The organism is Bacillus sp. FSL K6-1338 (genome assembly GCF_038006965.1).
Taxonomy (GTDB): Bacteria; Bacillota; Bacilli; order Bacillales; family Bacillaceae_G; genus Bacillus_A; species Bacillus_A thuringiensis_S.
Genome location: NZ_JBBOWI010000001.1, coordinates 2,030,299 through 2,087,969, shown reverse-complemented (window position 1 = coordinate 2,087,969; position 57,671 = coordinate 2,030,299). Strand labels below are relative to the sequence as shown.

Genomic DNA, 57,671 nt, shown 5'->3' with positions numbered 1-57,671 from the left:
AACATAGGATCAAGGTAAACGACATCGTAACTATCGTCTTCACATTGCGCTAAAAATGAAAAATGCTCCGTTTGCTTTACTAGGATTCTTTGCATTGCTTCATCGATTTCAGAAACAGATGAAGACCATGTTTTCAAACCATTTTTCATGATATAAGCCATATATTCATTGCCTTCAAGTCCTGTTACTGTTCCACTTTCACCAACAACATAACTAGCTACAATACTATCTGATGCCATACCGAGCGTACAATCTAACACTGTCATTCCGCTCTCTAATTTAGCAGCTTGTACAAACGGATCGTGCTCTCCACGCATTAACCTTTTCACACGAAACATCGCTGAGTTCGGATGAAAGAAAAATGATTCTTCCGTACCTTTCGGATAAATAGCTAATCGGTTCTTTCCTACGACAAGTACATCTTGTTCATACTGCTCATGTAATTTATGCACTGGTATATCATTACGTAAAATAAAAGAACGATTTAATTCTTCTGCTACCTCCTTTGCATATGCTGTCATTTCTTTATTTGTTCTTCCTGCTGTTGTTACTATCATTCTTTCACCTCTATATAAAGAAAAGAGGGAGATTTACTCTCCCCCTTCTTTAGCAATTCTTTTCGAAAGCTTGCTCTAAGTTCGTAATAATTTCGTCCATAGTTGCACCTTCAATTTCATGACGGTGAATGAAGTGAACAACTTCTTTTCCATTTAATAATGCCATAGATGGTGAAGATGGAGGGATTTCTCCGAAGTATTCACGCATTTTTGCGGTAGCATCTTTATCTTGACCTGCGAATACAGTTACAAGATGATCAGGTTGTTTTTCAGCACGAACAACCGCTTGACCTGCTGATGGACGTGCTAAACCAGCTGCACAACCACAAACAGAGTTTACAACTACTAAAGTTGTACCTGATGTATTTTCCATAAATTCTGTTACAGCTTCTTCTGTAGTTAACTCTTCAAACCCAGAACGCACTAACTCTTGGCGCATTGGGATTACCATTTGGCGCATGTATTCTTCATAAGCATTTGACATCTTGTAATCTCTCCTTCAACTTTCATTCCAAATTCATCATATCACGCTCTATTAATAGGTGCAAAAGAAAGATAACGATGATTTCATTTTTTTGTAGGGATTTCACAAACCCCACCGCGGCAATGTCCCACTGGAACAAGTTTTCTATTATTAGCGATATAATCGTATACTTTACTTCCAAAACCAAGTACGATAGATAGCTTTATAAAAGGAACTGCAAACCAATAAGATGGAACGGCCTTTGCTAATACATCTATGCTCTGAATACCGTCATACCACTTATTATTTTTAAAAATATACAGTCTTTGTTCCATCTTACTTTGTAGTTCTTGAGAAAGCTCATACTTCTCAACTACATCTTCATTTCGAAATGAAACAAATTTCATCTTACCCTTTTTATCTAATTTTTTCGTACGTTCTGCAACGGCCGTACACATCGGACACCAACTATCATAGAAAACAATCATACATTATTCCCCTTTACGTGACTCCGTCATTTGTTTCCATACAGAACCTTTTGCTTCTTCTCCGCCTTCAATACGCTCTAATGCTAGACGTGCTTGCATCGCTACTTCAAACTCTGGATCATCTTGCGCTGCTTTTAATGCTGGAATCGCACTTTCATCTCCAAGTTCAAATAAGAACATCGCTGCACGCCAGCGTACTAATTTGCTTGGATCTTTCAGAGATTTAATCATAACGAACATCGCTGCCGGATCACCTACATCTGATAAACAATCTCCTGCAGTACGGCGAACACTTACAGAGCGATCTAACAACGCTTTATATAATAACGGTAATACTTCATCACCTTTTACCATACCTAAATACGCTGTTGCTAAGCGGCGTATTGAAACTTTTTCATCATCTAACGCCATCTTCAACACTGGAATATCTTCTTCAGTAGGATCCATTTGTTCTAATGCTGCAAAACGGTTTTTCCAGTCAGAATCTTTCATCATCTCTTCTGTTACTTTATATGGCTCACGCTTTTGAATCGTTACTTCAACAGCACCTGCTTGATTTAATAATTCTTTAACCGTTTCATTTACACGTTCTTCTGAATAAGCAGCAACAATCTCTTCCACTACTTCTTTCCCGATTTCTTCAAAATTACCGTAACGTGTACTTTGTTCTACCCATTTACGCTCTTTTACAACGTTTGGTGCAGACATTTGCACTTTCATAATTGATTCTTTAAAACGATCTGGTAAACCAACACGTTCTTCCGTCGTTCCATCTGTTAACTTTACTTGCATTGGAATTGTAAAGAACATTTGAACAAACACTTTCACTTCTCCAAAATGAGCAAGTTGTTGTTCTTCACTTTCTTCCAATACTTCTTCGCCGAAAACAGCACGAACTTGTTGTAATAAAACTTTCCAGTCATACTTCGCATTTCGCTCCACTGCTAAAAAGTCGGCTACATGATACACACCTTTAATGCCTTCAATTTTCAAAATTTCTTGCACTTGCATTGGTGCTTGTTCTTTATTTTCATTAGTATAATTATTACGCGCTCCTGATGGTAATACTTCATTCAAAATAACTTTCATTGTATTTGGACTTGGCGTCGGTTCAATTGCTTTAATCTTCACGTAAAAAACTCTCCTTTATTGCATGTTCTTAGCTGTATTGTAACATGTTATCACTCTATACTCCTACTCGGATGCTTAATTTTACTACTTTCTTCCCGCTACCATACTATTTCATTCTTTTTACATTTTAAATTAGGAACGGGATTTTAAAAGCTTTCGTTTCCGATGATTTTTATTTTTTATCCATTTCTTGAGGCATCGCCATTATTTTTGAAAAAAACACGCTAAACAAAAAAATATGTAAATAAGCTATCCATATGGATAGCTTATTTACATATTTTTCGTTATTGGAAGACAACTATTTTTATAATACAAAAGGCAGAAAAGTATATAGATTCTACAAAATATTTTGATTATGATACATTTACAGAATCTCTTATTTTGTAATTAATGTCTTATTATTTTTTGGAGGGAATTCGATGAAAAAGTTTGTTTTGATATTTGGGCCACAAGCAGTTGGGAAAATGACAGTTGGACAAGAACTAGCAAAGATGACTAATTTAAAATTATTTCATAACCATATGACAATTGATTTATTGGAGCCATTGTATGGATTCTCTTCGGAAATGTGGCGATTGACCCATCTTTTTCGAAAGGAAATATTTCAATCATTTTCAAAGAGTGAACATTATGGAATGATTTTCACATACGTATGGGCGTTTAATGAAAAGAACGATTGGGATGATGTTGAAAGTATATGTAATATTTTTCGTTCCCAAGGGGTTGATATTTATTTTGTTGAATTAGAAGCTGATGTAGAAGAAAGACTTCAACGAAATAAAACACCTCATCGACTTGAACATAAGCCAACGAAAAGAAATATTGAACAATCTGAACAAAATTTATTAAGCACATTTGAAAATTTTAGATTAAATTCAAGAGAAGGAGAAATTACAGAGAAAAATTATATAAGAATCAATAATACGAATTTAAATGCTACAGAAGTAGCTGAAATTATAAAGAAAGAATTTCAGCTATAGTTTTTTTTAACAAATTGAACAGTTCGGATTTTATGAATATCGTATACATTTCTAATTAACATAACGTCCTATTATCGGTAGCAACAAAAAGGAGGATTCCTTACGCTCAGAAGGAATCCCTTTTTTTATTTTCTATCACTCGATTCATCTTTTTATACATTCCTATCCTGTGATGGGTTTTACGATTCTCGTTTGTTACTGGATTAGCCAAAAAACGTTCTAAAATTTTGTATACTCTTTACTTGTTTTTTCAAAAAAGCTGGCGGTATCCCCTCTTTAAGTTTATTAAAATACTTTCCACAATTTTTTCCGAAGCTATTACTTAAAATCACCTTTTATTACGATGCCCCCTCCCGCCTTCTCTCCAAAAAGGTAATACTCTCAATCACAACTTCAGTTCTATATATTCTCTTGCCTTGTTCATCATCGTAATTACTAGTCTGAATACGCCCTGTAATCCCAACGAGCGATCCCTTCTTACAATATTCAGCTACATTCTCAGCCGATTTGCGCCAAACGACACAATTAATAAAATCGACTTGTTGTTCACCTAAACTATTTCGAAATCCTCTATTCACCGCAACACATATTCGTGCATAAGCGACGCCTTGTTTTGTGTAGTATAATTCTGGCTCCTTTGTCAATCTACCGATTAATACAACTCGATTCATCATAAGTTATACCACCTCACATGTTTTTCTTCATTGTAAGGAGAAATGTTTGAATGGTAAAAAGCACAAAATGATATATCCGTAAGTAGAAAGTATTATTTTGGACCTTACAAAACAAAAAAAGAAACCATACATAGTTCAAACATGTATAGTTTCAAAATTTATTACACTTCAGTACAAGATATGTAATATCCTCCGCGAGCCATCTTTATTTCAGCACGGTACATTACATTTTCTAAGTAGAAAGTAATCGGTTTAACTTTACTCTCAAATTTTAGTCTTTCATTGCATTCAGCCGCATATCTCTCTATTGCTGAAGTAATGACTTTTGATGATGGATACGTTAAAGCATCATCTAGTTCTATGAAAAAACTTTTAGAAAATAGCTTTTTCATAATCACTTTCTTCTCTTTCATCATATTCCATCCCCCCTTAACTCAAGTTACCAATATCCATATTATACCATAAAATCAATTTATCTTTAAAAATAAAAAAATCCTGCATTTTTCATGCAGGATTTTTTTATTAGTCATTTTTCGTAAAGTAAGAAACGAAACGAAGAATTTCTAAGTATAACCATACTAATGTAAGCATTAGTCCCATCGCAGTATACCACTCCATATATTTCGGAGCTTGACTACGTACACCATTTTCGATTAAATCGAAATCTAGTAATAAGTTTAATGCAGCAACTACGATAACAACTGCACTAATAATAATACCGATTGTACCACCTTGGTGAATGTATGGAACAGTTACACCAAACATATTTAGTAGGAATACGACTAAATACATAACCATAATTCCAAGTGTTGCTGCCATAACGCCTGTACGGAATTTATCCGTTACTTTTACTACGCGTGTTGCATATAACACTAACATTGCAAATAGAATTGAGATTGTTAGTAATACAGCATTTAAAACGATAGAATCGCCAAATTTCATTGTATAAACTGCTGAAATACTTCCTAACACAACCCCTTCTACCGCTGCATAGATTGGTGCACCAAAAGGTGAAATACGCGGGAAGAACATAGACGCAAATGCGATGATTGCCGCAACGATTAAAGCACCAATTAATACTGGCATCTTCATCGTCCCCTGCATCATTTGTATGTATGAATAGACAGACGTTGCAAGTAGCAAGATAAGCATAATGAACGTTTTGCCTACTGTTCCGCCAATCGTCATCGCAGAAGCGCTTGCTCCCTCTTTACGGAATGCCTCTTTTTTCAACATTGGATTAGATGTTCTCATTTTTTCCCTCCTAAAATAGGTTCTACCAATAGTGTAAAGTTTTTCTCTTTACTTTTCAATATATGCAGCTTGTTTTTATTTTAATCCTTCAACGATGTCTGATAGTTCACTCCATCTTTCCATCTTTTTTTCTAGCTCTTCTTCTGTTTTCTGCTGTGCTTCAGATAATTCTTGTGCCTTTGTGAAGTCAGATCCAACTTTCGCAAGTTCTTCCCCAATTGACTCAATTTTCTCTTCAAGTTCGGCAATTGTATCTTCAATCGTTTCCCATTCACGCTGCTCATTGTATGAAAGTTTACGTTTACGTTGTTGTTTTGGAGCTTCTTCTACTACTTTTTTCTCTTTTTGAACTTCCGCTTTCTCCATAAGTTCTCTCGTTTTTTCCATTTCTAAATAATCTGTATAACTACCTAGGAACTCACGCACTTCGCCTCCGCCAGTAAAGATGAACAGTTCATCTACTACCTTATCTAAGAAGTAACGGTCATGCGATACAGTTAAAACGACACCTGGGAAATCTTCTAAATAATCTTCTAGTACTGTTAATGTTTGTGTATCTAGATCGTTCGTAGGTTCATCAAGTAAAAGTACGTTTGGTTCTCCCATTAAAATACGTAATAAATATAAACGTCTTCTTTCACCACCAGATAGTTTACCAAGCGGTGTACCATGTGAATGAGTCGGGAATAAGAAACGTTCTAACATTTGAGATGCACCAATTACTTTTCCATCTGTTGTATGAATAACTTCTGCAATCTCTTTAATGTATTCAATCATACGCTGATTTAAATTCATCTCTTCATTTTCTTGCGTATAATAAGCAACTTTTACAGTTTGTCCTACTTCAACTTCACCACTATCAGGAGATAACTTACCTGCAAGCATATTTAATAGAGAAGATTTCCCGCTTCCGTTCGCCCCAATAATTCCAATACGATCACCTGGTTTCACAATATGATTAAAATTATGTAATACCGTCTTATCGCCAAATTTTTTCGTTACATCTTTTAACTCAAGTACTTTCTTTCCTAGACGACTTCCACTTAGTGCAATATCAACTGACTGTTTTGCAGCTGGTCCTTCTTGTTCCTTTAGCTCATCAAAACGCTGAATACGCGCCTTTTGTTTCGTAGAACGGGCTTTTGCACCACGACGAATCCAAGCAAGTTCACGACGATATAAATTTTGGCGTTTGGATTCTTGTGCCAATTCTTGCTCTTCGCGAAGTGCTTTCGCTTCTAAAAATGTACTATAGTTTCCTTCGTAGCTATATAATTTACCATTATCTAATTCAAAAATACGATTCGTCACACGATCTAAGAAATAACGATCATGGGTTACAAGTAATACCGCACCTGTATATCTTGCTAAATATTCTTCTAACCATTCAACTGTCTCATGGTCAAGATGGTTCGTAGGCTCGTCTAAAATTAATAAATCAGGTGTTTCAATAAAACATTGTGCCATTGCGATACGTTTTTTCTGTCCACCAGATAAATTTCCAACAATTGCAGTGAAATCTGTAATTCCTAATTTCGTTAGAAGAGATTTCGCATTTGCATTTGCTTCCCATGCACTCATTGCATCCATACGTTGCTGCACTGCAAATAATTGTTCCTGTACTTTTTCATTACTTGGATCTTTTTCAATATTTAATAGTGCTTTTTCATAATCACGAAGAAGACGAATTAAAGGTGTATCACCATGGAACACTTGCTCTAATACTGTTAGTTTTTCATCAAAATCTGGTTGCTGTGATAAATAACTAATTGTATACCCACGTGAATGCGTCATATCACCTGTATCAGGAGTTTCTAATCCTGCAATAATTTTTAATAATGTCGATTTACCAGTACCGTTTACACCAATAATTCCGACACGTTGTCCTTCTGTAATACTACATGATAATCCATCAAATAACGGCTTTTCTCCATATGATTTTGATAAGTTCTCCACAGTTAACATTTTCATATTTGTGCATTCCACTCTTTCATAAATTGTTCAATAAACTGTTCCATGTAACGATGACGAATTTCAGCCTCTTGTTTTGCTGCATTCGTATTCATTAAATCTTTTAATTTCAAAAGTTTTTCATAAAAATGATTTAAAGATGGATCATTATTTTTTCTATACTCTTCTTTCGTCATTTCTTCACGCGGCGGAATAGTTGGGTCATACATTAATCTCCCTTTTGCCCCGCCATATGCAAATGTACGAGCAATTCCAATTGCACCAAGAGCATCTAAACGATCCGCATCTTGAACAATTTTCCCTTCAAGTGACTCTACTGTGCCGCCATGGCCACCTTTATAAGACATATTGGCGATGATATGAAGAATATGTTTACTTTCCTCTTCTTCAACACGTAACTCTTCTAACCAATCAGAAACTTTTTTCATTCCTGCTGCTTCACTTTCATTTAGCTTTTCATCTGCCACATCGTGAAGTAATGCTGCCATTTCAATTATAAAACGATTTCCACCTTCTTGCTCAGATAAAGAAATCGCCAGTTTATGTACACGCTCAATATGATACCAATCATGCCCACTCGCATCTTTTTCTAAAATATGTTTTACAAAAGTAATTGTTTTTTGGATTTTTTCTTGTTTTGTCATTTTATCTTCACCCAGTTACTTATTGTAACACGCCCGCATTTTTTCATCACATATTTTCTTGTCTGCCCATACACTAGGTGGTAGGCATCATCATGAAGGAGGAATAAACATGTTCTATAATAATCAACCGCCTTACCCAAGGCAACCATTTTACCCTCAACAGCAGGAACAGAGATACACAGAACAATACGAAGAACAAGAGTTACAGCAACAAGAACAACAATATGACGAAAATCCATATGCAACAACGCAAAATCAAGAAACTGAATTTCAACAAAATCCATATGACACACGTCCAAATTATGAATATCCTCAAAATCCATATGCAGTAGCACAAAACCAAGAACAACAATATCCTCAAAATCCATATGCAGCACCACAAAACCAAGAACAACAATATCAGCAAAATCCATATGTAACACCACAAAACCCATACACAACTCAACCGCAATACCAACAACAAATGTATCAACCAAACTACGACGCACGTGTCTCACCACCTAAACCACCAACAATAGATCCAACTCAGCCACAAATTTTACCGCCTGGGCCAACATTAGACATTACACAACCACAAATCTTACCACCTGGACCAATTACAGAACCAACACAACAACAAATTCAACAAGTTGTCGGTACACAGTTTTTACCTTTCAAGAAACCCGTACTAGATTTCGTAAAACCATGGGTAGATTACGGTTTAAATGAAGCAAAACATACATCACATGAACACGCATTAACAGAAGTTGCTGCGATTATGTTTTTAGTTGGTAAAGGCTTCAATCCGACGATTGCACATTATATCGTTGAATCTTGGGAGAAGAATGAGCAGTTTTAGGGTTGTTTATTTGATAAAATATAAAAAACACAAAAGTGCCAAACCCCTTATACCACAAGGGTTTTGGCACTTTTTAATATCTAAAACAAATTTTATTGAAATAATTATTTTTATAGATTTTCATACTTTTTTATATAGTACGTGAACAAAATGTGAGCAAATATGTGAACATATACAGTACAAAATTACACCTTTGTATACACATTTTTAGAAACATCTTACGTTTATCAAACAATAACCAAAAGACGTACCTGCAACCTCATCATATAGATAATAGATATTAAAAAGAGGACACTATAAGCGCCCTCTTCCTTAGGTTTTAAATATGTTCTCCATGATCCATAAACACTTCAATTGCTTCGTTTTGTGGTATGTCTTTTACATTAGTAAGACCAAAAGTAAAAACAGCGGATAACATCATCATTAATAAGATTGCTTTTTTCATTTTAGCGCCCTTCTTTCTATGCTCTTTTTGTCTGCATCTAAAGCGATGTGCAAATACTTGCTTGCTTTTCTGTGATTTTCTGAACCATAGAATATTTCACCTAAAAGAGAAGCATATTCTTTTACCCAATCATATAATTCTTCTTTTTCAAAATACGAAATACCTTCTATAACCACATTTTCTAATTCTTCTTGCGGTACATAGTTATGTACTGCTTTTAAAATTCGGAAATGATGACGATAACATAAGTCGCTAATCTTATAGCCATTCTCAATATATTCATTAGCGATATGACTATAACCTAACTTAAAATGTTCTCTTGCTAAAAGAAACATAGTTTTAGCGTTATTTTCTAATGAATCCTCTAAGTGTTTAATTGCTAACTCTGGCATGTTTTGACTTGCGTATAAAAGTCCTAAATTATGCTTAACTCGTTTAATAAGAAGTTCATCATTAGATTTTTGGAAGGTACCTAGTGCTGAAAGTAAATATTCCTCTGCACTTTCGAATTCATTTAGTCGAATGTGTGCCATTCCTAAAGTATTTAAGCATGCTGCAGTTTTTAATTCATACCCTGGACTAATTGAAAATACTTCATTCGCCTTTGTAGCAAATTGAACTGCTAGGATCGGTTTTAATACGTGATAGTAATGGACTGCAAGCCAATAATTAAATTCAGCTTTTTCAATTTCATCATGCATGTACTCTAAAAACGTTTCAGCTTTTTCAAATTGCATTCTTGCTTCACTATGGTTTGCTTTATTAATAGCGTAAATTGCTTTAAATAAATGATGATAGTACTCTAAAAATGTTTCTGTAGACTCTGGTAAAGGCTCGATTTTGTCCAGAATATCTTTTGTACTATCCATATCCCGAATTAGCAGTTTATACCGTGCATTCAATAAAGCGTAGTAGACTAATATTGTTTGGTCTTCCTTAATATTATTGATTTTATTTGCAATATCTTCTTTTATTTTCTGAGACTGTAATACACGTTGTGAAATCATAGCTTGATACCATTCGTTTAATAATTTTGTGATTTCTTCTTTAGAAATAATGTCAACACTCATCTACTTCTACCCCCTTTTGTTAAATGTTATCATGACATGCTTGTTTGCATAAATAAGTTTTTGAATATTCTAACTTGAAAAAATTATTTTTGAATATTCATGTTAACAAAATGGTCCCTTTTCAAACCTTAAAAAAGAACACATGTTTGTAGTGGAGTTAAAAAAACAAACGTGAGGTATTACATCATGGGATATAACAGCTTTCCTGTAGTACGTGGAAGAGGTATGGTGAAATGGAATCCGTTTGCTTCAATACCGGAGCAATACGAGGAAATACATAGAATGTTTGAGGAACAATATAAAGTACCTAAACCTTTTTTAACACAAGATACTATGGAACGAATAGAAAGAGCGTTAATGCAATCTTTTCACGAGGAAGAAGAAATACATATCTCATACTATCGTGATGGAATGGTGCAAGACATGTACATAAATGTATTACATATTGAACCGATGACGAAAACTATATATTGTACAGATGCCTTTGGTTTGAATACTAAGTTTAAGTTTGATGAATTGGTGAATATAAATTAAAAGAAGCCGCCCGACAGGACTGAAGTGCACCCCAATTGTTAGACACAGCCTAACAATTGGGGTGCACTTCACATATATAGGTGGCTTTTGTACGACAAAAAAAGAGCTCTGCTATACAGCAGAGCAAAAGAAAAATATATAACCCTATAAAAATAATACAAATTATTGATACTTTCAAAAGGCGAAATTTAAATTTCCATCACAATAATAGCTATGTTTAAGTATGAAACATTCTACCTTCACTATAGCTATGAATATTCTTATTTTAGAATTCCATAGTATCCAAATAGCTCTTTGAGAGATACCTCAATACCGAACTTCTTCAAAGAATCTTTTCTTTGTTCAAAGAGAAGTTCTAAAACTTTTTTCTTATCTTTGTCTCTTCCATAATGAATCAACCTATGACAGTTCGGACATATACTAACTATATTTCCAACAACATCTAAACTATTTTCAAAATCAATTCATTTATACGATTAATTGTGTAAGAATTATGATGTGTGATTTCTCCTAATTCCTTGTACTGCCTTACGCTTTTTTTCCATTTCACAATTACAACATTATTTTTTTGTAACTGTTTAAATTGCTCTTGTGTTTCAAAGTTTACAAAATTCATATCAATTCCCCTTTGTATGAAAATGAAATTTCTATAATAAAACTTTATAAGCTTTATATATCCATTCTTCATCTTTGTCTTCTTCCACATAAAAGATTTCTATTTTTATTTCCATACCATTTTCCATTAAAACGTGCGCTTCATATTTCCCATCTACATAACTAGCACAATCAATATTGTCTGCTACTATTTCTCTCCATTTATCAGGTAAACTATCATAAAAACGTTCAATGGCCGCTACTAAAACTAAATCTTCTAAATGAGCAGTTTTAAGGTTGTTTATTTTTAAAAACATCAAAAATGCCAAATCCCTTATATCACAAAGGATTTGGCATTTTTAAGTATTTAGAACACCTGCTAAATTTAAGGAGAAATTAACAGACATGCGTCCGGTATAATGCCGTGTCCACACCCAAGGATCGGTTACATAAAATAACGTATCTAACCTGGGAAGTCTATTAGTCTTTTCCCCTTATAGTAACACTCTCTTCTACTAAGACCTTTTCTTTCTAGGGCCTACAATTAATTTAATCGCTGTTCTCTCTTCATTATTAATAGAAATCTCTTGAAACGCTGGAACAAAAGCTAAGTCAATACCACTTGGAGCGACGAACCCTCTTGCAATCGCAATTGCTTTAATCGCTTGATTTATAGCTCCAGCCCCAATCGCTTGAATTTCCACATTACCACTTGTTCTTAGTACACCTGCTATTGCACCTGCGACTGAATTTGGGCTTGATTTTGAAGATACCTTTAATATATTTTCCATGTAAGTTGCTCCTTCTATTATTTAATCTCTCTTTCGTTACAATTTTAAATATTTTAGCGTATCTTTAATTACTATTCACACCAAAAACAAACGATGCTTCATATGTACATTTATTCTATTTTTTCTGACTTCTTCCTGCCCAGCTACACAAATAAAAACAAAAAATAAATAATCTAATATACATACGATTAAATATCATAGCTTCACCAAACGATAACATCCATACAGCAAAAGATAATATTGCTGTTTTGTCATACGAAATTAATATAGTAAAGTGAAACTTTACTCAGTGGGGGGGTTTTGTTCATCCCCACCTAACTTCTTTGCTTTCGCTGAATTTTGAGGTGGGAGTCTTACTGCTCGGAAAATAGCGGGATAAACGTTTCCTCGTTACTTCAATCCATTTAGAAATCCCATTCATTTTTCTATCAAATTCTGAACCTTATCATCTTCAAAAAGTGTTAAAGGTAATACCCCAATACTACATTTCATCATTTGACCACTTTATATTCCAAATCTATCTCCTTTTATAGTACAAGCATACACGCCAATTGTGATTCATTTTCATAAACTATTATGTGTTTTACATTTATTAAGAATAGGAGGTAATATATTGGGTTCATACTATCATTCTTCAAACTCGTATAAAAAATGCTCATGCAAATCTTCTTCCAGTTCAAATAAAAAATGTTCATGTGACTATTCACATAAACGAAGCTGTCCTGCATACGGAACTTTTTGGCAAACTGAATTTATAACTGTTCCTTTTGGCAACCCTTTTCCATTTAATCACGTTGGACCTTTAGCAGGAGGCGTTTCCTTACTAAACCCTACTACTATACAATTTAGACAAGCTGGTGATTATAGAGTTTCGTTCATTTCCAGTATTAATACTACTTTAAATCCTGTATTTCCACATATCCCAGTCATAACTATATTTTTAAATAACAATCCACTTGCTAATAGTCAAGGTGACTTCGCTATTCAAATGAATACTTCATCAAATAACGAATGTCTTCAACTCGTTGGCGAAACGATTGTTACAGTGCCAGCTAATTCAACTCTTCAACTTAGAAATAATAGTGGCTTTAATCGTCAAAGTATTGTAACTTGTGACAATGGTATAAATTCAGTTGAATTAACAGTTACAAAACTAAGTTAATATTATTTCTTCACATTCAGATGCTATTTCAGCATCTTTTTTTATTGAATAACAGTTTTCTTCGACTTTTATTATCTCTCATCACGCAAAAAAAGTGCAGAATTCTTTCTAACACAAGATTTCTGCACTTTTATATTATGCTTATTTATTCTTCCTTATTTCTCTACATAAACCGACTTAACAATCGTACGATTATATGGTTTTCCTTCTTTATTCATCCCTTTTATATCCATCGTAACGTTATATACTCCCGGTTGTTTTATATCTTTCAAAGCACCTGTAAATGTATTCGTATTAACATTTTGTAATTCATTAAATTCAGAGACTAACTTACCTTCTTTATTAACGACTCTTACTGTTATGGAAAGATCCCCTTTCATTTCAGGTGCCATTGGTGATTTTTTCAGTTTATACTCAGGTTTATTTACTTTAACTTTTGTAGGTATTTGAAGAACAAATGGTGCGTCATTCTTGTAATCGCTTACAACTAAATATGCATCTTTCGACTGCTTCGCCATCATTTTGATTTTCCATTCGCCTACTTCCAATTTATCAAACTTAAATGTTCTAATTGTCGCCCCATTAAAGAAAGATTCGCCTTCACCAGTAGTTATAGCGCTATCTTTATTTGCATATATTTTTCCTTTTGGAGATACCATTTGTACTTCTACATCAGAAGAAGCAGTTAGTACAGAAACGATTCCTTCCGCTTTTTTATCAACTGTAACGGTTTGCTCTATCCACTGATTTTGTGGTAATTCGCCTCCTAAAATATTTTGATTTGAAGTTGTATTTAATTGTTCTAGATTTTCATTTGAACTAGTGCTGGATGCTACTAAAGCTGGTAATTCCACATTTGTCGTACGTAAATATGGTTCGATTCGTGTAAAAACAGCTGATCCTTTTCTTATATTGTCATGATCAAATCTGGAATCTGTAAATAAATGTGTACCGTACGATAGCTTCGCACTCCATTCATTTACTAGTCCATCATTTGAACCGTACGATGATAAATATAACCCGCCCATAGATAATGCAGAAAATGTTGGCCCCCAGCTAGTCCCAGTAGCCGTATAGTAACGGTTTAATTTAGCTGCTGGGTTATTATCTATTGTTGAACGAAACTTTGCCATTTCACCTATTTGTAACGAGTACGTACCATCATCTTTTTGACCTAATATAGAAGCTAGCCACCCTGCCCACCAACTATATGACAAATCTGCTAAATTTGAGCCGTGATGCGGTGTAGCAAGTGTAATAACATTTCCAACAAATCGATTCGCATCATATTCAACTAATGCGGCTTGTGTATCAATACCACCTTTACTATGCGCTACAATATTAACTTTTTTACCGAAATGATTATATATTTCTTCAAGTTTTTGTGCTAACAGTTTTCCGTTATCCCACTGACTAGCCGAACCTTTCCCCGCAGCATCATATAATTGTATAAACACTGTTTGATAGCCTGCTTTCAAAGCATAATCATACATATCATTTATATCATGATATACTGTCTTTCCATACCAACTATCCGCATTACCATTTCTTCCTTGTACAAAGAGAATTGGTGGTTTATTCTCATCATAATTAGCAGGTTTTTGGCCTAAAAACCATTCCCCAGGTGTAAATACTTCTGTGTCAGGAAACCCCTTTCCAAGCTCTTTTACAACTTCTGCCTGTACATTTGTGCTAATCGTTGGAGCCATGATAAAAAATACAATTAGTAAGGCCACACATCTTCTCATCAGTCTCATATTACTCCCCCTATTTTTTTGAAAGAAGGTGTTCTTTATAATATTTTATATTTTCCCTTCCTTAATAATAGCTAATCTTTGATTTTAAAAAGATGTTAGCCCTATTTTTAGAAGGTTACTAGTTGTGTACCCTCTTCCTTAACTCTCGTTATTCTCTTTGTTTCTACCTCTTCCTTTTGATAGAATACGACAAAAAAGTTTCTCAATAATTGTTAACTTCGCTACATCCAGATATTTTTTAAATCATTATTGTTTATATAAAGCATACAAATCTTGAAAAAATTTTAGTAAAAAAACATTTTATTACTAGTTAGTTATTTAAAAACATAATAAAGATATGTACTTTCTTTTCATTAAATACAAAATAATTTTAAAGGACCATATATTGTAAGGCTTTCCTACAATTAAAAATCAAACTGAAATTTCCGAATAAACAATCATATTTCCAGAAACATATATTATGATAATTTCTGCGCACTTGAATTAACCTTGTAGAAGTACTAACCTATCGGTGAGCAGAAGAAAATTCTGTAAAAAGAAAGGAGAATACTTTATGATGACCAATTTACAAAAGGAGTTTTTTGAACGCTTAAAAATTCCTGCAAAAGAAATAACATTTGATGATTTAGATGAAATCTTATTAAAAATGGGAATGATTCTCCCCTATGAAAATCTTGATATTATGGCTGGTACTATTAAAAATATCTCAAAAGATAACTTAATAGAAAAGTTACTTATTCAAAAACGAGGTGGACTTTGTTATGAATTAAACTCCTTATTGTATTATTTTTTAATTGATTGTGGGTTTCAAGTATACAAAGTAGCCGGTACTGTTTATGATCTTTACGATAATAAATGGAAGCCCGATGATGGTCATGTCATTATCATATTAAGTCATGAGAATAAAGATTATGTTGTGGATGCAGGTTTTGCATCTCATCTCCCTTTACATCCAGTCCCTTTTAAAGGAGAAGCCATCTCCTCTCAAACAGGAGAATATCGAATTCGTAAACGAAATACTCGAAAAGGTACGCATATTTTAGAAATGAGAAAAGGAGCTAACGGAGAATCTACAAGTTTCTTACAATCTGAACCTTCAAATGAATGGAAAATAGGTTATGCTTTCACTTTAGATCCAATAGATGAGAAAAAAGTGAATAACATTCAAAAAGTGATTGTAGAGCATAAAGAATCTCCTTTTAATAAAGGAGCTATCACTTGTAAATTAACTACTTATGGTCACATATCGTTAACAAATAAAAATTACACAGAAACCTTTAAAGGCACCAAAAATAAACGACCAATAGAATCTAAAGATTATGCTCGCATTCTTCGTGAATCTTTTGGAATAACGCAAGAGAAATATGTAGGAAAAACACTAGAAAGAGGTTAGTTGACTAGAAGTATTTCATAATAAAGCAGATTCTATATTTAGAATCTGCTTTATTTTATATTTTGTTATAAACTAATTTAATTTTGTTGTTACCCTTTAATTTTCAATTATATACTCATCATCATATTTATCGTATTGTAACCCTTTCCCTATCTTTGATTCTGTAACTTGATCTCTTAAAAACGGTGCAGCACCCATTTTGCTAGTTGCAATTTCAATTCCATATTTTTTCGTTAAATGAGCTAACTCTATTAAAAACCACTCTCTTCGCAATGTAACTGGAATATCAAATGTTTTTCTTTTCATATATAATAGCACCTCTTTTATTTTCATAGCTTAAAAACATCACTGGATGCACTTATTAAAACTACCTTCCACCCCTAACATCCAATGAAACATTATAGTATATGCATGTCCATTTCAAACGTGCTATCACAAATATGATATTAAAGTTTACATAATTATATTATGTAATAATAGAAGAGAAAGGCATGTCCCTTCCTCTTCTATTATAGATATTTAAATTAAGAACATCTTGGTACACCTAAAGCTAAAAATAAACCTGCTACTCCCGCAGTAATCGGTACTTTTAACGTAATAACATCGTCTACCTTCGTTACTAAAAAGTAAGCATTACCTTCTTGTAATATACAAGTTACCAACAATTGAAATTCCATTCAAATCTCCTCCTTTCAATCGATATACTATAATTTATGAAATCTCTTTCAAAAAGTAATAGTAAATATATCTATTTTCCCTTATATACAAATAAATGTTTATAAGTCTAGTAAAAATATTAATTTTCTAAATTTATATAAAACGTGTAATATCCAATAAGTTCCTATATAATCAATAAGAAAAATCTTACAAATAGAGGTATGAAAATGGCGATTTTGAGTAATATTGGTGCAGCTTTATTTTTTATTGCTTTTATTCTTTTAATCTTATGTATCATTTCATTCTTTAAAAAAAATGGAAAAGCAAAACAATATGGACGTCCTACCGTTATTCTTTTTATGATTTCAATTATATTAATAGTGACTGGTACAACAAAATCTGAACACCCAGTCATCGAATTTTTTGCTATTTTAAGTTTCATTCTATTTATATTCTTCCTTGTACTTGCAATATTATCTGTTATTAAGAAAACAGGTGTAGCAAAAAAACAATTTATTATTACAGCCGTATTATTTGTCATTTTTGTTGCGCTATTAGGTATTTCAGCTCCTTCTTCTGAAAAAACGACAGCAACTAGTACAAAAGTTGCCTCTAACAATGAAGAACAAAAAGATAGCGAAAAGAAAAAAGAACTAGAAAAGAAAGAGGCTGACGAAAAAACTCAAAAGCAAGAAGATGAGAAGCGTCAAGCCGAGGAACAAGCTCGTAAGCAAGAAGATGAAAAACGTCTAGCCGAGGAACAAGCTCGTAAGCAAGAAGATGAAAAACGTCTAGCCGAGGAACAAGCTCGTAAGCAAGAGGATGAAGAACGTCTAGCTGATGAACAGGCTCGTAAACAACAAGAAGAACAAAAACGTCAGGCTGATGAACAAGCTCGTAAGCAACAAGAAGAGCAAAAACGTCAGGCTGATGAACAAGCTCGTAAGCAACAAGAAGAGCAAAAAGCACAGCAAACTCAAACACAACCTACCTCAGGAAATACTAGTAGTGCATATTACAAAAATTGTGATGCAGTTAGAGCTGCGGGGAAAGCTCCTCTATATAAAGATCAACCAGGATATAGTCGTAAACTAGATAGAGACGGCGATGGAGTTGCATGCGAATAATAGTAATAAAAAAGAAGCTTAGTAAAAGCTTCTTTTTTTACTGTAATGCCTTACATTTAATATCCCTTTCTCTTATTTAGATGTGTTCTTAAATAAATTTCATACTATTATTCTCAAAAATGACACATAATAAGTGATTTCAATCACCACATTGATTTTCATTTATCGCTATTCTTAATTTAGTAATTACATTCAAACTTTATGGAGGCGTTCATATGAAACATACATTTACTGAAACTTCTATTGTCGGTGAGATCGTTACACAATTCCCGAAAGCTAGTGATCTTTTTAAATCATATAGAATAGATTTTTGTTGTGGTGGCAATAAACCGCTTATTGATGCAATTCATGAAAGAAATTTATCAGCTACTGAAGTGCTTACAGAGTTAAATACGCTTTATAATAATATGAAACGATTAAATGAATCTGAAATTGATTGGAAAAATGCTTCTTATCGCGAATTGATTGATTATGTTATAAATAAGCATCATCGCTATTTAAATGAAGAGTTGCCACAATTAAGTCCGTATGTGACAAAAGTATTACGTGTTCATGGGGCAAGTCAGCCTCATTTAGCTCAAATTCATAAGCTATTTCATGAACTAAAGATGGAACTAGAACAACATTTAATTAAAGAAGAAACAGAAGATTTTCCATTAATTTTAGAATTTGAACAAAATCCAACTGAAGAAAACTATGTGAAGTTACGTAAAGTAGTAGATGAGTTGGAAAATGAACATAACCACGCAGGCAACATTATTAAAGAGCTTCGTAAAGTTACAAATGACTTTACTCCTCCAGAAGGAGCTTGCGGCACTTATCGACTTGTTTACCAACACCTTGAAGCACTAGAGTCTGATTTATTTGAGCATATTCATTTAGAAAATAACATTTTATTTCCACGTGCAATTACGAGAGTGTAAATTAAGTGCAGGACATGAGTGTAAATACTTATGTCCTGTTTTTTCATTTGGTAAAGAATATACACATCCCTCTCGAATAAGTCCGAATTTTAACAATTTGTGAATCATTGTAAAAATGTGATAAATATCACATCTCCCTCTTTTTAAATTTTTTATAATAGAAATATAATCCTTTGTTCAATACTTCACATAAAAAGGGGAAACGAAAATGAAAAAACGTTTAGTTATGATCGGAAATGGTATGGCTGGCATACGTTGTATGGAAGAAATATTAAAACATGATAGTGATTCATATGAGATTACTATTTTTGGAGATGAACCACATCCAAACTACAATCGCATTATGCTCTCTCATGTTTTACAAGGCAAAACAAATATGCAAGATATCATTATGAATGAATATAGTTGGTATGAGGAAAATGAAATAACTTTGTATACAGATGAAAGGGTTCAAAGTATTAACCGAGAAGAAAAAATAATTATCACAGAAAAAAATCGTACTCTTACATATGACAAACTAATTATCGCAACAGGTTCTAGTGCTTTTATTTTGCCCGTTGAAGGTTCTACTCTTCCTGGCGTAACAGGATTTCGAACTATTGAAGATACACAATTTATGATTGATACCGCTAATGAAAAGAAAAAGGCTGTTGTCATTGGTGGTGGATTACTTGGCTTAGAAGCTGCAAGAGGTCTTATTGATTTAGGAATGGACGTATATGTCGTTCATTTAATGCCAAGCTTAATGGAGCAACAACTAGATGCCAAAGCAGCTTCTCTATTACGCGAAGATTTAGAAGCGCAAGGCATGCAATTTCTAATGGAAAAGAAAACTGTAAAAATTCTTGGTACAGACCATGTTGAGGGCATTCAATTTGAAGATGGTGAAGTTGTAGATTGTGATTTAATCGTAATGGCTGTCGGAATACGCCCAAATACGCAAATAGCAAAAGATGCTGGTTTAATTGTAAATCGCGGTATTGTAGTCAATGACTATATGCTAACAAATGATGAATCCATTTATGCAGTTGGAGAATGTGCAGAACATGACGGTATCGCATATGGACTTGTTGCTCCTCTTTATGAACAAGGTGCGATATTAGCAAAACATATAACGAATTTACAAACTGATGGATATACGGGCAGTATCGTCGGTACACAATTAAAAGTTGCAGGTTGTGATTTATTCTCTGCTGGCCAAATTTATGAAGATGACCAAACGAAAGCAATATCCATCTTTGATGAATGTAAACGTTCCTATAAAAAAGTATTAATTCGTGACAATAAAGTCGTCGGTATCGTTTTATATGGTGACACAGCTGACGGTACACGCCTCTTTAGCATGTTAAAGAAAGAAGAGGATATACAAGAATATACAGCCGCTTCCCTTCTCCACAAAGCTGGTGAAGAAAGTGCACTTGACGTTGCTACAATGAGTGCGGATGACACGATTTGCGGATGTAATGGTGTTACGAAAGGTACAATCGTTCACGCCATTTTAGAACAAGAGTTAACGACTTTTGAAGAAGTTAAGGGCTGTACGAAAGCCGCAGGTTCTTGTGGTAAATGCCGTCCGCTTGTGGAACAAGTTTTATCTCATACACTTGGAGATGCTTTTGATGCCTCAGCGCAATCTGCCGGTATGTGTGGATGTACAACTTTATCCCGTGATGAAGTCGTAGCGGCCATTCACGAGAAAGGCTTAAAATCTCCAAAAGAAGTACGAAATGTTCTTGGTTTTATACATGAAGAAGGCTGTTCAAAATGTCGTCCTGCTTTAAACTACTATTTACGTATGGCGATTCCAGAAGAATATGAAGATGATAAATTGTCCCGTTTCGTTAATGAAAGAATGAATGGTAACATCCAGCACGATGGTACATTCTCTGTTATTCCACGCATGTACGGAGGCGTTACAACAGCTGATGATTTAATGAAAATTGCTGAAGTTGCGAAAAAGTACGATGTTCCTCTTGTGAAAATTACAGGTGCAAGCCGAATCGGCTTATATGGTGTTAAGAAGCAAGATTTACCTAACGTATGGGCTGACTTACATATGACTTCGGGATATGCATATTCAAAATCGCTTCGTAATGTAAAATCATGTGTTGGTTCTCGCTTCTGCCGTTTCGGTACAAAAGATTCATTAGGACTTGGTATGTTGCTTGAACAATCATTAGAAATGGTAGATACACCTCATAAAATGAAGATGGGTGTAACGGGCTGTCCGCGTAACTGTGCGGAAGTACTGACGAAAGATTTTGGCGTTGTTTGTGTCGAAAATGGATACCAACTTTATATTGGCGGAAATGGTGGTACGGAAGTACGCGAAGCTGATTTTGTAATGATTGTCCCTACTGAAGATGATGTCCTTCGCATCGCTACAGCTTATATGCAATATTATCGTGAAACTGGTATTTATGGAGAGCGTACTGCCTACTGGACAGAACGTTTAGGCTTCGATCACATAAAAGAAATACTGCAAGATGCAAATATGGTCACTAAGTTAAATGAACGTTTCCAAAAAGCTCGTGGCACATATAAAGAAGCATGGGGACAAGCACTAGAAACGAAATCATTAAAAGCGATGTATGAAGTAGAAACTGTGAAATAAGGAGCTGTGATCTATATGATACAAACGAAAGAAAAAATAAAAGTTATGCGTGCGGAAGACCTTCCTATTCAAATCGGTAAAGAGGTGCAAATGAATGGTATGTCTATCGCCCTATTCCGCCTTTCAAATGGAGATATTCGAGCTGTAGAAAATCGTTGTCCTCATAAAAACGGACCGTTAGCAGAAGGAATTGTATCTGGAGAATTCGTCTTTTGTCCACTGCATGATTGGAAAATTTCATTACTAACAGGTGAAGTGCAAAAACCTGATGACGGCTGTATCCAAACATACGAAGTAGAAGTTATTGATGGTGACATTTATATAAACATGTAATTTACGAAAGGAAGCCTCCTCTGGCTTCCTTTTACATAAAAATAGAAGAGGTGCGATTATGAACGGATATGTATATTTAGTTGGTGCAGGACCAGGTGATGAAGGGCTTATTACAAAGAAAGCGATAGATTGTTTAAAGCGTGCAGATATCGTTTTATATGACCGTTTATTAAACCCTTTCTTTCTTAGTTATACAAAAGAAACATGTGAACTTATGTATTGCGGCAAAATGCCAAAGAATCATATTATGCGACAAGAAATGATTAACGCCCACCTCCTTCAATTCGCACAAGAAGGAAAAATCGTTGTCCGATTAAAGGGCGGAGATCCATCTATTTTTGGCCGCGTTGGTGAAGAAGCAGAAACTTTAGCAGCAGCGAACGTTCCATATGAAATCGTACCAGGTATTACATCTAGCATCGCCGCTAGTAGCTATGCAGGTATCCCCCTCACCCACCGTAACTACAGTAATAGCATCACTTTATTAACTGGGCATGCAAAAGGCCCTTTAACCGATCATGGAAAATATAATTCATCCTATAATAGCGACACGATCGCCTACTACATGGGTATAAAAAACTTACCTACAATTTGTGAAAACTTACTACAAGCAGGAAAGAAAAAAGATACACCAGTAGCCGTCATTGAATGGGGTACAACTGGTAAACAACGTGTAGTCACAGGGACACTGTCCACCATTGTTTCTATCGTCAAAGACGAAAATATTTCTAACCCTTCTATGACAATTGTTGGTGATGTTGTTACTTTACGGAATCAAATTGCTTGGAAAGAACGTAAACCATTGCACGGCAAGAAAGTTTTACTTGCATCTGCAACAAATAAAAAAAGCGCAATAAAGCAAATGTTACAAGAGTCCGGTGCAGAAATATATCAAATTCCAATTTTCCAAAAGAAAGAATACACATTAACCTCTGAACAAATTAATAAGATTTTTAACGTTGATCGTCTTGTATTTTGTTCCGCTGAGAGTGTAGACATCTTAGTGCAATCATGTAGTAAATATCATAAAGATATTCGCTCCTTACAGGCAGAGCTTCAGTATATGAACCTTTCTATTCAAGAAAAGCTTATGCAATATGGATTGTTAAGTAAACCTGCGCAATTTTCTTCGAATTCAACGATTTATTTAGGACGAAACATTAACCGAATTGCTGTTATTCAAGAAAAAATTGGTGCTGGTTCCTATATGATGACTCATGAGTACACAATTGATCATCGCTTCGATGAAATTCATTCCCGTATGCTTTCTGAATTCTCATGGGACAGCATTGTATTTGAAGGTCGTGCTTCTATTGATACGTTTCTAGCAGAAATAAAACGCCTAGGCTTTATCAATATTCTTACTCTCCCATTCTCGTATACCGACGTTCCAACTTTATACTATGCGAATAAAGTCGGTTTTCATAATGTAGATGAGCAATTACAAGACATGATTATGAAGAAAGATTTGGTGGTACGATGAAAGGAATTGTATATGTTGGACACGGGAGCCGCTTACAAAAAGGTAACGAACAATTCATTCACTTTATTCAATCTGTTATAAAAGAACGTAACGAACGGATTCAAAAAATAGCTTTCCTAGAACTAACGACACCTACCATTTCGGATGCAGTTACAGAAGCAATACTAGAGGGTGCAACTGCAATAATGATTGTACCTGTTTTATTATTTGCAGCAGCTCACTATAAACGTGATATTCCTTTTGAGATAGAGAAAATACAAAAGCAATATCCACATATAACATTTTCAGTTGTACAACCTTTTAGTACACATCCACATATGGTTGAACTTGTAGTAAAAAGAATACGTGAAACTATGCCAATGCAAGGTAGTAGTGTTTTACTCGTAGGGAGAGGCAGTAGTGATCCACAGCCGTTACATGAATTACAACAAATCGGAGCAGTCGTCGAACGAAAACTCAGTATGCCAGTATCGTGCTCCTTTTTAACGAAAGGAACTCCCTCTTTTACTGCTGAGCTCAAGGCCATAACATCGACTTCATCCCATGTATATGTCATGCCGTACCTTCTCTTTACCGGATTATTACTTCAAAAAATTAAATTGCATGCAAAAAAATACGATCACGTTACAACTTGTAACTGTCTTCAGTTTGATAGATACATGAAGTTAACATTATTAGAACGAATGGAGGAATGCATATATGTATAACATGTACCCTCTTATGTTTAATTTAAATAAAAAAGTGGTCGTTATAGTTGGTGGTGGTAAAATCGCATATCGAAAAGCGTCCGGATTAAAGGATACAGGCGCTTTTGTCACCGTTATCAGCCCAGAAATTTGCGAGGAAATGAAGGAACTTCCTTATATTACTTGGAAGCAAAAAGCTTTTAGTAATAATGATATTAAAGATGCTCATCTTATTTATGCAGCTACAAATCAACATGCTGTAAATATGATGGTCAAACAGGCCGCCCATGATTTCCAGTGGGTTAACGTCGTAAGTGATGGTACAAAATCATCGTTTCACACACCTGGTGTCATCCGACATGATGAATATGTTGTCACTATTTCAACTTCAGGTAAAGATCCATCGTTTACGAAGCATTTGAAGCAGGAACTAACATCTATATTTCCTAAACTTATAAACAAGCTTTCTCGTACTCATAAAATGTAATCTATCACTTAGCTAAAATAGTAATTAACTTTGAACAAACGTTTTTTAGAGGCGTTTGTTCCTTTTGCTTTAGTTTCGCTTTTTAGGATCAGACAAACAATTGGACAAGAATCTGTGAAGAAAAATAGCGGCAACAATTACGGACAAAAAAAGCAGTTGCTTGAGAGCAACTGCTTCAATACAGGTTTTATATTGGATATTCATTCAACCAAATTAGCGCTTGTTCATAATCATCAAAAAATCTCACAGATTCTTTCGTATTAGATTGTTGTAAATAATCCATTATCTCCCCCTCTTCAAGGAGAAATGCAATTGCCTTACTGTTATTCAAAATGATTTCATTGAAGAACTTCTCTTTCCATACTTTTTGAACAGAAAAATGATTTGGCGTGTATCCTTTTCTATCCACCAACAATTTGTATTTCCGCCCTTCAGAAATGAATTGCTGACAAACCTGCTCAAAACCATTAAACCATTCATACACATCATCTGTTTTTATATTTCCAACTAGATGGGTAACAATTATATCTCCTGAAACTGTTGTGCTGATATTCTGTTTACTCAACTTGGAATCCCTCCTTAGTTACAATTTTGCGGAAAAACCGCATAAAATCAATAAAGAAAAAATTCTTACTTGACACTCCCACCCCATCGCTATCAAACTAAGCTCATGTAACGTCAATTATAAGCGAAATTGTGTCTTTTTTCGCAAGTCTATATGTAGATGCTTTAAAGATTTGCATCCGAAATAACCCCTAATGCGTTTCCTTTTTTTGAATTAAACTGCTTGATTATCAGACATGGTACAATTGTAAACGACACCCAATATATCTAAGACTGTTTTCTTCTCATATCGATGGGATTTCCGTCCATCATTTATCGCCTCAAATCTATTCGTTTTTGCACGTATATTCAAAACAAAATATATGACAAATAAATAACGACAGTTACTGTAACAATGCTGAAAAGTGTTGAAAATAAAACGATTTGTGCATGTAGTTCAGGCTCTATTTGATACTCCATAGCAATGGTTGATGTATTTCTTGAAGTAGGAAAAGAACTTGCAATAAATAATGATTGTGCAACAATACCATCAATGTTTAGTAGATAGATCATGGCAAGTGCTAATAATGGTCCTATCAGTAACCTTCCAATTAAAGCCCATGTTATGACTCGATGGAAAAAATTAAGCTTAATGTTAGATAATTGCGCTCCTAGCAATATGATTGCTATTGCAACAAAACTATTCGCAAGCTGATTAAGAGGTAGAAAGATAGAATTAGGTATTTGAATTTTAAAAGATTGAAAGAGAACCCCTAATACAAGCGCATGAAGTACAGGCAGTCTTAGAAATGATTGAATAATACTTCCGATTGTTTTTGTTGCTGATAGTAAGTTATATATCCCATATGAATAAGTTAAAAGATTCTGGAAAATCACAATAAAAATTTGAATGGAAACCCCCACTGGATTGTGACTGAAAATCAATTGACTTACTGGTAATCCATAATTACCGGAATTCATTAACGAAATACTATTTTTTAGAGCTGCACTTTCTCCTTTTTCTAACTTTAATGTTTTTGAAATGAAATGACTTACTATGATCAGACTCAAACTATAAAGCATTAAATAGTATATTATCTGGAGCAACAAACCTGTCTCTATACTAATATCATATATATTCATAAATACAGCCGCTGGCATCAAGCAATAAGTAATAAGTGTAGATAGCTGCTTTAAGTTAAATTGGAACTTCCTTTGTAAAATTGCACCAATTAGCAGCAATATTAATATTGGTAATATTACGTCTAATATAATAAAAATAATCATTTAAAACCTCATTCTACATATATTTTAGTTGGATTAAACGCTCTCTTTTCTTTAACATATCAAATATGACTCATAAAGAAAATTATAGATTATTTATACAAATTCATAACTTTATCTTATTGAACTAAACTGTATTCTTTAGTTTAAGTGTACTTTTTTCACAATATCCGTTAGCCTTACCAAAAAATCTTGCCCTAAAAAAATCTGATACTGCAGTTACTATGCGAAGAATACTTACATCAATTCCATACTTGTCGCTTGAGTCACCTAACACACCTGATACTTGTTTATCTTGAGTGGACTTATATTTTTTTCATCTAAACATCCCGATTCAATTAAATATTTGCATTCTAAAAATGAGTTCGATCTTTAGAATAGATTTAAGATTTCCTTAACTAATCTGCCCTTTAATTAAATAACTTTTGACATCTATATTTTAAAATAAAATTCCATCAACCTTCTTTTTTTCATTTTAAAAGCACATTCTTATAGAAAACAAGCGTTTGTTGAGATAGCAATAAAAACATGTTGAAGCCTATTACTAAAAGAACCATCCCAAAATACTTTGGGATGGTTCTTTTTCCTTATTAATGATTCTTTAACATCACTAACAATTTCTCTTGGCTATACATCCATACTGTAATGATTAAACAAGCAAGTGCGACTTCTGATAACGCCATAAATCCAATTGCATAATGACCTGTTAATTGAAATAGTAATGTTAAAATTAGTGGCGGGAAGAATCCTCCTAGTCCGCCTAAAGCTGAAACGAGCCCATTTACAATACCGGCTTGTTCTGAGAAGTACATTGGAACGAGTTTGAAGATTGTACCATTTCCAATCCCTGCACAAAATGCGACTAGTAGGCAACCAAATGTATACACGTTCATACTAGGCATAAATGATAAAATAATACCTGAAAGTGTTAAACCGATAAATACGAAGATTAATATTTTAAATGGATTAAACTTATCACCGAGCCAACCACCAATCGGGCGCATAATTGTTGCGAGTACAATGAATCCGGCTGTCCGCATACCTGCATCTACTTTTTCTAATCCGAAGTGAGATACTAAAAAGTTTGGTAAGTATACTGTAAATGCGACAAATGATCCGAATGTTAAAAAGTAAAAGATACATAAAAACCAAAGTTTTTCATTTTTATATACACCTTTTATTTGTTCCATTAATGGTGTATTCACCTTTTTCTCCTTACGATCACCTAATAAAAAGTTCATAAGTGCAAATGCTGCAAGTAAAACTAAATAACATTGTACTGTCGTTCTCCAACCAACTGAAGTTGCGATAACAGGTGCTAAAAACGAAGTGATTGCTGTTCCGGCGTTACCGACACCGTAAATACCATTTACAAAACCGTGGCTCTCTTTCGGAAAGTATTTTGGTAAAGAAGTTACCCCTACTGAGAATACAGCTCCACCAATTCCTACAAATAATCCACCAATAATTAAATCCATCATAGAATTGGCAACACTAATATAAAAGACAGGAAATAATAATAGAATAAAACTAATAAAGAATAATTTTCTTGCTCCGAAACGATTTGTCCAATAGCCAATTGGAATACGAAGAACAGAACCTAAAATAACCGGTACTGCTGTTACCATAGAAATTTGTCCCGCAGTTAATGGAATATCCGCTTTAATATAAGGCATTAATGATGATAAAATAACCCATACCATAAAACCGATAACTAGATTAGAAGTTTGTAAACTTAATTGAAAATTAGGACCTTTCATCCTGTTCCCTCCTATGTATGCATAGTTATATTCATTCCCTCCAGCCTAATCACGTCCTAACATGATTAGGCTGAAAAGAATCAACCACCACTTACTGGCGGAATCATTGCTATGACATCGCCAGTTTGAATGATATCATCCTCATTTGCATACTCTTCATTTATAGCGACCATTATCTCACTTGAAATTGCTACGTTGTATTTCGTAATAAGGACTTCCTTTAGTTCAGCAACCGTAATATTTTCACAACCTATGTGTAATGCTGACTTACTTACTTCTTCTTGTAAATGTGCAAATAATAGTACTTCAATCATATTCTCATCTCCTTTCCAGGCTCACCATTTGCATACGCTACCTTCTCTAACTGATCACCTATCCATGACTCACCATCTTTCCAAAACTCTTTCTTCCATATTGGAACAATTTGTTTTATACGCTCCATAATATATTCGTTCGCCTCATAGGCAGCTTTCCGGTGTGGTGTAGAAACAGCGACGACAACAGCAAGATCAGAAATTTGTAATGTACCAATGCGATGTGTAATGGCGACATTTGTCCCAGGCCACATCTCTCCTACTTCGGTGCCAATTCTCTTAAGCTGTTTCTCCGCCATTGACTTATATGCTACATACTCTAAATATAGCGTACGACGGCCTTTCGTAAATTCTCTAACAGTACCAATGAAAGTCGCAACTGCGCCACATTCACGACGAATTACTTTGTTTGTAACTTCTTCAATTGAAATAGGTGTATCAATTACTTCATAATACGTATGTGCCATCTTGCACCTCTTATCTTTGTATAAGTTAGCAATCTATTTTTCTATTATTTGTATGATCGAAGTGGTTCTTCCCACGGCCACTCACTTCCGGCGCTTGATTCTAATAACAGTACCGAGACAGTTATTCCTGCTTTAAATCCTCTCGTTCCTCCCGGCAGGACGATACATGCATTCGCCCCTGCAAGTGAAGAAATTGCACTAGATTTGTCTAAACCAACTGGTGTAGCTTGCAATGTTCCATCTACAATTTCCACTTTCCCTCGTACAAAACGAGTAAATGGGTTTGCTTTCAGAAAGTCTTTCTGTAATATTGCCTCTGTACGATATACGTGCGAATCTTTTCTATGCAAATATGTTCCAATGACTGGCCGAACATATAATTCACAACCGACATAACAAGCTGAAGGATTACCAGATAGACCAAATAATAGTTTTCCTTCTAGCTCAGCTACAGTTGTCACACTTCCTGGTCGCATCGCTATTTTGTTGAAAAGCACATTAGCTCGTAATTCCTCATAAATAGCAGGTAAATAGTCATAGTCTCCTACCGAAACGCCACCAGTTGTAATTAAAATATCGACTTCTTTTATCGCTTTTTTCACAGTGTTATAACACGTCTCAAAATCGTCAGCGAATTGTCCATAATACTGTACAACTCCGCCCGCTCGTTCAACTTGAGCAGCTATCATATAGGAGTTACTATTTCGAATCTTCCCTGGCTTTAATTGTTCATGTACTTCAAGCAGTTCGCTTCCTGTCGTTACAATTCCGATAACCGGCTGTTTTACAACGTAAACGGTACTATAACCAAACGTAGAAAGAAGCGCCACTACTCCAGGGTTAATAACAGTCCCTTTTTTCACAAGGATGGTATTTTGTTTTACATCTTCACCTTTAAAAGAAATGTTATCCCCAGCAATAAAGGAGCGTTTCAATTTCATATAAGTCTTTTCACTTTCTTCAAATCCTTCAGTTAGCTCTAACATAACAACTGCATTACATCCGGCTGGAATTGCGGCACCTGTCATAATACGGACAGTTTGAAATGGTTTCACTTCTTCTGGAAAAACAAAACCTGCTCCAATTTCGCCAATCACTTCAAACTGAATGGGGTTACTACTACTCGCTTCTTTTGTATCTTCTGCTCGAATCGCAAACCCGTCGTATGGAGAGCGATCAAAGTGAGGGACATCATGATCTGCAATAACATCTTCTCCAAGAATTCTTCCGTAACTTTCTATAAGAGAAACCTTTTCTATTTCACCTTGATGAGCGTATTTCATTACACGTGCCACTGCTTCTGCCACCGGAATTGGTATACGTTTTTCTAACATTCTTTTTCACCTCGTTTTAATAAGGGGCAACGCTCTTTCTGTTCATCCTATATATTTTGCGTATAATCGTTTTGCTATTTTCACATCATTTGTTCCATGAATAAATGCCCTACCGTCTGTAAATAAAACGAAACGATATTCATCAATTAGAAATGATAGTAAGTAAGGCGTTTTTTGGACATGTACACTTTTTTGTAATCGTTTTTGAATTTCGTTTAAATTAAGATCTCTCTTTATTCCTGAACGGATTTGAACTGTATTCCGTCCGCATAGCACTTCCGTTTTCATCTGCGCTTCAAATGCTAGACTTGGATACGTTCGTGATTTCCCACAAGATGGACATGTACTTTTTTTCTGTCTATTTACTTTTAATGAAAGATATTGATTGTTCCAAATATCAAATGATAACATCGTTCCTCTTAACGACTCATAATCATCCACCAATATTTTCATCGCCTCTGTTACTTGGTGAGCAACGACCATTTGTACAGCTGGCTGAATGATTCCGGCTGTATCGCATGTTGCACCGCCCATAGGATGATCCATTAGACAGCGAAAACATGGTGTTTTCCCAGGAAGAATTGTATACGTTACACCGTAACTTCCAATGCATCCACCATATATCCAAGGTATATTTTCTTTTTGTGAAATGTCATTTATAAGTAGGCGCGTATCGAAATTGTCAGTCGCATCTATGATGAGATCCACTTCTTTTGTTAACTCTTCTATTTCTTGCATTGTGACATCCGTTACAACTGGTACAATTTTTACTTCAGAATTAATCTTCCTTACATGTTCTGCCGCTGCAATTGCTTTCGGTTTGCATTGCTGCGCATCTTCTTCTATGTATAACTGTTGCCGCTGTAAATTACTCCATTCCACGTAGTCACGGTCAGCGATTGTCAATTTCCCAATTCCCATCCTAACGAGTGTTTCTGCATTCGCAGCTCCTAATGCACCTGCACCAATTAGGAGCACATGCTTTTCTCTTATTTTTCTTTGTCCTATTTCACCAATTCCAGAAAACAATATTTGCCTTGCATATCGCTCTTGCATAGGGAATCCTCCTCTCACTATCCGCCAATGTAGGACATTTCAACTTTTGGACGTTGATTTGTACTTTCCGCCGTTCTTTCATCTGAATATCGATCTGTTCTATATCGCCATGTATGTTGTAAAATTTTTAATAGTGATGCATCAGAAATATTTCCTCGAAGAAGCGTTCGCAAATCCGTTCCTTTCGTTCCAAATAGACACGTGAAAAACTTGCCGTCTGCCGAGATACGAGCTCTCGTACAAGAAGAACAAAATGACTCAGATACTGAAGTAATAAACCCAACTTCTGCATCGCTCCCTACATATCGATACAATTTCGCAACTTCTCCAAAGTAACGAGGCTGAGCAGGCTCAACTGGATATACGCGATTAATCTTCTCTATTAATTGTTCCTTCGTAATAACTTGTTCAAAGTTCCAGTCGTTTGTACTGCCCACATCCATAAACTCTATAAAACGGAGCTGAATGTCTTGTTCTTTAAAATAACGAGCCATACGAAGAATTTGACTATCATTCATTCCTTTTTTTACGACCATATTTACCTTTACTTCTAATCCAGCAGCCTTTGCTGCTTCAATTCCTTTCAGTACAGGTTTTGTATTTACATTTCGTCCATTAATTTTTTTGAAGACATAATCCTCTATCGCATCTAAACTAATATTTACACGTTTTAATCCCGCTTCTTTTAACGCCTTTGCTTGTTTTGCTAAATGAATACCGTTTGTTGTGAGTCCAATATCTTTTAAGCCTTCTAGCTTTGCAAGTCTTGCAATTAACATCGGTAAGTCTTTACGCAATAACGGTTCACCGCCAGTAAGCCTAATTTTATTGACTCCCAGACTTATAAATAATCTCGCTAATCTTTCTATTTCATCAAACGTTAATAAAAGCTCTTCCTGTAAAAAAGCGTAATCAGGTCCGAACACTTCAGCAGGCATACAGTATGTACACCTAAAATTACAACGATCAATAACTGAAATACGTAAATCTTGAAGTGGACGTTCTAAAGAATCTTTCATGTTCTCGTGCATCTATATCCCTTCTTTTCTGCTGTAATCCTTAGTAAGCTTTCATTTTTTTATTTGCCTTCATTATAAAAAAGAAGCTACATATTCAATGTGACTTTTCTCACATTACTTTCCCCATTCAAAAATTCTTCACAAATACGTTCGAATTTTGTTCACATCTTTAATCTCATCCACTTTGTCTATTGAATTTTTCAAACTAAAAATTGAAAATCACTTCCCCTTACGGTCATTGAAATTTCAATGTATTTTTAAAATAGCTCTTGCATTTTCATCATACTTACACTCAAAATAGGAAATGTATTGCTTATAAGAAGAAAGGTGATCACTGTGGCAAACAGTATGACATTATCTCAAGATTTAAAAGAATTACTTGCATCTGTTGAATATAAAATGCAAATTAAAAAAGGTAGTTTTATTTTTCAAGAAGGTATGGAGGCAACAGAGCTCTATATCATCCACTCAGGAAAAGTACAAATTAGTAAATTAAGTGCTGACGGGCAAGAATTAACACTCCGTATTTGTTCGGCATACGACATTATTGGAGAATTAACATTATTCACGGACAATGCGAAGTATTTATTAAATTCAAAATGCCTTGAAGATGTTGAAGTAGGGGTTATAAAGCGTGAAACCTTAGAAAAAGCATTGCTCCAAAAACCCGCACTTGTATTTGAATTTATGAAATGGATTAGTGAACATTTAAGAAGAATGCAAACGAAGTTCCGAGATTTAGTATTACACGGCAAAAAAGGTGCCCTGTATTCTACTCTTATACGAATGACAAATAGTTACGGTGTATTAAAAGAAAATGGGATTCTCATCGATTTACCATTAACGAATCAAGAACTTGCTAATTTCTGTGCAACTTCACGTGAAAGTGTAAATCGAATGTTAAATGAATTAAAAAAGCAAGGTACAATTTCTATTCATAAAGGAAAGATTACAATCCACGATTTACAATTTTTAAAATGTGAAATTGCTTGTGAAGATTGCTCTGCCTCTGTTTGTAGCATTGATTAGCATCTTATTTAGATGCTAATCTTTTTTCAATTTAAGCTACTTATTAACGGTTATTCCCTATATAAACAAAAACGAGGCCTTCCATATTAGACCTCGTTTCGTTTTAACCATTAGCTCCTATCCGTTTACAGCAGTATTATTTTTTCAACTCATTAGGAATACGTCTTCTGTAAATTACATAACTACGGCTTACATATTTAATTGGGGCACTAAATACATGTACAAGTCTTGTAAATGGCCATACTGCGAATAAACCCATTCCTGCAAGAATATGAATTTTAAACCATACTGGTACTTCCATCATATATTCAACTTTCGGTTGGAGAATAAAGAGACTTCGGAACCAAGGGCCAATCGTTGTACGATAATCAAATCCTTTTGAATCTATATTTAAAAATGTTGAAGAAAGTCCTGCTAGCATTACGATAAGTAATAAAATAAGCGCAATATAATCTCCCTTTGTACTCGTTGCAATGATACGCTTTACTGTTACACGGCGGTACGTTAATATAATTAAGCCGATAATAGAAGCAATACCTGCCGGAAGCCCAAAACTAATTGCTACTACATGATACATATGCTCAGAAATACCTATTGAACGATATACAGCTTCTGGAATTAAAATCCCCATAACATGGCCGCCAATTACGAACATGATCCCAAAGTGGAATAATAGACTTCCGACCCGGAGCATCTTCTTTTCTAATAGTTCACTAGATTTTGATGTCCATCCAAATTGATCATAGTTGTATCTAAAAATATGTCCACCGATAAAGATCGCAAAAATGATATAGGGAAACAATACCCAAAGAAATTGATCCATCATTTTGACAACGCTCCTTTCTAATTTGTCTGTACACCCCATGTTTCGATAGCGAGTAGCACAGACGCAAGAATTGGTTCATACATACTACCCGCTTCTTTTAATTGAACATGTAATGCTTGTATATTTTCCGTGTATTTACTCATAATTGGTTCACTGTCTTGCTCATTTGCATTTGCAAAAAACTCAAGTAAAAGTGGTAAATAGTCAGGTAGTTCTTTATCTGTTACGCTAAAACCTGATTTTTTATAATGTTGTTTTAACTCTAGTAATTCAATACCTCTTTCTCTTTGTTCACCAGTGTTCATATAAGTAAGATACATATTTGTTTTCTTCCCAAAATCGAATGTATATACGTAACTATCAATGAGTTGATCATTCGTTTTATCTAGCGCTTGCTTTATAAAGCCTGTAAGTGACGCTTTAACGTCTTCCTGTTCTATTGTTTCAACCTCTTCTTGCAATTCAGTTAAAGCTTCTCTCCACCCTAGTTCGGGATAGGAGAGAAGAAAAGAAGAACAAGAAAAAGCTGTTTGTAAACTTTGTTTCATAATTTTCTGCCCCCTTTATTTAAGAAATTGTCATACAAGAGCCTGGACCACCTGTGAATGATAAACCACAGCTTCCTTGTTCGCTATATAAATCTGCCACTTGTTCACGGTGAGATGTCGGAATAACGAAGCGATCTTTATATTTCGCGATGGCAAGAAGACGATACATATCTTCTACATCCTGTTTCGTTAAACCAAGTTCTTTTAATACAGCTTCATTTGGCTCTTTATTAATTTGAAGTGCTCTCATATGCGTTCGCATAACAGCCATTTTCTTCAATGTAAGACGAATGTGTGATTCATCCCCCGCAGTGAGTAAATTCGCTAAATATTGAATTGGAATACGCATATTATCAATAGCAGGGAAAATCTCTTCTGCTTGCCAGTTACTACCTTTTCCCTCCACCATATTCATAATCGGGCTAAGCGGCGGGATATACCAAACCATTGGCATTGTACGATACTCTGGGTGAAGAGGTAGAGCAATTTTCCAATCGATAATCATTTTATAAATTGGCGATTGTTGCGCCGCTTTAATCCATTCTTCAGGAATTCCTTGTTTTTTCGCTTCAGCTGCCACTTCTGGATCATTTGGATCTAGAAAAACAGTAAGCTGAGATTCATATAAATCTTTTTCGTCTTCAACAGAAGCTGCTTCTTTTACTTTGTCAGCGTCATATAGCATTACCCCAATATACCGAATACGTCCTACACATGTTTCCGAACAAATCGTTGGCATACCCGCTTCAATACGTGGGAAACACATTGTACATTTTTCAGCTTTATTCGTTTGCCAGTTAAAATACACTTTTTTATATGGACAAGATGATACGCAGAATCTCCATGCGCGACATGCATTTTGATCGACAAGAACAATCCCATCTTCTTCACGTTTATACATCGCACCAGATGGACAAGATGATACGCACGAGGGATTCATACAATGTTCGCATATGCGTGGTAAATACATCATAAAGACGTTTTCAAAATCTGTTTTAATTTCTTCTTCCATTTTCTTTACGTTCGGATCTTGCAATCCTGTTATATGTCCGCCTGCTAAATCATCTTCCCAGTTTGGACCCCATTCAATTTTGTCGATAAATTCGCCTGTAATTGCTGATTTCGGACGAGCAACTGGTTGATGCTTACGTTGCGGACTATTTGTTAACGTTTCATAATCATAATTCCAAGGTTCAAAATAATCATCAATTGTTGGTTGATCTGGATTGTGGAAAATGTTCATAAGACGTTTCATTTTCGAACCAGATTTCAGCTGAATTTCACCATTTTTCAATTCCCAACCGCCTTTATATTTCTCCTGATCTTCCCATTGTTTCGGATAACCAATTCCAGGCTTCGTTTCTACGTTATTGAAGTACATATATTCAGCACCTGGACGATTTGTCCAGGTGTTTTTGCACGTTACGCTACAAGTATGGCAGCCGATGCATTTATCTAGATTCATTATCATTCCGACTTGTGCTTTAATCTTCAAGCCAATCTACCTCCTTCAGTTTGCGAATTACAACGTTTAAGTCACGCTGGTTCCCAGTCGGACCGTAATAGTTAAATCCATAACTTAATTGACCATATCCACCAATCATATGTGTCGGTTTTACGTGAATTCGAGTTGGACTATTATGCGTTCCCCCGCGGTTACTTGTTAATTTCGTACCAGGTACGTTAATGTGACGATCTTGTGCATGGTGCATAAACGCCATTCCTCTCGGTATACGATGCGTTACAACAGCACGGGCTACAACAACACCGTTACGATTAAAGCACTCAATCCAATCATTATCTGCTACACCAGCTTCTTCAGCATCCTCTTTATTCATCCAAACAGTTGGACCACCTCTAAACAGCGTTAACATCGGTAATGAATCGAAATACATACTATGAATGGACCACTTATTATGCGGCGTTAAATAATTTAACGTAATCTCTTTTCCTTCTACTTCAGGTCGTGATTTACGGAACGGTTTATGTTGCAGAATCGGTTTAAACGTTGCCATCGTTTCACCAAATTCTTTCATCATGTCATGATCTAAGTAGAAAGATTGTCGTCCAGTGATTGTTCTCCAAGGGATGAGGCGTTCCACATTTGTTGTAAACGGTGAGTAACGACGTCCACCTTTTTCAGAACCTGTAAAGGCCGGAGAAGTAATTACTGTTTTTGGCTGCGCTGTAATTTGTTCAAATGTGAAGCATTCTTCTTCACGTTCTTCTGCTAAATCACGTAATTTTAAATCCGTTTGTTTTTCAAGTGCTTCCCATGCTTTTACAGCCATATGACCATTTGTTGTAGAAGAAAGTGTTAATACCGCTTCAGCAGCATTGATTGCTTCTTTTATGTCTGGGCAACCTTTTGCAATAGAATCCGTTCGAACAACTCCTAATCGACTCTTTAATTGCTCATACTCTTTTTCTGCGGACCAAGAAATCCCTTTCGTACCAATCGGTTGTTTTCCCGCATTTGGTCCTAACGAAGTCATTTTGTCATAAATTGTTTTATAATCTCTTTCAACAACATGAATTTGTGGCATTGTTTTACCTGGTATTGGCTCACACTCACCTTTGCTCCAATCTTTAATCTTGCCAAGTGGTTGCGCTAATTCTTGCGGTGTATCGTGAAGAAGTGGCGTTGCAACAACTTCTTTCATTGGTTCAAGATCAATTTTCTTCGCTAAATCTGACACAGCTTTAGAAAGTGAAGTGAAAATATCCCAGTCAGAGCGCGCTTCCCACGGTGAACCGATTGCTGGATTAAATGGATGCACAAATGGATGCATATCTGTACTACTTAAATCATGTTTTTCGTACCAAGTTGAAGCAGGTAAGACGATATCAGAATAAAGCGCTGTTCCAGCCATACGGAAATCTAAGTTAATGAGTAAATCTAACTTCCCTTCTGGTGCTTCTTCATGCCATTTAATTTCTTCTGGTCGTAATGAATCACTATCGTCATTCATTAACCCGTTTGTTGTACCTAATAAATGTTTTAAGAAATATTCGTGTCCTTTACCAGAACTTGAAATTAAGTTCGCACGCCATACGAATAAGTTGCGCGGGAAGTTGTTTTTGTTATCTGGATCTTCAATCGCAAATTTTAGTTCTTTTTCTTTTAATCTTTGTGCAACATATTTTCCGATTTCTTCTTGCGTTGTTGCACCAGCAGCAACAGCTTCTTTATATAATTCAATCCCATTTTTCTCGAATGTCGGATACGAAGGTAGCCAGCCAAGTCGTGCCGCTAATACGTTGTAATCACCGTGATGTTGATAACGAGAGTTGCCTTCTACTGGTGATGCTAGATGTCCAACCGGTGTATCTTCATAGCGCCATTGATCTGTTACGAAATAGAAGAAAGATGTACCATTTTGTAATTTCGGTGGCCCTTGCCAATCTTTTGCCATCGCGATTGTTTGCCATCCTTCTGCTGGTCGTAATTTTTCTTGCCCAACATAATGCGCCCATCCCCCGCCGTTTACTCCTTGTGCTCCAACTAGAAGAACAAGATTTAAAACTGCGCGATAAATCGTATCAGAATTAAACCAATGGTTAATACCAGCTCCAACAATAATCATCGAGCGACCATTTGTATCAACGGCATTTTGTGCGAACTCACGAGCGATTTGAATAATTAGTTCTCGTTTCACTCCTGTCATTTTCTCTTGCCATGCAGGTGTAAACGGTACATCATCATTGAAGTCTTTCGGCTCTTGTCCGCCAAGCCCTCGGTTCACGCCGTAATTTGCTAACGTTAAGTCGTATACAGTTGTAACGAACACTTCGCCTTCTTCTGTCATAACCTTTTTCACTGGAATTGTACGTTCTAATACTTTGTTTCCATCATCAGAGAAGTACGGAATTTGTACAGTTCCAATCGATTCTTCCATTCCAAGTAAAGAAAGACGTGGGTCAATCTTTTCACCTGTTTCTTCATCTTCTAAACGCAAGTTCCATTTCTTTTCGTTATCCCAACGTGAGCCCATTGTGCCTTGAGGTGTTGCAAAATCATTCGTATTCTCGTTCCAAAGAACAGGCTTCCATTCTCCTAACTTCGTTTCGCGTCCAATATCAGAAGCGTTTAAGAAACGATCAGCAACGAATTGATCTCCTTTTTGTTTCAATGTGACAAAGAAAGGAAAATCAGTATATTGCTTCGCATACTTTGTGAAATATTCCACTTGATTATCTACGTAAAACTCTTGTAAGATCACATGCCCCATTGCCATCGCAAGTGCACCATCTGTACCTTGTTTTACACTAATCCAATCATCGGCAAACTTTGTAGATTCAGCGAAGTCAGGACTGACAGAAACGACTTTCGTTCCTTTATATCGAACCTCTGCTAAAAAGTGAGCATCTGGTGTTCTCGTCATCGGTACATTTGAACCCCATGTCATAATGTAACCAGAGTTATACCAGTCACTACTTTCTGGTACATCTGTTTGATCGCCCCAAATTTGAGGAGAAGCTGGTGGTAAATCTGCGTACCAATCATAGAAACTAAGCATTGGCCCGCCCATAAGTTGCATAAAACGACTACCAGCAGCATGACTTAACATCGACATAGCTGGAATTGGTGAAAAACCAACATTTCGGTCTGGACCGTATTTCATTACTGTGTAGAGTAATGAAGCAGAAACAAGTTGTAACACTTCATCCCAATTCGCACGAATGAATCCCCCTTTACCACGTGCCTGCTTATACTTGCGTGCTTTTTCAGGGTTTTCCACAATGCTTTTCCAAGCATCTAGTGGTGACTTGTTATTTTGTAATTCCTCTTGCCACATACTCCAAAGAACACCACGTACATACGGATATTTCACACGAAGTGGACTATAAATATACCAAGAAAAACTCGCTCCACGCGGACATCCTCGTGGTTCAAAATCAGGCATATCTGGACCTGTAGTTGGATAGTTAAGCTCCTGTCCTTCCCAAGTTACGATTCCATCTTTCACATATATATTCCAGCTACATGAACCAGTACAGTTCACACCATGTGTAGAACGAATTACTTTATCATGCTGCCAACGCTTTCTGTACACATTCTCCCATTCACGATCTTCATATGTTTCTTGAGTATGATTATCGTTATAACGATCTATTGGTGAAAAATATTTTAAACGTCTCATTAGTGCTGAAGGTTTCTTCTTCATACTGTTCACTCCTTTAATACGTCTCTCTTACATACCCTTACTATAAGAGAGGTTGTAAAATACAGATGTGACATTTCGCACAGTTCAAGAGATTGTCAAAAATTCAGTAGAAAATAAGTTTGTGAGAAAATCTTTTATTCCGTTTTGAAGGGTTATGATTAATCGTGATTATTAGGAGAATGGTATTTTGAGGTATCGACTATTTTGCAAAAGAAAAACGCAGGAGAAATTCCTACGTTTTTCTTTATAAATATATAAAAAAGAGTTTTGATATTATTTCAAAACTGCCATAAGAAAGAGTTTAGAAATTGTATATAAGGAATTTTTTCTTTAACAATACTATTTTATATCCAGACATATTTTACATAAAACTACAAATCATTATTTACTGTATTGCCCTTAGTTACGGAAACAATTATACTAGATGTAATCGAAATAAATATTCTGAATATTCTTAGAATTAATGACAAAATTTTTACTACCTGCAAATATAATTATAAATTTGTCCACTAAATAGATTAGAAAACGATAATAAAATTAGGAGGATTACGATGCCCCAGCTTGATTCATTACATCCCACTGTAGAAAAAATAATCAATAATATTGAAAAAATAATGGTCGGAAAACGAAAAGAAACAATCTTAGCTTTGACAGCTCTCTTAGCTGAAGGTCATGTGCTATTAGAAGATGTTCCTGGTGTCGGCAAAACAATGCTAGTACGTGCTCTTTCTAAATCCATTGATGCGGATTACAAGCGAATTCAATTTACACCTGATTTACTGCCATCAGATGTAACAGGAGTTTCTATTTATAATCCGAAAGAGCTCCAATTTGAGTTCAAGCCTGGACCAATTATGGGGAATTTTGTACTTGCTGATGAAATTAATCGTACATCTCCTAAGACACAATCTGCTTTACTTGAATGTATGGAAGAAGGCAATATTACAATAGATGGCATTACAAGGCCTTTACCAAAGCCGTTCTTTGTCATGGCTACACAAAATCCGGTCGAATATGAAGGAACATATTCTCTACCAGAAGCTCAGCTCGATCGTTTCTTATTGAAACTAAAAATGGGATATCCTACACCAGAAGAAGAATTTGAAATTTTAAACCGGATGGAAAAAACAAATCCACTCTCTCAATTACAGGCCATTACTACAATAGAAGAATTACTTTATTTACAACAAAGCGTACGGGTAGTAAGTATGGACAAAGCAATTAAGCATTACATTGTAAAGCTTGTTAATCAGACTCGTACGTATAGCTCTATACAGCTAGGAGCAAGTCCACGTGGCTCAATTGCTTTAATGAAAGCTTCACAAGCTTATGCATTTATCCATGGCAGAAATTATGTTATTCCAGACGATGTTAAATTTTTAGCTCCTTACGTTTTAGCGCATAGGCTCATTCTAAAAATGGAAGCAAAATTTGAAGGGATAACAGGAGAACAAGTTATCGCAAAAATCGTTGCACGAACTACCGTGCCGACTCAAAGGACGATGAACCCTTGATGAAACAAATGCTGCGAGCGCTATATCACGTTATGAAGTTATTGCTACTCCCTTTATGCCTAGTCTTAACATTTGTGTACGCTATGTTTCAAGGAGGGTTTGTAAGTTGGTTTTTATTTTACAGCACAATTCCCATTGCTCTTTATTCACTACTACTCCCCTTCTACGCTTTACGGGACGCTGAAGTAAAACGAACAACAAACCAAAATGGATATGTAGTAGGAGAACAATTTGTAAGCACGATTACAATAAAAAGAAAATTTCCTTTTCCCTTACTTTATTTAGTTATAGAAGATGAACTGCCACCACAATTTATAAGTTGTAAACAAACAAAGATGAATAAGGTAGTACTCTTCCCAGGATTGAAACGAAATATTTCGTTTCAATATGTTATTGACACAATCCCTAGAGGCGAGCACACTTTTTCAAGCGTTCGTGTCAAAACTGGCGATTTATTCGGCATGATGGAGAAAGAAGTAACTTTTTCAGTTCCAGATACATTTTTAGTCTATCCCCAGTATGTAGATATAGCGTATCGACAATTGGAAAATCATTTCGAACAAGGAGCGCTTTCAGCAAATATAAATTCTGCAAAAGACTCTACAATCTCTGTCGGTGTCAGAGACTATAAACCTGGAGATCGCTTTTCATGGATTGATTGGAAAGCAACTGCACGAACAAACAATATTATGACAAAAGAGTTTGAACAACAGCGCAGCCATAATATCATGATATTCATAGACAGAACCGAGTCTCCTCTATTCGAATCAGTCGTCACATTTACTGCCTCTATCGTAAGGGCTGTCTTGAAACAAAATTCACCAGCATCATTCGTGTCTATCGGAAAAGAACAAACTATTTTCCCTTTAGATAATGGAGATACGCAGTTACAACAAATCCTTTGTCATTTAGCAAAAGTACAAGCAGACAGTGTATTCCCGCTCTCCCAGAGTGTAGAAATAGAACTAAGAAAAATTTATGAGCCCGTCACGGTTATACTCGTGACAAGTAATCTTTCTCCCGATATTCAAAAGGCGGCTGATTGTGCTGCTATAAGAAATAGAAAATGTATGATTTTTGTCGTGAAAGAAAAAGCGAATCAACTTTCACACCGAGAACTCAGTATATTAGAAACTCTAAAAAAACGACAAATATTTGTAAACACGGTTTATGAAAACCGGTATACAAACGTGTTTTTTGAGGTGAGCAAATGATAACATTACAAGCAAAATACAAGTGGGATACGAACAAATTCTTCATGCATGCATGTGTATTTCTTCTTTTACTAGAATGGATAAGACCTCTTATAGGTATTACAAATGTAGGTAGATTAGATATTTTCGTAACATTTATAGGAATTTGCTTCGCTCTCTCTTTTTTTCAAACGAGGTGGCAGATTCCAATAAAAATTGTCACAGTCCTATTTATCATTCATTCCCTATATTATAAAAATGCTTTTATAAATCCATCTTGGCTAACAACACTCTTTTCTGATATGTCTCGAAATTCCTCCCTATTTTTCCAAGGGAATTTACTAGATATTTCTCCAGTTTTTCCGACGGTTTTATTTTTTCTCTCATTTTGGTTTTTGAGTTCTTTCACTTCATTTTGGATTATTCATAAAAAACGTGGGTTTTTATTTCTTGTATTGACTATTATTTATATCGCAACTTTTCATAACTTACATTTATACAATGCAAACTACGCTATTATTCGTACTGTTGTCATCGGCTTTTTTATGCTTAGTCTTCTTCAAGTAGAACGAATAAAAGAGCGCGAACACTTACAAAATTATGCTAGGGAAATCTCAAAATTACTTAGACCACTTACAATATTTATTGTATTATTAGCAACCATCGCATACTTTGCTCCAAAATTTGGCCCTCAATGGCCAAACCCAATGGATTTTTTAAAATTCAACACATCTGAAGCAAGTAAAGAACAAAAAGTTTCTACAATTGGGTATGGTTTAGATGACTCGCGATTAGGTGGTCCTTTTAAGGCGGATCCTACAATTATTTTCACAGCACGAACGCAAAACAAACAATATTGGCGAGTAGAAACAAAAGATTTTTATACAGGAAAAGGCTGGGAAATTTCTGAAAATCCGAAAAAGGTTTCTTTTAAAAATAAAAACGACGTCGTAAGCTGGTACGAACAAAATACAAAAACGGAAACGACTGAGGCAACAATTACCATGCTAAAAAGTTATCCTCACCTTACCTATCCAGCAGGATTAGTATCAGTTGAGGCTTCTTCTGATGTATCATACAGTGTTAACTCGTTTTCAGAAAAAATTTATACAATGAATGGAGACTCTTCTACTACTTTACATTCGTATAAAGTAACATATGAGATCCCTGAGTTTTCCATAGAAAACTTGAAAGCTGTAAAAACAAATGAAGGTCAAGAAACAAATCCTTATTTTATGACAAAGTACACACAACTTCCCGAGTCATTACCACAGCGCGTAAAAGACTTGGCTGCCAATCTTACAAATGATAAAGACAACCGATATGATAAAGTATTAGCTATTGAAAATTACTTCACAGACAACTCTTTTACATACGAATCAACGAATGTCTTATTTCCTGCCAAAAGCCAAGATTATGTAGATCAATTCCTTTTCGATACAAAAAGCGGCTACTGTAATAATTTTTCGACGTCTATGATTGTACTACTTCGTTCTGCCGGGATTCCTGCTCGCTGGGTAAAAGGCTATACAGAAGGAACTCTTGACAATACACTTGCCTCTGCAGAAGGTGCGGATGTTTATACAATCACGAACGATAACGCACACTCTTGGGTCGAAGTATATTTCCCAGGATACGGATGGATTCCATTCGAACCAACAAAAGGATTTACCAATCCCTATAATTTTATAAATAATACGCCTGCTCCTATTTCACAAAATAGCGAAGCAAATAATTCTAATAACGAGCAAATACACCAACGAAATAATGAAGCAAAACTTAAAAGTTTAATAGAACATACAGAAGAAGCTTCTACTAAAAAGGTCACAAATTCTAAAACTAGTTTTTCTTGGTGGTACGTATTCCTCTCTACGATACTAATTAGTATTATGGGATACATTCTCTTTATCACTAGAATGAAATGGATGACATTTCTTATTATTCATTTCTATAGATACCGAAAAGATGATGCTGTTTATCAAAAAGCTTACGGTGCACTTTTAAAACAATTTGCGAGAATTGGCATACCACGGGGTGAAAGTCAAACATTCCGAGAATACGCTCTCCATATCGATACACTTTACAAATCGGCCGATATGCAACAACTTACTGCCAGTTATGAGAACGCTATATATCAACAGGGGCAGGCTGCAGCAGAATGGAAGACATCCGTACACTTATGGGAAGTGCTTATGAAAAAAGCAGGTTCTCTACCTAAATCAGATGGCTTTGATACAGTTATTTAATCTTGAAAATGTGAGTTTAAAGAAAACGTCTCAAAGAACTACATTGTTCTTTGAGACGTTTTTTAATAAAGTGAAACTCCTAATTATTCTCCAAGTACCTTCTCAATCTCAACCTCTAAATCTACCGGCTTCGTCTGCGGCGCAAAACGCCCTACTACTTTCCCGTCTTTTCCGATTAAAAACTTCGTAAAATTCCATTTCACTGCTTTCATACCGAGTAAACCTGGTGCTTGTTCTGTCATGTATGTATATAAAGGATGAGCCTTATCACCTTTCACATCAACCTTTGCAAACATTGGGAAGTTTACACCGTAGTTTAATTCACAAAAACTAGTAATGTCCGCTTCTGTACCTGGTTCTTGTCCCCCGAATTGGTTACAAGGAAACCCGAGTATTTCGAGTCCTTGGTCTTTATATTTATCATACACCTCTTGTAATCCTTTATATTGCGGTGTGAAACCACATTTACTAGCTACATTTACAATAAGAAGTGCTTTTCCTTCGTAATCTTTTAACGATTTTTCTTCACCTGTAATTGTTTTAGCTGAAAAATCATAAACTGTCATTGTCTTTGCCCCTCTCTTCACTATCATTCTATGTTTATACTATACTACATTCGTGAATATACAGCTCTTATTACGTACTTATACGCTATAATGATAGCGCTTTATTTCCGTTCGAAAATTCGGCACAAACTACTAGACTTTTATGATGGAAAGTTTTACAATCGAAATGTGAACAAAATGTGACAGTTTATATTCCATTATAAAAGAAAAGGATGGTGTTCATTATGAAAACTGCACAACATGAAACGATTTCAAATCGCGAGTTTTATTTCGTACTATATATGATGTTATTGTATGTTACTGGCTGGGTAATCGATGTAAATGGTTTATTCTTAAGCTCCTACTTTAATTTAGCAGGAGAAATTATGCTTCCATTAGTTGGTGGGATTGTTGGACTGTTCATTATGTCTATTAATAAACAACAAACGAAATAATAGTATTACAAAAGGCAGAAGACGAGCTTTCGTTTTCTGCCTTTTTTCTATTTTAGCGTATAATAGAAACATGTAATATATAAGGAGTGGTAAATATGAAAAAAGTAGAGCAATTATCTTCTCACCTATATCTTATTGATGATTTCGATTTACAGCATAATGAACGAACAGGTACGTACGTTTTATTAGGTGACGATATTACTTTAATTGAAACTTGTGCAGCCCCTTCTCTTCCGTATATTTTAGACGGCTTACAACAATTACATATTGATTTAAACGAAGTTAAAAACATTATCGTTACACATGTTCATTTAGATCACGCCGGTGCTGCTGGTTTAATAATGGAAAAATGCCCAAATGCTACGTTATATGTGCATTCTCGTGGTGCTCGTCATATGATTGATCCAACAAAACTTATTTTAGGTGCAAAAGCTGTGTACAAAGAAGATTTCGATAAACTCTTTGATCCAATTCTTCCAATTGAAGAAGAACGTGTTCATATTGTACAACATGGTGATACGTTAAAAATTGCAGAAGACCGCATCCTTACATTTTATGATACACCAGGGCATGCGAAGCACCATATTAGCATTCACGATTCATTAACAAACGGGATTTTTACTGGCGATACAATTGGAATTTATTATAGAGAACTCGCAGACGTTGATGTAGAGTTATATCTACCATCAACGTCCCCTTCACAATTCCAACCAGATGCGATGATTGCTTCTAAAAATCACATTCAAAGCATGAATGTAGATACTATTTATTTCGGTCATTACGGCGCATCCTCTCATGTTACAGAAATATATAATCAACTGGAACATTGGCTACCTATTTTCGTTCATACTGGTAAGGAAGTCTTTGAACAGTATAATGATTTCGATGAAGCGACTAAAGCTTTACAAACTTTATTAATGGATAAAATCTCTTCTCATCTTACAAAGTTAAACGTTCCAGCAGATCATTCCGTTTATAACATTTTACATCTAGATATAGAAATTAGTGCGATGGGCATTATTGATTATTTCACGAAGCAAGAAAAAGTAAACTCCACTATTAACTAACAGTAAAAGAAGAGATATACAACAGTAGTTATTGTATATCTCTTCTTTTTTTGAATATATTTTGAGTAAAGGATGGTGGAATATAATGCAAAGAGTAATGCTATACCTCTGCTTCACATTATTTATCGTCTTATTATTATTTGTTGGAGTGAAGATTCAATTTTATTTAGATACAGACGCGCAAGTGAACTTTAACGTTTATCCAAGATTATTCTACTTTACACTCTTTCCTCTTTTGGTCGGCATTTTATTACGATTCCTTCAATCCATTAATCACGAAACAAGTAAACAAAACTGGCGTTTTCAACCGGATAAGTTTATCGCTATTACAGTGCCTACAATATTAATTTCCTTTTCTCCAGCACTACTTTTCTCACCACTTGGCGAATACCTACCTTATTTAGCTAATGTTATTCTTATAAATACAACTTTTGTTACGATAATTAGTTTAATAGCTGGTTATTCACTATTAGATTGTTTTATACAAAAGGACAATGCAACGATGAAAAAATATAATTGAATGCTCTATTTAATCGTGCAAGTCAAGGATTGTACCTCCTTGGCTTGTTTTTAGAATAATTATATTCCTGTATAATACAGTTATCGAATAAAATTCGGAGGAATGATACAATGTTTTTTCAATTTTTTCTACTAGCAATCATTATGTCTTTTATTAGTGGTCGACTAATTGGTACAAAACTAAATCTTTTCAAACAAGCAAGTGCAGCAACTTTAGGTGTTTCACTTACGTCAGCTCTGTATTGGTTTTTATATTTACGCTATCAAGATGAATCGGTTGTCGGTGTTGATAGATATTTTTGGCTAGGAAGCTCATTAATTGTATCCATGCTTTGTTACCTAGTTTTTGAATTATTTGATCCTATTAGACGAGGCGAAATGGATGACGTAGTAACGGAAAGCCGAAATCCTATTTCAAAATTCTTCGCAAAGGTTGGTAGACAAAAAAGATATATGCGTGTCTCTTCTATTGCAATAAAACACGGAATGGGTAAATATTTAGCTTTAAAGCGCTCGCCAGAAGCAGATCGTAAGCTCGCCACTTCACTTCGAAATACACTAGAAGAATGCGGCGGTGTATTTATTAAATTCGGACAAGTTTTATCAACTCGCTCTGATTTATTACCACCTGCTTTTATTCACGAGTTATCAAACCTTCAGGAAAATGTAACGCGTTTATCACAAAAACAAGTTGAAGAAATATTAAAAAAGGAACTACATATACCAAAAGATGAAATTTTCAGCTCCTTTGAAATGGAACCGTTAGCTGCCGCCTCTATTGGCCAAGTACATAAAGCGAAGTTGAAAGAAAACGACCAGGATGTCGTCGTTAAACTACTACGTCCTAATATTTCTGAGACAATTAAACGTGACTTAGATATTTTAATTCATTTTTCTTTATGGATTTCCAACAAATCAACTTGGGCTAAAAATATCGGATTTCTTGATTTAGCACATGGCTTCTCCATCGCAATGAAAGAAGAAATTGATTTCAAAATTGAGGCTCGTAACTTCGAACAAGTGTCTGATTCACTAAAAAATAGCGAAACGAAAGTAAAAATACCGAAAGTATATAAAGAATACAGTAATTCAAAAATACTTGTGCTTGAATTTTTAGATGGAGTAAGTGTTAAAAGTGGGTCAGCATTATTAAATGAATTACAAATTGATACGAAAAAAGTACAACGACAACTCTTTGATTGTATTTTAGAGCAAATTTTCTTTAAAGGTATTTTCCATGCAGACCCTCATCCAGGTAATGTGTATATTCTTCGTGATGGCACACCTGCATTACTTGATTTCGGTTCCGTCGGGCGATTAGGAACACTACAACAAGATGCATTCAAGCGACTACTTATCGGCTTTGAGCGCAAAAATTCTTATGTCTTGCTTGATGGACTGCTTCAATTAGTTGAAAAGAAGCCAAATGTTGATAAAGAGGCATTAGAACAATCTATCAGTCAATTATTAATCCAAAGTACGTATGGTTCTACAAATGGTTCTGAAGAATTCATTCAGGGGCTATTTTAAATAATCGCTGAGTTTGAATTAGCATTTTATCCAATGGTTGCAGGGGCTTTCCGTTCTCTAATTACGCTAGAAGGAACGATGCTGCAACTAAATCCCGAATTCAATTTAATGGACGAAGCGAAACGCTTTGCGAAAGATCATGCAGCTAGTTTCATGTCAGTTAACAATTATTCTAGTTTAAAAGAAGCTGCAACAAACGAATTACTCGCTATGTTACCTGCCATGCGACGCATTCCTAGAAAACTAGATGATTTAAGTTCAAAACTAGAAAACGGAGAACTATCCGTTAAGGTTGGCTTTTTCTCTGACGAAACAAATGCATCGTTTATTACTACATTTATCTCACAATTCCTCATTGCATTTATTGGAACTGCATTTGGTGGGATTTCGGTAGGCGTATTGCATTTAGCAAACAGTGCGACAGAGCCAAATGATCAATTTTTAAGTGTCGTTGGTTACGGTGGTTTATTTATAAGTGCGATATTACTTGTAAGAGTCGCTATTCATGCGGTAAGGAAATTTAAGTAATAATAAAATGAGTATACAATCACGTAGATTGTATACTCATTTTTTATTGTTTACATATTCAATATGTAATAGTTAAACGAAAGAAAGCTTTGAGCTTTTTTACTTATCTCACCTTTTCATCTACATACTCCATAAACTGCTCCGCTTTAATAAATCTTTCTTTGTACGCCTCAGGTACTTCTTCTACTGTTATCCCGCCACTCGATTTCGTTTTTACTAACACAGTTTGATATGACATTAATGCCTCCATATATTGTTCATACTCTTCAGGAGTTAGTACTTCTTTACTAGATTTATGGCCATTTAATTTATCAAAATACGGATGAAGCTCCATTACTACCTTTTTCAATTCCTCTTTTTTAGCTGGTGATAATTGATCGTAATCTATATTACCGTTCGAATCTCCGTACGCAAGCTTTGCACTAGTTAATTTTTTCATTTCTTTTGTAAACTCTTCATATTCCTTCGTACCCATTTCATCTTTCGCTTCTGATAATTTTGCATTAAAACGCATATACGTTTCTAATGTCATTGCTCCGGCATGTTTTTTTAAATTCTCAAAAGATCCGTATATACCATCCGCCATAATAGATTGATACGCAAAACCAGTCGTCGGGATTAAAAGAGCTGCTGCAAGCACTCCTGCAATAAGATGTTTCTTTCTCTTACGCCCTCCTTGATTCATTTTAATTTGAACGATTACTTTTTCTTTTAACTCCGGCGGGGCAACAATCCCCTTCGCTTCTTCTCGTATAGATTCTCTAACTCTACAATCTAAACTCATTTCACATTCCCTACCTCTCCTAAAAAGATTTCTTCTACTTGCTCTTTTTGACGTAGTTTCTTTAATGCCGAATGAATTCTAGATTTCACAGTACCAATTGGAATATGTAATATTTGTGCTACTTCTTCTTGTGAATAATCGTGTAAGTATCTTAAGATAATAACTTGTTTCAATTTATACGGTAATTTATGAATGAGTTCAATTAGTTTTTTGTTTGATATTTTACTTACAACATCGTTAGAAAAATCAATTTGTACTGGTTTTCTTTGCTCTTCTGCTTTTTTTATAATGCGTAGTCGCATCCACCTCTTTCTTCTATAAGAGTGAATTTGTTTAATCGCAAGTCCAATTAGCCAAGGACGAAATGGCTTCTCACTATCATACTTACGAAGCGATTCATATAGTTGTATGTATATTTCTTGAACGACATCATCTACATCTGTTTTATCTTCAATTAAAAAATGTGCTGTTTTATATACTTCTTGAATCGTTTTATCATACAATTCGCTATACGCTTCTTTATTTCCTGATAAAGTCAATTGGATTAAATTTGTATACACTGTTTCATCCTTCACATACCATCCCTCCTTTGTCCTACACTATATATTGGCAAGTAATTACTATTTCGTTCGATTTTTTAAATTTTTTTATATAGATTAATATAATGATTCAATATGTACATAAGCTTCACTTATAAAGTCGCATAACTATTATATAATTTCCCAATTTCTAATGAACATTTAAAATGTTTTATATAGTCAAATTTAGGAGGACATATAATGAAAGCTATCGTTGTAACGTCGTTCGGTGGTCCTGAAGTGATGAAATATACAGATGTGGATATGCCGACTATTTCAGAAGATCAAGTTTTGATTCGCGTTGTTGCTACTAGTATAAATTTCGCCGATATTAAATCCCGTTATGGTAAAAAAGGAAATAAAGCACTACCTTTTATACCAGGGATAGATGCCGCTGGTATTGTAGAACGTGTCGGTTCTCAAGTGAAAAATATTCATCCTGGACAACGTGTCATTGCTTTTCCTCAAAATGGATCTTACGCAGAATACGTTGTCGCAAACGAAAACCTTACTTTCGTTTTACCTGATGAAGTCGATTTTCAAACTGCAGCTGCTTGTCCGATTGTATCTTTTACAAGCTATAATTTACTCGCAAATGTTGCAAGGCTTCAACAAGGCGAGTCTGTACTCATTCATGCTGCGGCTGGCGGAATTGGTACAACAGCTATTCAACTTGCAAAACGATTAGGGGCTGGAACCGTTATTGGTACTGTCGGAAGTGAAGTAAAAAGAAAAATAGCTTTAAATGCTGGAGCTGATTATGTTATTTGTCACCAAGATGAGGATTTTGTAAAGAAAGTCAACGAACTGACAAACGGTGAAGGGGTTGATGTAATTTTAGACTCTATTTCTGGAACGGTTTCAGAAAAAAGTTTAAATTGTCTCGCTTATTATGGTCGCCTCATTCATTTCGGTAATGCTAGCGGTGAAATTGGTAATTTCCAAACGAAAGATTTACACGCAAGTTGTCGCTCTATACTCGGTTTTAGCTTTGGCACTACACGAAAAAAACGTCCTGAACTACTCCAAGAAACTGCAAATGAAGTTTTCCGTTATTTACGTGATGGCAGTCTAAAAGTAAAAGCAACGAAATCTTTTCCGCTTCAAGATGCAGGGAAAGCACATGAATGGGTCGAAAGTAGAAAAAGTACAGGGAAAGTAATACTAACTGTTCAGTCCTCTTCCTGAAATGAATACTTGAAACCGAGGTGTCATTCATGGGATCACGAATTATGCATGCTATTATCGCTATCAAGATTGCCGAAAAACTATATATCCAAGATAAAACTTCTTTCATACTTGGAGGTGTAGCCCCTGATGCGGTTCATTCAGCAGAAGAAAAAGGAACTTCACACTTTTACGCTGGTACAACGAAAAACTATACGAGAAGGATAGATTTCAATTCTTTTTTTCAAAAATATAAAGCTCATATGGATTCCCCTTTTCTCTTAGGCTATTACACCCATCTCATTGCCGATGACAATTGGCTAAGCGGCTTTTTTCTACCTTGGCTAAAAAATAGAATCGAAAATGACGAAACGATCGCACCCCTGTACTATAACGATTTTAAATTATTAAATGCAAAGTTGCTTCATCATTACGATACAGAACAGCAACTCTTCTCTCTTCTCAACCAAGAGGCTCACATCATGGATATTGAAGAAGTTTCTAAAGAAAACGTTTTTTCTTTTCGAAAGTATCTTTTTGAAGATATGTTGTATCCGGAGCAAAATTTGCATGAAGACTTACAAGTGTTTACGTTTGACCAAATCGTTGGTTATATTGAGACAGCCATTGAAAAAGGCGTATTTTATATTAATCAATTCTCTAATGAAAAATCCACTTCAAACATGTAATCCCCCTCAATATATTTGAGGGGGATTTTCACATAGTAATATTACTATTTGTTCTTTTCCATAACCGCAAAATAATTCCCTTCGCTATCAGCAAAGTTAAATACTTTACCAGAAGGCATAGTTACCATTTCTCCAACAGTAACATTTTTATTTTTTAAATCTGCATATAATTGATCCAGATTTTCTGAGAAGAACATTAAGGACGGTGTACCAAGATTTAATTCTGGGCTCATTTTCGAAATAACTTCTTTATTATGTAGTATAATGCTCGTTTCAGCACCATTAGTCGGAGCGATTTCAATCCATCTCATTCCTTGCTTGTTATCTTCCTCTGCTACTACATGAAACCCTACCTTTTCCGTCCAAAAATTTACTGCCTCATCTTGATTATTTACATACAGCATAATTTGTCCAACTTTATGGATCATTTCATTTCCCCCTAATGGTTTTTTATATTCTATGTAGGTTTCCACAGGTGCTATCGTTATTCCTTTTGAGTTGGTATGTACTTCTTTGCAAAATTTATCGACTGACTCATCCCATCCAGTTCGTCAAAATAATCATTTCTTTCAATCATGTTATATCCGTCGAATCCAATTTCATCTAATACTTTGAAAAATATATCGAAATCCACTTCACCATTTCCTACTGCTACTTCTATATACTTACTTGAACGATCGCTTTTCACTTCTTTACAATCTTTAATATGAGTTTGTACTATATAATCTTTTAATAGTAATAAACTTTCTTCCGGATTTTCATTTACATCACTTATTAAATTTGCTGGGTCAAAGTTAACAGCTAGTCCTTTCGAGTTTACAGTTTCTAAAAATTGTTTTAATACTATTGTTTTTTCAGATCCCGTCTCAATAGCAAAGACTCCCCCAAGTTTGAATGCTAATTCCCCTATCTCATAACAAACCCGTATCATTTTATCATAGTACTCACTTTTTTCATCATCTGGAACTTTCCCAATATGAGCTGTTATTATCTTTGCTCCCAGCTCCAAACCTCTGTCAGTAATATATTTAATCTGATCTATTGCACTGTCAACTTCTGTTCCTGTAATTCCATTTTCTCCAAAACTAATTGCTAATGATGGAATCTTTATTCCATTAAAAGATAAGCTTTTCTTTAAAGCAGTCCATTCTACCACTGGAATATTAGCTAAGTTGAAGTTTTTATTCATAGCATATAATTGAATATATTCTAAATCCCATTCCCTTGCTTTTTGTATTCCTTCGTTTACTTCAATATGTTTCGTATTCAAAAACATTCCTAATTTCCTATCCATATATGTACCTTCTTTTTATTATTTCGCATCAATTTAATATTCGACTTTTTTTATATTACTTCCTTTTACATATGTTGATTTAAAAAATGATGATAGATACATTTTAATAACCATTAATAAACCTCCTTGTATTATTCAATTGCAAATAAAAAAAGACGTAACTACAAATAGTTACGCCTTCCCCATTATTTATCTAGGCTTTTTCTTCCCAGTAAATGCTGGTTTCTTTTTCTTTGGTGCTTTCGGTTTCGTTTCTACGAATGATCCGTTGAACATTTCTTGCTTCGTAAATACGATGCCTAGTTTTTTCGCAAATTGCAGTAATTTACGTTCTTCTTGTTCTGTTACAAGAGAAACTACTGTTCCTTCTTTACCCATACGTCCAGTACGTCCTGAGCGGTGAATGTATTGGTCTACTGTGTCTGGTAACTCTAAGTGAATTACATGTGTTAAATCATCAATATCGATACCGCGTGCTGCAATATCAGTAGCAAGGAGAATCTCTAGTTTCCCACCACGGAATGCACGCATCGTCGCTTCACGCTCTTGCTTACTTGCTTCTGCATGAAGAGCTGCTGCTTTCATTTTACGGAATTGCAATTTCTGAGTAATTTCATCTAAACGGAATGGGTCATTTAAGAAAGCAACTGCTTTTACATCGCCCATATGCATAATTCTTCTTACGTAATCATTTTTTTCGCGTCGCTCACAAATGATATACGTATGTTCAACTAAGCTTTTTGACTCTGCACGTGTTATACGCACTAATTGTGGTTCAACTGCTAAATCGCGTGCAGCATCTTCTGCCGCTTTTGTAATTGTCGCCGAGAAGAATACTAATTGACGATCTCGCATTGTAGATTTAATTACATCTTGTACTGCGCCCATCATCTTTTGTTTTACAATTTGATCAAACTCATCAAATACAATCGTTTTTACTTCATGCATCTTTAACTTTTTCATTCGAATTAATTCTAAAATACGTCCTGGTGAACCGACAATTACTCTCGGGTGTTTCTTTAATTTTTCAACTTGGCGCTTAATATCTGCACCACCAATTAAAGATGCCCCTGAAATTTCAGTTCCTGCTGTAAACTTTTGAACCTCTTCATGAATTTGCATGACAAGTTCACGTGTTGGTGCTAAAACAACAACTTGTGGCTGTTTTACTTCAGGATTAATTTTATGTAAAAGGGGTAATAAGTACGCTAATGTTTTTCCTGTTCCAGTTGGAGATTCAGCTATAACGTCTTGTCCTTCTAAAATAGTTGGAATCGCTTGTTTTTGAATTTCAGTTAATTCTTTAAAACCAGCCTTCTCCCAAGCTTCTTGTAAAAATGGTTGCATATCTTTTATCATTTGTTTTTCTCCTTTATCTCTATTTTTGAAGAAAATGCTGTATTGTTCGCACCGTTTCTATCATGTGTGAAATAACAGCTATTAAATCATCAACATGGTCTTCTGTAATCGCTTTTTGAAATAGAACCTCTACCTTATTATGATATGAAATCGCTTGCTTATTATATTCGTATGAAACTTTCTGCATAATCATTCTTTCTTTTCCCCATATAGAACGCATTAAAGTTTCAATTTCTTCGCATCCTACTTCTGGTTGTTCTAACGGGAATGAAAATGCTAGCTTCATTTCACAACCTGGTGTAAACTGAGGCACTTCTAGTATTTCACCAGACAAGTTCTTTGCATCCACAGATAATGAAAATGTTGCTTCTACTAATGGTTCAAACGGTTCTGTTAATTGAAATGAGATATGATATATACGACTTAATGAAGCAAGGTCCATCATATCTTTTCGATCTGTTACAAGAATATCTCCATGTAGATCAAAATCATACACAGCACCTTCTACGATTACTTTTAAATTGTCAAAAGCAGTTGGATCAAACATAATTTCCTCCAAAAAACAGGCGCCTTTCGATGGAAAGGCGCCACTTGATGTATATATAGTTTACAGATAAACGAGATGAATTACAACCTTTTAGAATAAACCTACTGCTTTTCCATCTTCATTTACATCCATTTGAAGTGCTGCTGGTTGTTTTGGAAGACCTGGCATTGTTAACATTGTACCTGTTAACGCAACGATAAAGCCTGCACCGATAGATGGTTTTAACTCACGAATTGTAACGATAAAGTCAGATGGACGACCTAATTTTGTTGCATCGTCAGAAAGAGAGTATTGAGTTTTCGCCATACAAACTGGTAGGTTACTCCAACCTTCTCCTTCATATTGAGCTAATTGCTTACGTGCTTTCGGAGCAAATTCAATATCTTTTGCGCCATATACTTTTTGAGCAATTGTACGAATTTTTTCTTCTAAGGGTAATTCTAATTCATAAAGTGGTGCGTAGTTGTTTTCACCTTTTTCGATTTCTTTTAGTACTTTTTCAGCAAGATCAACTCCGCCTTGGCCACCTTTCTCCCAAACTTCTGTTAAGGATACTGCATAGCCACGCTCATTACACCACTCTTGTAAGTATGTAACTTCTGCATCTGTATCTGTAATGAATTTATTAATTGCAATTACGAAAGGCACACCGAAGCTTTGAATTGTTTCAACATGCTTCTGTAAGTTTTCCATACCTTTTGCTAATGCATCTACATTTTCTTCTTTTAATTGATCTTTTGCAACGCCGCCATGCATTTTAAGCGCACGAATAGTCGCAACAATAACAACTGCTTCTGGTTTAATACCAGCTGCACGGGCTTTAATATCTAAAAACTTTTCAGCGCCTAAATCAGCACCGAATCCAGCTTCTGTAATAACATAATCACCTAATTTTGCTGCCATTGTCGTAGCGATAACACTGTTACAACCGTGAGCAATATTCGCAAATGGTCCACCATGAATAATAGCTGGTGTATTTTCTAACGTTTGTACTAAGTTTGGCTTTAATGCGTCTTTTAATAATAGCGTTAACGCACCTTCTACACCTAAATCTTTAACCGTCACAGGTTGATTTGCAAAGTTATAAGCAACTACGATGCGAGATAGACGTGCTTTTAAGTCTTGAATATCTGTTGCAAGGCAGAACACGGCCATAATTTCAGATGCTACTGTAATGTCAAAACCGTCTTCACGTGGTACACCTTGTACAGGTCCACCAAGACCAATTACTACATTACGAAGGGCACGATCA

General features: G+C 35.1%; 58 protein-coding genes and 2 pseudogenes (2 of these 60 only partly in view). 22 read left to right on the top strand and 38 right to left on the bottom strand.

Going from position 1 to position 57,671, the window contains the following annotated elements:
- The 4 genes from NZ044_RS10895 to NZ044_RS10880 form a co-directional block, all read right to left on the bottom strand.
- A protein-coding gene (locus NZ044_RS10895) for a class I SAM-dependent methyltransferase (protein WP_340949740.1) crosses the window boundary here: on the bottom strand, positions 1–557 show its 5' portion. 220 nt of this gene lie to the left of the window's left edge; the window shows 557 of its 777 coding nt (coding positions 1–557); the start codon lies at positions 555–557; its stop codon lies beyond the left edge, outside the window.
- 49 nt (positions 558–606) lie between these two features.
- Positions 607–1,041: a BrxA/BrxB family bacilliredoxin gene (locus NZ044_RS10890; protein ID WP_000063708.1), complete on the bottom strand. Its 435-nt coding sequence runs from the start codon at positions 1,039–1,041 to the stop codon at positions 607–609.
- Between the two features lie 83 nt (positions 1,042–1,124).
- Positions 1,125–1,508 carry a thiol-disulfide oxidoreductase DCC family protein gene (locus NZ044_RS10885; RefSeq protein ID WP_000634884.1) on the bottom strand — a complete coding sequence of 128 codons (384 nt, stop codon included), beginning with the start codon at positions 1,506–1,508 and terminating at the stop codon, positions 1,125–1,127.
- A 3-nt stretch (positions 1,509–1,511) separates the two neighbouring features.
- Complete coding sequence (locus NZ044_RS10880) at positions 1,512–2,639, bottom strand: conserved virulence factor C family protein (RefSeq protein WP_000692564.1); 1,128 nt, start codon at positions 2,637–2,639, stop codon at positions 1,512–1,514.
- A 419-nt stretch (positions 2,640–3,058) separates the two neighbouring features.
- On the opposite strand from NZ044_RS10880, the gene NZ044_RS10875 reads away from it, so the two are divergent.
- On the top strand, positions 3,059–3,619 hold the full coding sequence (locus NZ044_RS10875; protein ID WP_000714952.1) for an AAA family ATPase: 561 nt from the start codon (positions 3,059–3,061) through the stop codon (positions 3,617–3,619).
- A gap of 338 nt (positions 3,620–3,957) precedes the next feature.
- Here NZ044_RS10875 and NZ044_RS10870 read toward each other — a convergent pair whose 3' ends face one another.
- The 5 genes from NZ044_RS10870 to NZ044_RS10850 all read right to left on the bottom strand — a co-directional run bounded on the left by NZ044_RS10870 (position 3,958) and on the right by NZ044_RS10850 (position 8,162).
- The gene (locus tag NZ044_RS10870) at positions 3,958–4,293 is read right to left on the bottom strand and encodes a single-stranded DNA-binding protein (RefSeq protein WP_000982014.1); all 336 of its coding nucleotides are present in this window, start codon (positions 4,291–4,293) and stop codon (positions 3,958–3,960) included.
- 161 nt (positions 4,294–4,454) lie between these two features.
- Positions 4,455–4,709, bottom strand: coding sequence for a DUF4318 domain-containing protein (locus NZ044_RS10865; protein WP_000975158.1), 255 nt, complete (start codon positions 4,707–4,709; stop codon positions 4,455–4,457).
- Positions 4,710–4,815: 106 nt separating this feature from the next.
- Complete coding sequence (locus tag NZ044_RS10860; protein WP_001260655.1) at positions 4,816–5,547, bottom strand: Bax inhibitor-1/YccA family protein; 732 nt, start codon at positions 5,545–5,547, stop codon at positions 4,816–4,818.
- Between the two features lie 75 nt (positions 5,548–5,622).
- A complete protein-coding gene (locus NZ044_RS10855; RefSeq protein WP_000783164.1) occupies positions 5,623–7,518 on the bottom strand; it encodes an ABC-F family ATP-binding cassette domain-containing protein in 1,896 nt (631 codons plus the stop codon).
- Entirely contained in the window at positions 7,515–8,162 is a 648-nt protein-coding gene (locus NZ044_RS10850) for an HD domain-containing protein (RefSeq protein ID WP_000165956.1), read from the bottom strand. The genes NZ044_RS10855 and NZ044_RS10850 overlap by 4 nt, the downstream gene beginning before the upstream one ends.
- Positions 8,163–8,271: 109 nt before the next feature.
- Between NZ044_RS10850 and NZ044_RS10845 the strand changes: the two genes are divergently transcribed.
- Positions 8,272–9,000 (top strand): hypothetical protein, encoded by a 729-nt coding sequence (locus NZ044_RS10845; RefSeq protein WP_098505723.1) that lies wholly within the window; start codon positions 8,272–8,274, stop codon positions 8,998–9,000.
- Between the two features lie 319 nt (positions 9,001–9,319).
- On the opposite strand, the gene NZ044_RS10840 is transcribed toward NZ044_RS10845, so the two are convergent.
- Together NZ044_RS10840 and NZ044_RS10835 are read right to left on the bottom strand one after the other, a co-directional pair.
- A complete protein-coding gene (locus NZ044_RS10840; RefSeq protein WP_000709202.1) occupies positions 9,320–9,445 on the bottom strand; it encodes a hypothetical protein in 126 nt (41 codons plus the stop codon).
- Positions 9,442–10,515, bottom strand: a complete 1,074-nt coding sequence (locus tag NZ044_RS10835) for a response regulator aspartate phosphatase (RefSeq protein ID WP_017763084.1) — start codon at positions 10,513–10,515, stop codon at positions 9,442–9,444. The genes NZ044_RS10840 and NZ044_RS10835 overlap by 4 nt, the downstream gene beginning before the upstream one ends.
- A 186-nt stretch (positions 10,516–10,701) precedes the next feature.
- Here NZ044_RS10835 and NZ044_RS10830 point away from each other — a divergent pair, with 186 nt between their 5' ends.
- Positions 10,702–11,049, top strand: coding sequence for a YolD-like family protein (locus NZ044_RS10830; RefSeq protein ID WP_000541073.1), 348 nt, complete (start codon positions 10,702–10,704; stop codon positions 11,047–11,049).
- Positions 11,050–11,309: 260 nt separating this feature from the next.
- On the opposite strand, the pseudogene NZ044_RS10825 reads toward NZ044_RS10830, so the two are convergent.
- From NZ044_RS10825 to NZ044_RS10810, 4 genes and pseudogenes are all read right to left on the bottom strand, one after another.
- Positions 11,310–11,510, bottom strand: a pseudogene (locus tag NZ044_RS10825) (HNH endonuclease); the annotation flags it as partial.
- Positions 11,492–11,665 carry a hypothetical protein gene (locus tag NZ044_RS10820; protein WP_001012095.1) on the bottom strand — a complete coding sequence of 58 codons (174 nt, stop codon included), beginning with the start codon at positions 11,663–11,665 and terminating at the stop codon, positions 11,492–11,494. The gene NZ044_RS10820 and the pseudogene NZ044_RS10825, both read right to left, overlap by 19 nt.
- 31 nt (positions 11,666–11,696) lie before the next feature.
- Entirely contained in the window at positions 11,697–11,960 is a 264-nt protein-coding gene (locus NZ044_RS10815; protein WP_000478848.1) for a hypothetical protein, read from the bottom strand.
- 198 nt (positions 11,961–12,158) lie between these two features.
- A complete protein-coding gene (locus NZ044_RS10810) occupies positions 12,159–12,434 on the bottom strand; it encodes a stage V sporulation protein S (protein ID WP_000427801.1) in 276 nt (91 codons plus the stop codon).
- Between the two features lie 613 nt (positions 12,435–13,047).
- Between NZ044_RS10810 and NZ044_RS10805 the strand changes: the two genes are divergently transcribed.
- Entirely contained in the window at positions 13,048–13,596 is a 549-nt protein-coding gene (locus NZ044_RS10805; RefSeq protein ID WP_017763083.1) for a hypothetical protein, read from the top strand.
- A 155-nt stretch (positions 13,597–13,751) separates the two neighbouring features.
- On the opposite strand, the gene NZ044_RS10800 is transcribed toward NZ044_RS10805, so the two are convergent.
- On the bottom strand, positions 13,752–15,353 hold the full coding sequence (locus tag NZ044_RS10800) for an esterase/lipase family protein (protein ID WP_001238698.1): 1,602 nt from the start codon (positions 15,351–15,353) through the stop codon (positions 13,752–13,754).
- Positions 15,354–15,906: 553 nt separating this feature from the next.
- On the opposite strand from NZ044_RS10800, the gene NZ044_RS10795 reads away from it, so the two are divergent.
- Positions 15,907–16,746, top strand: coding sequence for an arylamine N-acetyltransferase family protein (locus NZ044_RS10795; RefSeq protein ID WP_000988895.1), 840 nt, complete (start codon positions 15,907–15,909; stop codon positions 16,744–16,746).
- Positions 16,747–16,842: 96 nt separating this feature from the next.
- On the opposite strand, the gene NZ044_RS10790 is transcribed toward NZ044_RS10795, so the two are convergent.
- Positions 16,843–17,052 (bottom strand): hypothetical protein, encoded by a 210-nt coding sequence (locus NZ044_RS10790; protein WP_000824195.1) that lies wholly within the window; start codon positions 17,050–17,052, stop codon positions 16,843–16,845.
- 218 nt (positions 17,053–17,270) lie between these two features.
- Entirely contained in the window at positions 17,271–17,423 is a 153-nt protein-coding gene (exsG, locus tag NZ044_RS10785) for an exosporium protein ExsG (protein ID WP_000395679.1), read from the bottom strand.
- A gap of 207 nt (positions 17,424–17,630) precedes the next feature.
- Between exsG and NZ044_RS10780 the strand changes: the two genes are divergently transcribed.
- From NZ044_RS10780 to NZ044_RS10750, 7 genes are all read left to right on the top strand, one after another.
- On the top strand, positions 17,631–18,530 hold the full coding sequence (locus NZ044_RS10780; protein ID WP_153599302.1) for an excalibur calcium-binding domain-containing protein: 900 nt from the start codon (positions 17,631–17,633) through the stop codon (positions 18,528–18,530).
- Positions 18,531–18,745: 215 nt separating this feature from the next.
- Positions 18,746–19,453 (top strand): iron-sulfur cluster repair di-iron protein, encoded by a 708-nt coding sequence (gene ric, locus NZ044_RS10775; protein WP_098505721.1) that lies wholly within the window; start codon positions 18,746–18,748, stop codon positions 19,451–19,453.
- 208 nt (positions 19,454–19,661) lie between these two features.
- On the top strand, positions 19,662–22,067 hold the full coding sequence (gene nirB / locus NZ044_RS10770) for an NADPH-nitrite reductase large subunit (protein ID WP_098505720.1): 2,406 nt from the start codon (positions 19,662–19,664) through the stop codon (positions 22,065–22,067).
- Between the two features lie 15 nt (positions 22,068–22,082).
- A complete protein-coding gene (gene nirD, locus NZ044_RS10765) occupies positions 22,083–22,400 on the top strand; it encodes a nitrite reductase small subunit NirD (protein ID WP_000616697.1) in 318 nt (105 codons plus the stop codon).
- 58 nt (positions 22,401–22,458) lie between these two features.
- Positions 22,459–23,883 carry a uroporphyrin-III C-methyltransferase gene (locus NZ044_RS10760; RefSeq protein WP_081143542.1) on the top strand — a complete coding sequence of 475 codons (1,425 nt, stop codon included), beginning with the start codon at positions 22,459–22,461 and terminating at the stop codon, positions 23,881–23,883.
- Positions 23,880–24,590 (top strand): sirohydrochlorin chelatase, encoded by a 711-nt coding sequence (locus tag NZ044_RS10755; RefSeq protein WP_000676489.1) that lies wholly within the window; start codon positions 23,880–23,882, stop codon positions 24,588–24,590. Before NZ044_RS10760 ends, NZ044_RS10755 begins: the two co-directional genes overlap by 4 nt.
- A complete protein-coding gene (locus NZ044_RS10750) occupies positions 24,583–25,056 on the top strand; it encodes a precorrin-2 dehydrogenase (RefSeq protein ID WP_000282583.1) in 474 nt (157 codons plus the stop codon). The genes NZ044_RS10755 and NZ044_RS10750 overlap by 8 nt, the downstream gene beginning before the upstream one ends.
- A gap of 187 nt (positions 25,057–25,243) precedes the next feature.
- On the opposite strand, the gene NZ044_RS10745 is transcribed toward NZ044_RS10750, so the two are convergent.
- From NZ044_RS10745 to moaA, 8 genes are all read right to left on the bottom strand, one after another.
- A complete protein-coding gene (locus tag NZ044_RS10745; RefSeq protein WP_000043368.1) occupies positions 25,244–25,621 on the bottom strand; it encodes a hypothetical protein in 378 nt (125 codons plus the stop codon).
- Between the two features lie 347 nt (positions 25,622–25,968).
- A complete protein-coding gene (locus NZ044_RS10740) occupies positions 25,969–26,886 on the bottom strand; it encodes an AEC family transporter (protein ID WP_000583193.1) in 918 nt (305 codons plus the stop codon).
- 587 nt (positions 26,887–27,473) lie between these two features.
- On the bottom strand, positions 27,474–28,643 hold the full coding sequence (gene narK, locus NZ044_RS10735; protein WP_000678170.1) for a nitrate transporter NarK: 1,170 nt from the start codon (positions 28,641–28,643) through the stop codon (positions 27,474–27,476).
- Between the two features lie 80 nt (positions 28,644–28,723).
- Positions 28,724–28,957, bottom strand: coding sequence for a molybdopterin converting factor subunit 1 (gene moaD / locus NZ044_RS10730; protein WP_000573687.1), 234 nt, complete (start codon positions 28,955–28,957; stop codon positions 28,724–28,726).
- The gene (locus tag NZ044_RS10725; RefSeq protein WP_000951544.1) at positions 28,954–29,424 is read right to left on the bottom strand and encodes a molybdenum cofactor biosynthesis protein MoaE; all 471 of its coding nucleotides are present in this window, start codon (positions 29,422–29,424) and stop codon (positions 28,954–28,956) included. Before NZ044_RS10725 ends, moaD begins: the two co-directional genes overlap by 4 nt.
- Positions 29,425–29,468: 44 nt before the next feature.
- Positions 29,469–30,758 carry a molybdopterin molybdotransferase MoeA gene (locus NZ044_RS10720; RefSeq protein WP_000890797.1) on the bottom strand — a complete coding sequence of 430 codons (1,290 nt, stop codon included), beginning with the start codon at positions 30,756–30,758 and terminating at the stop codon, positions 29,469–29,471.
- Between the two features lie 42 nt (positions 30,759–30,800).
- Positions 30,801–31,814 carry a molybdopterin-synthase adenylyltransferase MoeB gene (locus tag NZ044_RS10715; protein WP_001158062.1) on the bottom strand — a complete coding sequence of 338 codons (1,014 nt, stop codon included), beginning with the start codon at positions 31,812–31,814 and terminating at the stop codon, positions 30,801–30,803.
- Between the two features lie 17 nt (positions 31,815–31,831).
- The gene (gene moaA, locus NZ044_RS10710; protein ID WP_000545009.1) at positions 31,832–32,845 is read right to left on the bottom strand and encodes a GTP 3',8-cyclase MoaA; all 1,014 of its coding nucleotides are present in this window, start codon (positions 32,843–32,845) and stop codon (positions 31,832–31,834) included.
- Positions 32,846–33,169: 324 nt separating this feature from the next.
- Here moaA and NZ044_RS10705 point away from each other — a divergent pair, with 324 nt between their 5' ends.
- Complete coding sequence (locus tag NZ044_RS10705; RefSeq protein ID WP_000013863.1) at positions 33,170–33,862, top strand: Crp/Fnr family transcriptional regulator; 693 nt, start codon at positions 33,170–33,172, stop codon at positions 33,860–33,862.
- A gap of 136 nt (positions 33,863–33,998) precedes the next feature.
- Here the strand turns inward: NZ044_RS10705 and narI are convergent, their stop codons facing one another.
- The 4 genes from narI to NZ044_RS10685 are packed head-to-tail and all read right to left on the bottom strand — an operon-like array spanning position 33,999 to position 40,404.
- On the bottom strand, positions 33,999–34,688 hold the full coding sequence (narI, locus tag NZ044_RS10700; protein WP_000969224.1) for a respiratory nitrate reductase subunit gamma: 690 nt from the start codon (positions 34,686–34,688) through the stop codon (positions 33,999–34,001).
- A 17-nt stretch (positions 34,689–34,705) separates the two neighbouring features.
- Positions 34,706–35,236 (bottom strand): nitrate reductase molybdenum cofactor assembly chaperone, encoded by a 531-nt coding sequence (gene narJ, locus NZ044_RS10695; protein WP_000814227.1) that lies wholly within the window; start codon positions 35,234–35,236, stop codon positions 34,706–34,708.
- A 19-nt stretch (positions 35,237–35,255) separates the two neighbouring features.
- Entirely contained in the window at positions 35,256–36,731 is a 1,476-nt protein-coding gene (gene narH / locus NZ044_RS10690) for a nitrate reductase subunit beta (protein WP_000692656.1), read from the bottom strand.
- A complete protein-coding gene (locus NZ044_RS10685; protein ID WP_000729100.1) occupies positions 36,721–40,404 on the bottom strand; it encodes a nitrate reductase subunit alpha in 3,684 nt (1,227 codons plus the stop codon). The genes narH and NZ044_RS10685 overlap by 11 nt, the downstream gene beginning before the upstream one ends.
- Positions 40,405–40,955: 551 nt before the next feature.
- Between NZ044_RS10685 and NZ044_RS10680 the strand changes: the two genes are divergently transcribed.
- Genes NZ044_RS10680 through NZ044_RS10670 form a run of 3 tightly spaced genes read left to right on the top strand, consistent with a single transcriptional unit; the run spans position 40,956 to position 45,357 of the window.
- The gene (locus tag NZ044_RS10680) at positions 40,956–41,918 is read left to right on the top strand and encodes an AAA family ATPase (RefSeq protein ID WP_001135803.1); all 963 of its coding nucleotides are present in this window, start codon (positions 40,956–40,958) and stop codon (positions 41,916–41,918) included.
- On the top strand, positions 41,918–43,132 hold the full coding sequence (locus NZ044_RS10675; RefSeq protein ID WP_000812152.1) for a DUF58 domain-containing protein: 1,215 nt from the start codon (positions 41,918–41,920) through the stop codon (positions 43,130–43,132). The genes NZ044_RS10680 and NZ044_RS10675 overlap by 1 nt, the downstream gene beginning before the upstream one ends.
- On the top strand, positions 43,129–45,357 hold the full coding sequence (locus NZ044_RS10670; protein WP_081143544.1) for a transglutaminase TgpA family protein: 2,229 nt from the start codon (positions 43,129–43,131) through the stop codon (positions 45,355–45,357). Before NZ044_RS10675 ends, NZ044_RS10670 begins: the two co-directional genes overlap by 4 nt.
- Before the next feature lie 83 nt (positions 45,358–45,440).
- Here the strand turns inward: NZ044_RS10670 and bsaA are convergent, their stop codons facing one another.
- Positions 45,441–45,923, bottom strand: coding sequence for a glutathione peroxidase (gene bsaA, locus NZ044_RS10665; RefSeq protein WP_000219434.1), 483 nt, complete (start codon positions 45,921–45,923; stop codon positions 45,441–45,443).
- Positions 45,924–46,147: 224 nt separating this feature from the next.
- On the opposite strand from bsaA, the gene NZ044_RS10660 reads away from it, so the two are divergent.
- From NZ044_RS10660 to NZ044_RS10645, 4 genes and pseudogenes are all read left to right on the top strand, one after another.
- Complete coding sequence (locus tag NZ044_RS10660; protein ID WP_000844984.1) at positions 46,148–46,357, top strand: DUF3925 domain-containing protein; 210 nt, start codon at positions 46,148–46,150, stop codon at positions 46,355–46,357.
- A 95-nt stretch (positions 46,358–46,452) separates the two neighbouring features.
- On the top strand, positions 46,453–47,424 hold the full coding sequence (locus tag NZ044_RS10655; protein ID WP_340949733.1) for an MBL fold metallo-hydrolase: 972 nt from the start codon (positions 46,453–46,455) through the stop codon (positions 47,422–47,424).
- An 85-nt stretch (positions 47,425–47,509) separates the two neighbouring features.
- Positions 47,510–47,944 (top strand): hypothetical protein, encoded by a 435-nt coding sequence (locus NZ044_RS10650; protein WP_001190001.1) that lies wholly within the window; start codon positions 47,510–47,512, stop codon positions 47,942–47,944.
- A gap of 110 nt (positions 47,945–48,054) precedes the next feature.
- Positions 48,055–50,001, top strand: a pseudogene (locus NZ044_RS10645) (ABC1 kinase family protein).
- Between the two features lie 103 nt (positions 50,002–50,104).
- Here the strand turns inward: NZ044_RS10645 and NZ044_RS10640 are convergent.
- Both NZ044_RS10640 and NZ044_RS10635 read right to left on the bottom strand, forming a co-directional pair.
- Positions 50,105–50,785 carry a DUF3600 domain-containing protein gene (locus NZ044_RS10640; protein WP_000050700.1) on the bottom strand — a complete coding sequence of 227 codons (681 nt, stop codon included), beginning with the start codon at positions 50,783–50,785 and terminating at the stop codon, positions 50,105–50,107.
- On the bottom strand, positions 50,782–51,360 hold the full coding sequence (locus NZ044_RS10635) for a sigma-70 family RNA polymerase sigma factor (RefSeq protein WP_000651123.1): 579 nt from the start codon (positions 51,358–51,360) through the stop codon (positions 50,782–50,784). The genes NZ044_RS10640 and NZ044_RS10635 overlap by 4 nt, the downstream gene beginning before the upstream one ends.
- 204 nt (positions 51,361–51,564) lie before the next feature.
- Between NZ044_RS10635 and NZ044_RS10630 the strand changes: the two genes are divergently transcribed.
- Both NZ044_RS10630 and NZ044_RS10625 read left to right on the top strand, forming a co-directional pair.
- On the top strand, positions 51,565–52,551 hold the full coding sequence (locus tag NZ044_RS10630; RefSeq protein WP_098505718.1) for a quinone oxidoreductase family protein: 987 nt from the start codon (positions 51,565–51,567) through the stop codon (positions 52,549–52,551).
- A 29-nt stretch (positions 52,552–52,580) separates the two neighbouring features.
- Complete coding sequence (locus NZ044_RS10625; protein ID WP_000535582.1) at positions 52,581–53,219, top strand: zinc dependent phospholipase C family protein; 639 nt, start codon at positions 52,581–52,583, stop codon at positions 53,217–53,219.
- Positions 53,220–53,263: 44 nt separating this feature from the next.
- On the opposite strand, the gene NZ044_RS10620 is transcribed toward NZ044_RS10625, so the two are convergent.
- The 5 genes from NZ044_RS10620 to NZ044_RS10600 form a co-directional block, all read right to left on the bottom strand.
- Positions 53,264–53,647 (bottom strand): VOC family protein, encoded by a 384-nt coding sequence (locus NZ044_RS10620; RefSeq protein ID WP_000581472.1) that lies wholly within the window; start codon positions 53,645–53,647, stop codon positions 53,264–53,266.
- A gap of 56 nt (positions 53,648–53,703) precedes the next feature.
- Positions 53,704–54,513 (bottom strand): sugar phosphate isomerase/epimerase family protein, encoded by an 810-nt coding sequence (locus NZ044_RS10615; RefSeq protein WP_000375201.1) that lies wholly within the window; start codon positions 54,511–54,513, stop codon positions 53,704–53,706.
- 189 nt (positions 54,514–54,702) lie between these two features.
- Positions 54,703–55,872, bottom strand: coding sequence for a DEAD/DEAH box helicase (locus tag NZ044_RS10610; protein ID WP_000588599.1), 1,170 nt, complete (start codon positions 55,870–55,872; stop codon positions 54,703–54,705).
- 19 nt (positions 55,873–55,891) lie between these two features.
- Entirely contained in the window at positions 55,892–56,419 is a 528-nt protein-coding gene (locus tag NZ044_RS10605) for a hypothetical protein (protein ID WP_000460216.1), read from the bottom strand.
- Between the two features lie 90 nt (positions 56,420–56,509).
- A protein-coding gene (locus NZ044_RS10600; protein WP_014482011.1) for a formate--tetrahydrofolate ligase crosses the window boundary here: on the bottom strand, positions 56,510–57,671 show its 3' portion. Its footprint extends 527 nt past the window's final position; only the last 1,162 of its 1,689 coding nucleotides appear in the window; the start codon falls outside the window, past its right edge; it ends in the stop codon at positions 56,510–56,512.

What these genes read in the sequence shown, in the direction of transcription:
- NZ044_RS10870 (WP_000982014.1), bottom strand. Translation starts at nt 4,293, where the DNA reads ATGATGAATCGAGTTGTATTAATCGGTAGATTGACAAAGGAGCCAGAA.
- exsG (WP_000395679.1), bottom strand. Translation starts at nt 17,423, where the DNA reads ATGGAATTTCAATTGTTGGTAACTTGTATATTACAAGAAGGTAATGCT.
- NZ044_RS10640 (WP_000050700.1), bottom strand. Translation starts at nt 50,785, where the DNA reads ATGAGTTTAGATTGTAGAGTTAGAGAATCTATACGAGAAGAAGCGAAG.
- NZ044_RS10650 (WP_001190001.1), top strand. Translation starts at nt 47,510, where the DNA reads ATGCAAAGAGTAATGCTATACCTCTGCTTCACATTATTTATCGTCTTA.
- NZ044_RS10795 (WP_000988895.1), top strand. Translation starts at nt 15,907, where the DNA reads ATGATGACCAATTTACAAAAGGAGTTTTTTGAACGCTTAAAAATTCCT.
- NZ044_RS10655 (WP_340949733.1), top strand. Translation starts at nt 46,453, where the DNA reads ATGAAAAAAGTAGAGCAATTATCTTCTCACCTATATCTTATTGATGAT.
- moaA (WP_000545009.1), bottom strand. Translation starts at nt 32,845, where the DNA reads ATGCACGAGAACATGAAAGATTCTTTAGAACGTCCACTTCAAGATTTA.
- NZ044_RS10780 (WP_153599302.1), top strand. Translation starts at nt 17,631, where the DNA reads ATGGCGATTTTGAGTAATATTGGTGCAGCTTTATTTTTTATTGCTTTT.
- NZ044_RS10815 (WP_000478848.1), bottom strand. Translation starts at nt 11,960, where the DNA reads ATGTTTTTAAAAATAAACAACCTTAAAACTGCTCATTTAGAAGATTTA.
- NZ044_RS10720 (WP_000890797.1), bottom strand. Translation starts at nt 30,758, where the DNA reads ATGTTAGAAAAACGTATACCAATTCCGGTGGCAGAAGCAGTGGCACGT.
- NZ044_RS10680 (WP_001135803.1), top strand. Translation starts at nt 40,956, where the DNA reads ATGCCCCAGCTTGATTCATTACATCCCACTGTAGAAAAAATAATCAAT.
- nirD (WP_000616697.1), top strand. Translation starts at nt 22,083, where the DNA reads ATGATACAAACGAAAGAAAAAATAAAAGTTATGCGTGCGGAAGACCTT.
- NZ044_RS10865 (WP_000975158.1), bottom strand. Translation starts at nt 4,709, where the DNA reads ATGATGAAAGAGAAGAAAGTGATTATGAAAAAGCTATTTTCTAAAAGT.
- NZ044_RS10860 (WP_001260655.1), bottom strand. Translation starts at nt 5,547, where the DNA reads ATGAGAACATCTAATCCAATGTTGAAAAAAGAGGCATTCCGTAAAGAG.
- NZ044_RS10740 (WP_000583193.1), bottom strand. Translation starts at nt 26,886, where the DNA reads ATGATTATTTTTATTATATTAGACGTAATATTACCAATATTAATATTG.
- NZ044_RS10750 (WP_000282583.1), top strand. Translation starts at nt 24,583, where the DNA reads ATGTATAACATGTACCCTCTTATGTTTAATTTAAATAAAAAAGTGGTC.
- NZ044_RS10660 (WP_000844984.1), top strand. Translation starts at nt 46,148, where the DNA reads ATGAAAACTGCACAACATGAAACGATTTCAAATCGCGAGTTTTATTTC.
- NZ044_RS10675 (WP_000812152.1), top strand. Translation starts at nt 41,918, where the DNA reads ATGAAACAAATGCTGCGAGCGCTATATCACGTTATGAAGTTATTGCTA.
- NZ044_RS10625 (WP_000535582.1), top strand. Translation starts at nt 52,581, where the DNA reads ATGGGATCACGAATTATGCATGCTATTATCGCTATCAAGATTGCCGAA.
- NZ044_RS10840 (WP_000709202.1), bottom strand. Translation starts at nt 9,445, where the DNA reads ATGAAAAAAGCAATCTTATTAATGATGATGTTATCCGCTGTTTTTACT.
- NZ044_RS10715 (WP_001158062.1), bottom strand. Translation starts at nt 31,814, where the DNA reads ATGCAAGAGCGATATGCAAGGCAAATATTGTTTTCTGGAATTGGTGAA.
- bsaA (WP_000219434.1), bottom strand. Translation starts at nt 45,923, where the DNA reads ATGACAGTTTATGATTTTTCAGCTAAAACAATTACAGGTGAAGAAAAA.
- narI (WP_000969224.1), bottom strand. Translation starts at nt 34,688, where the DNA reads ATGATGGATCAATTTCTTTGGGTATTGTTTCCCTATATCATTTTTGCG.
- NZ044_RS10615 (WP_000375201.1), bottom strand. Translation starts at nt 54,513, where the DNA reads ATGGATAGGAAATTAGGAATGTTTTTGAATACGAAACATATTGAAGTA.
- narJ (WP_000814227.1), bottom strand. Translation starts at nt 35,236, where the DNA reads ATGAAACAAAGTTTACAAACAGCTTTTTCTTGTTCTTCTTTTCTTCTC.
- NZ044_RS10810 (WP_000427801.1), bottom strand. Translation starts at nt 12,434, where the DNA reads ATGGAAAATATATTAAAGGTATCTTCAAAATCAAGCCCAAATTCAGTC.
- NZ044_RS10845 (WP_098505723.1), top strand. Translation starts at nt 8,272, where the DNA reads ATGTTCTATAATAATCAACCGCCTTACCCAAGGCAACCATTTTACCCT.
- NZ044_RS10830 (WP_000541073.1), top strand. Translation starts at nt 10,702, where the DNA reads ATGGGATATAACAGCTTTCCTGTAGTACGTGGAAGAGGTATGGTGAAA.
- NZ044_RS10610 (WP_000588599.1), bottom strand. Translation starts at nt 55,872, where the DNA reads ATGATAAAAGATATGCAACCATTTTTACAAGAAGCTTGGGAGAAGGCT.
- NZ044_RS10620 (WP_000581472.1), bottom strand. Translation starts at nt 53,647, where the DNA reads ATGATCCATAAAGTTGGACAAATTATGCTGTATGTAAATAATCAAGAT.
- moaD (WP_000573687.1), bottom strand. Translation starts at nt 28,957, where the DNA reads ATGATTGAAGTACTATTATTTGCACATTTACAAGAAGAAGTAAGTAAG.
- narK (WP_000678170.1), bottom strand. Translation starts at nt 28,643, where the DNA reads ATGAAAGGTCCTAATTTTCAATTAAGTTTACAAACTTCTAATCTAGTT.
- NZ044_RS10885 (WP_000634884.1), bottom strand. Translation starts at nt 1,508, where the DNA reads ATGATTGTTTTCTATGATAGTTGGTGTCCGATGTGTACGGCCGTTGCA.
- NZ044_RS10605 (WP_000460216.1), bottom strand. Translation starts at nt 56,419, where the DNA reads ATGTTTGATCCAACTGCTTTTGACAATTTAAAAGTAATCGTAGAAGGT.
- NZ044_RS10670 (WP_081143544.1), top strand. Translation starts at nt 43,129, where the DNA reads ATGATAACATTACAAGCAAAATACAAGTGGGATACGAACAAATTCTTC.
- ric (WP_098505721.1), top strand. Translation starts at nt 18,746, where the DNA reads ATGAAACATACATTTACTGAAACTTCTATTGTCGGTGAGATCGTTACA.
- nirB (WP_098505720.1), top strand. Translation starts at nt 19,662, where the DNA reads ATGAAAAAACGTTTAGTTATGATCGGAAATGGTATGGCTGGCATACGT.
- NZ044_RS10755 (WP_000676489.1), top strand. Translation starts at nt 23,880, where the DNA reads ATGAAAGGAATTGTATATGTTGGACACGGGAGCCGCTTACAAAAAGGT.
- NZ044_RS10725 (WP_000951544.1), bottom strand. Translation starts at nt 29,424, where the DNA reads ATGGCACATACGTATTATGAAGTAATTGATACACCTATTTCAATTGAA.
- NZ044_RS10855 (WP_000783164.1), bottom strand. Translation starts at nt 7,518, where the DNA reads ATGAAAATGTTAACTGTGGAGAACTTATCAAAATCATATGGAGAAAAG.
- NZ044_RS10685 (WP_000729100.1), bottom strand. Translation starts at nt 40,404, where the DNA reads ATGAAGAAGAAACCTTCAGCACTAATGAGACGTTTAAAATATTTTTCA.
- NZ044_RS10820 (WP_001012095.1), bottom strand. Translation starts at nt 11,665, where the DNA reads ATGAATTTTGTAAACTTTGAAACACAAGAGCAATTTAAACAGTTACAA.
- NZ044_RS10760 (WP_081143542.1), top strand. Translation starts at nt 22,459, where the DNA reads ATGAACGGATATGTATATTTAGTTGGTGCAGGACCAGGTGATGAAGGG.
- NZ044_RS10875 (WP_000714952.1), top strand. Translation starts at nt 3,059, where the DNA reads ATGAAAAAGTTTGTTTTGATATTTGGGCCACAAGCAGTTGGGAAAATG.
- NZ044_RS10630 (WP_098505718.1), top strand. Translation starts at nt 51,565, where the DNA reads ATGAAAGCTATCGTTGTAACGTCGTTCGGTGGTCCTGAAGTGATGAAA.
- NZ044_RS10835 (WP_017763084.1), bottom strand. Translation starts at nt 10,515, where the DNA reads ATGAGTGTTGACATTATTTCTAAAGAAGAAATCACAAAATTATTAAAC.
- NZ044_RS10800 (WP_001238698.1), bottom strand. Translation starts at nt 15,353, where the DNA reads ATGAGACTGATGAGAAGATGTGTGGCCTTACTAATTGTATTTTTTATC.
- NZ044_RS10850 (WP_000165956.1), bottom strand. Translation starts at nt 8,162, where the DNA reads ATGACAAAACAAGAAAAAATCCAAAAAACAATTACTTTTGTAAAACAT.
- NZ044_RS10790 (WP_000824195.1), bottom strand. Translation starts at nt 17,052, where the DNA reads ATGAAAAGAAAAACATTTGATATTCCAGTTACATTGCGAAGAGAGTGG.
- NZ044_RS10890 (WP_000063708.1), bottom strand. Translation starts at nt 1,041, where the DNA reads ATGTCAAATGCTTATGAAGAATACATGCGCCAAATGGTAATCCCAATG.